This is a genomic window from Agrobacterium sp. SOY23, assembly GCF_027212525.1.
Taxonomy (GTDB): domain Bacteria; phylum Pseudomonadota; class Alphaproteobacteria; order Rhizobiales; family Rhizobiaceae; genus Agrobacterium; species Agrobacterium tumefaciens_I.
Genome location: NZ_JAPWDT010000004.1, coordinates 338174 through 394180 on the forward strand (window position 1 = coordinate 338174; position 56007 = coordinate 394180).

Sequence of the window (56007 nt, forward strand, 5' to 3'; positions counted from 1 at the left end):
CTGCTATCGACGCCCCTGCTTCTGGTCGCGATGACCTTGATCGCCGCGACCGTTTCATTAAAGTTCAGCCGCTTCGCCCAATCGCGCTCCGTGATTCTGGGTGGAATCGTTTCCGGCTTCGTGCTTTATGTAGTAACCGTGCTCGTAAGGGCATTCGGGAGTGGTGGTGTTGTCCCTCCCACCGTCGCGGTCTGGGTTCCAGTTATCGTGGCGTTGGCTTTGGGGGCAACCATTCTGCTTCATCAGGAGGACGGCTAGTGGCGGTATATGACCGCGGGAATATCAGGCGGCTTTGGACGGCCCTTCTGACAGGTGCCGCTGTGTGCGCGTATTTGGCATCCAGCCCGGTCGCTTTCGGCCAGGATGGACTGCTTGCGTCGGCAAGCCAAGACGATTCGAAACTCCTGCTTACGGCAAATGAACTGACCTATAATCGCGATTCCCAGCGCGTGATCGCAAAGGGCGTGGTTCGCATGAAATATTCGGGCTACCGCATGGTGGCCCAGCAAGTGGAATACAACCAGCAGACCGGCCGCGTGATCGCCCATGGCAATATCGAGTTGATCGAGCCTGGCGGCAACAAGATCTATGCCGACGAGATGGACGTCACCGACGATTTCGGCAAGGGCTTCGTTAATGCCCTGCGCGTCGAGACCACGGACAATACCCGTATCGCGGGTGAAAGCGCCGAGCGTCTCGAAGGCGACGTGATGGTGCTCAACAACGGTGTGTACACCGCATGTCTGCCCTGTGCCGAACGGCCCGAAAAGGCGCCGCTGTGGCAGGTCAAGGCTGAACGCGTTATCCAGGACGGCAAGACCCACACGGTGCGGCTGGAAAAAGCCCGCCTGCAGCTTTTCGGTCGTTCGATCGCCTATATTCCGTTCCTCACGGTTCCGGACAATACGGTGAAGCGGAAGTCCGGTTTCCTGTTCCCGCAGATGAGCATTACCGACAATCTCGGTTTCGGCATCGGCGTTCCCTATTTCCAGGTTCTGTCCGACACGTCGGACGTGACCGTCACACCGACCTATTACACGACGCAGGGTCTGCTGCTGCAGGCGGAATTGCGCCAGCGTTTCGAAACCGGCATGCATACCGTGACGATCGCCGGCATCAGCCAGCTGAAGTCCGAGACCTTCACGGCAGGAACCAGCGACGCCCTCAATGACAATCGCGGCATGATCGCAAGCAAGGGTGATTTTTCGATCAACCCGCGCTGGGCCTTCGGCTGGGATGCCATGGTGCAGACCGACAATAACTTTTCGCGCACCTACGGGCTGAAGGGTTACAAGAGCGACGTCCAGACCAACCAGATTTATCTGAATGGTTCCAGTGAACGGAACAGCTTCGAAGCACGCGGCTATTATTTCAACGTTCAGGATACGGACAATACCGAATCCAAGGAACGCAAGCAGGCGATCGTCCACCCCGTTGTCGACTATCGCTATTTCGTGCCGGATCCGGTCTATGGCGGCGAGCTTTCGCTGACTACCAATCTGACGAGCATTACGCGCCTCAAGCAGGATGCTTACGCACTTGACGGTTATCCGCGCTTCAGCGGGCTTGAAGGCGACTACACCCGCCTTTCCACCGAAGCCGAGTGGAAGCGCACCTTCACCCTGGATAGCGGCCTGCAGATCACCCCGATCCTTGCGGCGCGCGGCGACGCACTCTGGACGGACATGTCTCCGGCGTCCTTCACCTCGGGCGGCACCTCCTATGCCTATGAGGGCATGATGAATGACGGCGCGGCTTTCCGCGGCATGGTCACCGGCGGTCTGGAAGTGCGTTATCCCTGGCTGTTCACGGCGCTCAACAGCAGCCACGTGATCGAGCCGATTGCACAGATTTTCGTGCGTCCGAACGAACAATATGCCGGTCGTCTTCCGAACGAGGATGCGCAGGCATTCGTCTTCGACGCGACCAATCTGTTCGAACGCGACAAGTTCTCCGGTTTCGACCGGATCGAAGGCGGCACGCGCGCCAATATCGGTTTCCGCTATAACGGTACGTTCGACAACGGCTACGGCGTTCGCGCCATTGCTGGCCAGTCCTTCCATCTGGCGGGCGACAATTCCTTCGCCTCCTACGATCTCGTCAATGCCGGCGCCAATTCGGGCCTCGAATCCGACCGTTCGGACTACGTCGCCATGGCCGCTTTCGATGCGCCGATCGGTCTTTCGCTCTCGTCGAGCCTGCGTCTCGACAAGGACGATTTCGACATCAATCGCTCGGAGACCGGTATCAGCTATTCGGACCGCCGCCTTACCGGCAAGCTCAGCTATACGCAGGTCAAGGCGCAGCCGAAATACGGCTATAACGAAGACCGCGATATCATCCAGGCTTCTGGCACGCTGCGCATGGACGACAACTGGTCGCTGTTCGGCTCGATCAACTACGATCTGAACGGAAAATTTGCCGCAGAGCGCCGTATCGGCATCGCCTATCAGGATGAGTGCACCATCCTGACGGTCAGCTATTCCGACGAAGGCAATATCAACTCCAGCCGGCAGGCCGCCAATGACTGGTCGATCAATGCCCGCCTGGCCTTCCGCACGCTCGGCGATGTCAGCATCGGTTCAGCAAATGAGGACTGGAGCGAGATGGATATTGGCTGGAAGCCGAACAATTACTGAGTTTAAAGGCAGGCCACACAGCATCGTGGCCTGCCTTTTTGCAATCCGGCCAGTAAAAGTCACGGTTTTGCCGCAACAACGCGCCAGTGTCGGCTCGGCATGAGACCGTATCGGGGCTTCTTTCAACAAACCGACACATTGCCGTTTTGCGGATCACGATGATATATACGTGCCAAATTCGCGGTGCGGATGCACAAATGCAGGTCTGAAATGGCGGGGTTTGGATGATTCCCCATCATCAGGCGGAACAGATTGGCGGGACAGGAAACAGAAACCTGCCCGACGAAAGGGAGAAGGACATGATGAATTTCGGAAAGTCGGCTTTGCGTGGCGCTGCTTTCGCCTTTGCGATATTCGCCGTTCCCATGGCCGTCTTGCCCTCCGCAAGCCCGGCCTTTGCTGACAGCACGGTCAAGATCGTCGTCAACAAGACCCCCATCACCAATGATGATATTGCCAGGCGCGTCGCTTTTCTGAAGCTGCAGCGCCAGTCCGGCAACCTCAACGAAAAGGCCCGCGAACAGCTGGTCGACGAAGCGTTGAAACGCGAGGAGATCGGCCGCGTGAAAATGTCGGTCAGCACCGACGATGTCGATGCGGCCTTCGCGCGCTTCGCCGGCAACAACAAGATGACCCCGCAGCAATTGACGAAGGTGCTTTCGCAGGCGGGTGTCGGCGCCGACCATTTCAAGGCCTTCATCGCTGTGCAGATGAGCTGGCCGCGCCTCGTCAACGCCCGTTATGGCGCACGCGGCAAGATGTCGAACCAGGATCTCGTCACCCGCCTGAAGGAACGCGGCGAAAAGCCGGTGACGACGGAATATTTCCTGCAGCAGGTCATTTTCGTCATCCCGGAATCGAAGCGCAACGCCATTACCGGCAAGCGCAAGGCCGAGGCCGAAGCCTCGCGCAAGCGCTATCCCGGCTGCGATCAGGCCATGAGCTTCGCCGCAACCATGCGCGATGTGGCGATCAAGGATCTCGGCCGTATTCTGGCGCCGGAACTGCCGGAAGACTGGAAGGCTCTGGTTGAGAAGACCAAGGAAGGCGGCACCACCGGCACACGCGTCACCGAAAAGGGCGTCGAATATCTGGCGATCTGCAAGCAGCGTCAGGTTTCCGACGACTATGCGGCGGAAATGGTATTCAAGTCCGAAGACCTGATGAAGGCCAAGGACGGCGAAAACCCGAACGAGAAGAAATATATCGAGGAACTGCGCAAGAAGGCGCAGATCGTCAACACCTGATATTGATACGAGAACCGGGTCTTTCCGTGACACATGCATCCCTGCCGCTTGCCCTGACCCAGGGAGATCCAGCCGGTATCGGCCCCGATATCGCCATCACCGCCTGGTCGAAACGCCGGGAGAACGGCGTGCCGCCCTTCATCTTCATCGGCGATCCCGATGTGGTGGCGAGCCGTGCGGCGCTGATCGGCATCCCGGTCAATATCGAGACCTGCAATACGGAAGACGCCGTCGGCCTGTTCGACCGCGCCTTCCCCATCCTTCCCCTTCCCGTCGGTTTTGAGGTGCAGGCAGGGCAGCCGCATGTCGGCGCGGCGCACGCGACGATCAAGGCCATCGAGACCGCCGTGTCTTTGACGGTCGAGGGCAAGGCCGCCGCTGTCGTTACCAATCCGATTGCGAAGTCCGTGCTTTATGAAGCGGGTTTCGGTTTTCCGGGCCATACGGAATTTCTGGCCGATCTTGCCCTGCGCCAGACCGGCAGGCAGGTGACGCCGGTGATGATGATTGCCGGACCCAAGGTCCGCGTCGTACCGGTAACCATCCATATTCCGGTAAAGGACGTGCCGACCGCCCTGACGGAAGAGCTGATCGTCACGACCTGCCGGATCATCGATACCGATCTGCGGGAAAAATTCGGCATAACGGCACCGCGTCTGGCTGTTGCCGGTCTCAATCCGCATGCCGGTGAAGATGGCGCGCTCGGCACCGAGGATCGCGACGTGGTTCATCCAGCCACAATCCGCCTGCGCAAAGATGGCATCGACGCGTTTGGGCCCCTGCCCGCCGACACCATGTTCCACGATGCCGCCCGCAAGCGTTATGATGTGGCGGTGTGCATGTATCACGATCAGGCGCTCATCCCGGCCAAGGCGCTCGGCTTTGACGATTCGGTCAATGTCACGCTCGGCCTGCCCTTCATCCGCACCTCGCCCGACCATGGCACCGCCTTCGGCATTGCCGGCCAGGGCATTGCCAATGAAGCGAGCCTTGTGGCGGCGCTGAAGATGGCGGCGGAAATTTCCGCCCGCAGCCGGGTGGCCGCATAATGGCCGCCATAGACGGACTGCCGCCGCTGCGCGATGTCATCCAGCGCCACGGGCTCGATGCGAAGAAATCGCTCGGACAGAATTTCCTGTTCGACCTCAACCTCACCCAGAAGATCGCCCGCACGGCAGGGCCACTCGACGGCGTGACGGTGATCGAGGTCGGCCCAGGCCCCGGCGGCCTCACCCGTGCCATTCTGTCGCTCGGCGCGAAAAAGGTCATCGCCGTCGAACGCGACAGCCGCTGCCTGCCCGTTCTTGCGGAAATCGAAGCGCATTATCCCGGACGTCTGGAAGTCATCGAGGGCGATGCCCTCAAGACCGATTTCGAGGGTCTGGTTCCCGCCGGTGAGCCTGTGCGGATCATCGCCAACCTGCCCTATAATGTCGGTACGCAATTGCTGGTCAACTGGCTGCTGCCGAAGGCCTGGCCGCCCTTCTGGCTTTCCATGACGCTGATGTTCCAGAAGGAAGTCGGCCAGCGCATCGTCGCCGAAGAAGGCGACAATCACTATGGCCGCCTCGGCGTCCTCGCCGGCTGGCGCACCGTTTCGGAGATGGCCTTCGACGTTCCGCCGCAGGCCTTCAGCCCGCCACCGAAAGTAACCTCGACGGTCGTGCATCTGCTGCCGAAGGACAAGCCCTTGCCCTGCGATGTCAGCAAGCTCGAAAAGGTCACGGAAGCCGCCTTCGGCCAGCGCCGCAAGATGCTGCGTCAGAGCGTGAAGAGCCTTGGTGGAGAAACGCTGCTGGAAAAGGCGGGCATCGACCCCACACGCCGGGCGGAAACGCTCTCCGTGGAGGAATTCGTGACATTGGCGAACTGCCTGTAAGTTCCGCCATCTAATGTGCTGTTCCAAATGCGGCACGGGTTCGTGGACACCTGCGAATAGAGGAACAAGCGCGTGGAGAGTGCCGGTTTTCACTACAGGCTCGACATTTCCGCCCGGATGCCCGACTGCGCAATTGTCTTGCTGCATGGATCTGGACGAACGGAAGATGACCTCGTTTCTTTTGGCCGGGCCGTCTTTCCCAAGGGCGTATTATATGCGCCGAGAGGCGCTGTTCCCTGGGAGAATGGTTTCGCATTTTTTCACAGAACACCCGACAGGCAGCTAGATCTCGACGATCTGAAACATCAGGCAACCAGACTGCGCCGCTTCATTGCCTTTGTGGCACAGCAGACGGGGCAAAGGCCCATTCTCGTCGGATATTCGAACGGCGCGATCATGGCGGCTGAAACGATATGTCAGGACCGTCATCTGTCGAAAGGCGCCATTCTGCTTCGCCCGTTATCACCAAGAAAAGAACAGCGTCTTCCGAACCTTGCAGGATATCCCATACTCCTGCTGGCGGGCGCCCGCGATGATCGGCGTCATCCCTCCGACGCGCCGCATTTGGCCGAGCAATTGGCATCAGCCGGTGCAGATGTCGTTCTGGAGACGATCGACACGGGCCATGGCTGGGCAGAAGATGCAGCAGAGGAGCGGCTGTCGCGCCAATGGCTGGCGCGAGGACCGATCGCGTAAATCAGAGCTGCGGCTCTTCTTCAAGCAACGCCCTCACGAAGTCGAACATGCCATGGCGGCGGTCGCGGCGGACACGTTCGGCCTTGACGATCGCTTCAATGGCCTCGAAGGCGGCCTGCAGGTCGTCGTTGAGGATGACATAGTCATAGTCGCGCCAGTGCTCGATTTCGGCACGGGAATTGAGGAGACGGGTCTTGATGACCTCTTCAGTATCCTCGGCGCGGCGGTGCAGGCGTGACTGCAACTCGGTCATGGTCGGCGGCAGGATGAAGATCGAAACGACGTCGGCCTTCATCTTGTCCTGCAGCTGCTCGGCGCCCTGCCAGTCGATGTCGAACAGCATGTCACGGCCGGCGGCCATAGCTGCTTCGACCGGCTCGCGCGGCGTACCATAAAAATTGCCGTGGACTTCGGCCCATTCCAGCAATTCATCATTGTCGCGCATGCGCTCGAAATCGCGCTTGGAGATGAAGTGGTAGTGGATGCCCTCGATCTCGCTATGGCGGCGTGTCCGCGTCGTGACGCTGACCGAAAGGCTGATATTCTTGTCTTTCTCGAGCAGGTTGCGCGCGATCGTGGATTTGCCCGCGCCCGATGGCGAAGAAATCACCAGCATCAGCCCCCTGCGGGCAATCGTGACGTGAGAATTATTCACCGGGACCATAGGGTCTACTCCAGATTTTGAACCTGCTCGCGAAACTGGTCGATCACCACTTTCAGCTCTATGCCCGCTGCGGTTACCGCACTGGCATTCGATTTGGAACAGATTGTATTCGACTCACGGTTAAATTCCTGTGCAAGAAAATCGAGCTTGCGGCCCACCGGCCCGCCATTCTCCAAAAGCTCGCGAGACGCCTGCACATGGGCGCGCAGCCGGTCGATCTCCTCGCGCAGATCCGCCTTGGTGGCAAGCAGCGCCGCTTCGGCATGCAGCCGGTCCCGGTCGAGTCCGTGCATGCCTTCACCGATAAGCGCGATCTGCTGGGCAAGTCGCGCCGCGATCTGCGCCGGCTGGCGGGAGGGATCGTTTTCGATGATGTCCACAAGCTGTTCAATGCGGTTGATATGGCCGGACAGGATGGCAAACAGCGAAGCCCCTTCCCGCTCGCGCATATCCTTCAGTTTTTCAACGGCAACGGCAAAACCGGCAAGCACATCGCCGTTGCGCGCAGCCTGCGCCGCCTCATCGTCTTCCGCCTCGCGAAAATCGACCAGACCGCGCAGCGTGAGCAGGGTATCGAAGCTTAGCGGTTTGTCGTCAACAACATCGCCAAGTTCTTTCTTGAGCGCCAGAACCGCAGCGAGCGCATCGCGGTTGATGACAGCTTCCAGTCGGTTTTCCGCAATCGCCAGCGTCAACCCGGCCTGAACATTACCGCGGGAAAGGCGCGCGCCGGCGATTTCCCGCAGGCCGGTTTCCAAGGCCTCCAGACCGGTGGGCAGGCGCAGACGCACATCGAGCCCCTTGCCGTTCACCGAACGCAATTCCCACGCCCAGCGGTAACGGCCGGAGGTCCCTTCGCTGCGCGCAAAGCCGGTCATCGATTGCAATGTCATATCTGGAAGCCCCCCGTCATGCCGTACAAAACCGGGCCCTGTGGATCGCAGGGCCCGGTCGCGATTATCAGTTGTTGGCCGGTTTTTCCGCCTCGGCGCCGCCCGGCTGGCCATCCACGACAACTTCGGGATTGCCGCCGGAGGCCGCCTTTTCGGCCTCGATCTTGCGCCAGCGGCGCACATTGGCGTTGTGCTCTTCCAGCGTCTTGGCAAAGACGTGGCCGCCCGTGCCGTCGGCCACGAAATAAAGGTCATCCGTGCGCCATGGGTTGGCAACGGCCTCAAGCGCCGCCCGGCCCGGATTGGCGATGGGCGACGGCGGCAGACCCTTGATCACATAGGTGTTGAACGGCGTCTGTTTCTGCAGGTCCGACTGGTAGATCGGACGGTCGGAGGGTTTGCCCTCGCCGCCGAACAGGCCGTAGATGATCGTCGGATCGGATTGCAGGCGCATGCCCTTCTTCAGGCGGTTATAGAAGACGGAGGCGACATGGGCGCGCTCGTCATCCTTGCCGGTTTCCTTCTCGACGATCGAGGCAAGTGTCACGAATTCCTCGACGGTCTTGATCGGCAGGTCGGGGTCGCGCCTTTCCCAGATCATGTCGATCAGCTTATCCTGCGCCGCACTCATCTGGTTGATGATCTCTTCGCGCTTGGTGCCGCGGGTGAAGCGATAGGTATCGGGCCGCAGGCTGCCTTCCGACGGCAGGGCCGAGGGCAGTTCGCCGTCCAGCACGTCGTCTACCGCAAGGCGCGCGAACATCTGCTTCACGGTCAGGCCCTCCGGCAGCGACACGGAATAAAGGATCGACTTGCCGGATTCCAGCAGCAGCATGATGTCCTTCATCGATGCGCCGGCCTTGATCTCATATTCACCGGCCTTCAGCGTCTGGTCCTTTTGCAGGTAGCTGCCCGTCATCAGGCGGAAGACGCGGGCATTCGAAATAACCTCGTTGCGCTCGAGATTATTGGCGATCTCGATGATGCCCGCACCGTTGCGCACCGTGAAGTGGGTGTTCGTCTGAAGCGGGCCGGGCTCCTGGAACGCATTGATCATGTAATAAAAGGCGACAATGGCCAGCACACAGACGGCGACCGCAAGCGTCATCAGGAAATTCAGGAAGATCACAAGCTGGCCATGGGCCTTGCGGGAGCGCTTCGGCGGCGCCGGCACCTTTTCCGGTCGCAGGGCCTCCGTCGGGGATTTCGGAATGATCGGGCCGCGATTGCCTTCGCCCGCGCCGTTTTGTCCGTATGATCCCTGGCTGTTCTGGTTCGTGTCGCTCACCGTCGGTCCTTTTCAGTTCGGCGTTGTCAGCGCTTTTTGCGCAGGTAATGCGGCAAAAACAGGTTCGGAATGCCTTCCCGCACCACATGGAGATATCGTGAAGCCCTGATATGCCGCTTCACGAACATCGTTTCGGACAAAGCCGCTGGAGGAAGCCGCCTGCGGCCGGAAATTATCCCGAACCGACAAACGCCTTCCATAAACGACTACAATATCGGCGCGAAAATCGGAATGACTTTCGCAAGCCGCAATGCGTTCTTCAAGGGAAAGAACATGCTTGTCAGCGTCCGGCAGGAGAACGCCGCAACCGCCACGAGCGGCTTGCGGCGCGGACGCCACCGCGACGGCAAACCGCCGCCGCGATTATGCTTCGTAACGACGCAGCACGAGGGAGGCGTTGGTGCCGCCGAAACCGAAGGAATTCGAGAGCGCCACATTGACCTGCCGCTTGCGTGCCTTGTGCGGCACGAGGTCGATCTTCGTCTCGACATCGGGATTGTCGAGGTTGAGCGTCGGCGGAACGATGTTGTCGCGGATCGCAAGCGTCGCGAAAATCGCCTCGATGGCGCCGGCAGCACCGAGAAGATGGCCGGTGGCCGACTTGGTGGAAGACATGGAAATCTTTGGAGCCGATTCGCCGACCAGGCGCTCCACAGCACCAAGCTCGATCGTGTCAGCCATGGTGGAGGTGCCGTGGGCGTTGATGTAGTCGATATCATCCGCCGTCAGGCCGGCGCGCTTCAGCGCCATCGACATGCAGCGATAGGCACCGTCGCCGTCCTCGGACGGAGCCGTGATGTGATAGGCATCACCGGAAAGGCCGTAACCGACGACTTCGGCGTAAATCTTCGCGCCGCGTGCCTTGGCATGCTCGAGTTCTTCGAGAACGACGATGCCGGCGCCCTCGCCCATAACGAAACCGTCGCGGTCGCGGTCATAGGGGCGCGAAGCCTTCTGCGGATCGTCGTTGTGCTGGGTCGAAAGCGCCTTGCAGGCGGCAAAACCGGCAAGCGAAATGCGGCAGACCGGCGATTCGGCGCCACCGGCGACCATGACGTCGGCGTCGCCAAGCGCGATCAGGCGGGCTGCATCGCCAATGGCGTGCGCGCCGGTCGAGCAGGCGGTCACCACGGCGTGGTTCGGTCCACGCAGCTTGTGGCGAATGGAAACCTGGCCGGATACGAGGTTGATCAGACGGCCGGGAATGAAGAATGGCGAAATGCGGCGCGGGCCCTTGTCGCGCAGCGTGTAACCCGCCTCGACGATGCCTTCCAGACCGCCGATGCCGGAGCCGATCAGAACGCCGGTGGCAATCTGGTCCTCATCCGTTTCCGGATGCCAGTTGGCATCGGCAAGCGCCATGTCGGCGGCAGCCATGCCGTAAACGATGAAGGGATCGACCTTGCGCTGTTCCTTGGGCTCCATCCAGTCATCGGCATTGAAGGTGCCATCGGAGCCATCGCCGACGGGAATGCGGCAGGCGATCTTTGCGGGCAGGTCCTCGACCTCGAATTCCGTCACGAGACGGGCGCCGTTCTGGCCGGCCAAAAGCCGTTCCCAGGTCACTTCCGTTCCGCATCCAAGAGGAGATACCATGCCGGTACCGGTGATAACGACACGCCTCATCGCCAATGCTCCGCCCTTATCCAAATCATCGGTCTTTCTGCAACGCCGGGCACCGTGGAATGGCGCTCGCGACAGGCTGCAGTATTTCTAAATCTTTGCACGAAAGTTACAGGCAGCGTTGTTACGGCCCGTAACCCCTTGCGACACCCGGAACCCGCGCCCTTCGGGCACGTCCCGCCTGCCTATAAAACATTGGCCCGGACAAGCCGGGCCAAGACGGGAAGATATGCCACCTTCCCGATGAAGGTCGATCAGGCCTGGGCCTTCTCGATGAACTTGACGGCGTCGCCAACGGTCAGGATCGAGTCAGCTGCGTCGTCGGGGATTTCAACGCCGAATTCTTCTTCGAAAGCCATGACCAGTTCAACGGTGTCGAGCGAATCAGCGCCCAGATCGTCAATGAAGCTGGCGCCTTCAACAACCTTGTCGGCGTCAACGCCAAGATGATCAATTACAATTTTCTTTACGCGTTCTGCGATATCGCTCATGTCGGTTTCCTCGACCTTTATTTTGAAAGGGAATGCCTTTCGGCACCCTGCCCTGTTAGAAGCCCTCATGCGCCGTTCAAATCCGGCACCGCTGGCAAACCCGTTCAACCCGGTCCAAGCTAGACATCGTCACACAAAATCGCAACGGCTTCCTGTCTCTCCGGGACGACTGTTCACAGTCTTGGCCCGCTTAACATGGTTTCAATCGGTCGAAAAGCCTGAAAACGCGCTAAGCACAGCGTATGACAGGCAATTTCGCCGGAACCGGCAAGCGGAGCCTTGCGGCGCGGGACACCCGGGAGGATGCCTGAACAGCGCCGCAATCATTTCAAGACGCCTTGGGAGCGCCTCAGATCATCGCCATGCCGCCATTAACGTGCAGGGTCTGGCCCGTCATGTAGCCCGCCTCGTTGGAAGCGAGGTAAAGCACGGCCGAGGCGATTTCCGCTCCCGTGCCCATGCGCTTCATGGGAATGGCGCCCATGATGGCCTCTTTCTGCTTGTCGTTCAGCTTGCCGGTCATGGCGCTTTCGATGAAGCCCGGGGCCACGCAATTGACGGTGACGTTGCGGGTGGCGATTTCCTGCGCCAGCGACTTCGAAAAACCGATCATGCCGGCCTTGGAAGCGCAGTAGTTGACCTGACCGGGATTGCCGGTGACGCCGACGATGGAGGTGATGTTGATGATGCGGCCGAAACGGCGGCGCATCATCGGGTGCGTCAACTCGCGCGTCAGACGGAACATCGCCGTCAGGTTCACCTCGATGACATTGTCCCAGTCCTCGTCGCTCATGCGCACGAAGAGGCCATCCTTGGTGATGCCGGCATTGTTGACGAGAATATCGACGCCTTCCAGCTCGGCTTCGGCCTTTTCACCCAGCGCCTTGACTTCGGCGCGGTCGGAAAGGTTGGCCGGGAAAATCTTGACGCGGTCGCCAAGTTCCGCCGCCAGGGCCTCGAGCTTTTCAACGCGGGTGCCGTGCAGGCCGACGATTGCGCCCTGGGCATGCAGGGTGCGGGCGATTTCTTCGCCGATGCCGCCGGTCGCGCCGGTTACGAGAGCCTTGCGGCCTGTCAGATCAAACATGGTTCGTTCCTTCTTTATGGCAAGTCCGCAGGAAGTTTTGCGGCTCTGCATCGGGAATTGTCAAAATAAAAAGCCGGTGCGGGGCAAAGCCCGCCTCAGCCGATAAGCGTGGCAAGCAGCTGGTCGATATCGGCCGCACCGTTGACGGCAACGCCGTTCACCGTCTTGTCGATACGGCGGGCAAGGCCCGTCAGCACCTTGCCGGAGCCGATTTCGTAAAGCTGGGTTACGTTGTTGGCGGCGAACCACTCAACCGTCTCGCGCCAGCGCACCTGGCCCGTCACCTGTTCGACCAGCAGGGCGGCGATCTCATTGGCGTCGGAAACGGGAGCGGCGCGCACATTGGCGATGACCGGCACCACAGGATTGTGCTTTTCGACTTTCGCCAGCGCCTCGCGCATCGCTTCCGCCGCCGGCGCCATCAGCGCGGAGTGGAAAGGAGCGGAAACCGGCAACATGATGGCGCGTTTGGCGCCCTTTTCGGAAGCGATCGCGGCTGCCTTTTCGACGGCAGCCTTGCCACCGGAAATGACCAGCTGGCCGCCGCCATTGTCGTTGGCGATCTGGCAGACGCCGAGCACGCCCGCTTCCTCGCAGATGGCTGAGACCGCATCATGCTCCAACCCGATGATCGCAGCCATGGCACCCTCGCCGACCGGCACGGCGGCCTGCATGGCATTGCCGCGAATGCGCAGAAGACGGGCTGTATCGGCAATCGAGAAGGTGCCTGCGGCGCAGAGCGCCGAATATTCGCCGAGCGAATGGCCGGCCACATAAGAAACCGTATCGGACAGCTTGAAGCCGCGCGCCTCGAGAACGCGCATGACCGCCATGGAGACAGCCATGAGGGCCGGCTGGGCGTTCGCCGTCAGCGTCAGCGTCTCTTCCGGGCCGTTCCACATGATGTCGGAAAGCTTCTGATCAAGCGCCTCGTCGACTTCCTGGAACACGGCGCGCGCTTCCGGATAGGTATCCGCCAGCTCCTTGCCCATGCCGACGGCCTGGCTTCCCTGACCGGGAAATGTGAATGCAATACCCATGGGATGTCGTCCTTCTTGTCTGGCCTTGCCTTTATTCTTTCGGACTTCCATTCACATTCCCGCCGGCGAAGTCAAGGCTTGAAGCCCTATGGCAGGCTGTTGTGAGGGGTTTTGCCGTCCCGTTTTCCCCTTTCTTTTCATCATATTTTTTCTTGCACTGCGGCAATTCCCGATTAGTTTCACACCACCTTCCAAAACTGGCCAAGCACCGGGACACCTCCATGAAACAGAAACTACTGGGTCGCACGGGTATCTCCGTGTCCGAAATCTGCCTCGGCACGATGACGTGGGGCACGCAGAATACCGAAGCCGAAGCGCATGCGCAGATGGATTACGCCGTCGAAAACGGCGTCAATTTCTTCGATACGGCCGAGCTTTACCCCACCACCCCCGTTTCCGCCGAAACACAGGGCCGGACCGAGGATTACATCGGCACATGGTTTGAAAAGACCGGCAAACGCGATCAGGTCGTGCTCGCCACCAAGGTCGCCGGCTCGGGCCGCGACTATATTCGCGGCGGCCGCGATATTGACGCCACCGCAATCCGCGAGGCGGTGGATACCAGCCTCAGGCGGCTGAAGACCGATTACATCGACCTCTACCAGATTCACTGGCCGAATCGCGGCACCTACCATTTCCGCGGTGTCTGGAGCTTCGATGCTTCCGGTCAGGCGAAAGAGCGTACGCTCGCCGAAATCACCGAAAAGCTAGAAACGCTCGGCGAACTGGTGAAAGCCGGCAAGATCCGCGCCATCGGCCTCTCCAACGAAAGCGCCTGGGGCACGCAGAAATATATCGATATCGCCGAGGCCAACGGCCTGCCGCGTATCGCCACCATCCAGAACGAATATAACCTGCTCTATCGCAGCTTCGACCTCGACATGGCGGAAGTCGCCCATCATGAAGATGTCGGCCTGCTCGCCTATTCGCCGCTGGCGGCGGGTCTGCTCACCGGCAAATACCAGAACGGCGCCCGTCCGGCGGGATCGCGCGCCAGCATCAATCACGACCTCGGCGGCCGCCTGCAGCCGCATCAGGAAGCCCCGGTCAAGGCCTATCTGGAGCTTGCGGCCGCGCACGGGATCGACCCGGCCCAGCTCGCCATCGCCTTCTGCCTCACCCGACCCTTCATGGCCTCGGCCATCATCGGCGCAACGACGATGGAACAGTTGAAGACGGATATCGCAGCGGCGGATGTGACCCTGTCGGACGAGGTGCTGAAGGGCATTGCGGCGATCCATCGGCAATATCCGATGGCGATTTGAGGATCGACCGGCGCGCTTTTTCGCTCTTGCCCTTGCATTCCGGGCAAAAATCCGTATAAGCGCGCTGTTCACAACACCCGGTCCAATTGGCTGGTGGCTGAACGGAGGGCTGGTTCCGGCAACGGAACAGCAGGAACCATAAGGTTTTTCCGGCCTCCCGTGTCTCCGCTCTCGACCGTCTCGAACAACGCTTTTCTTGCTTTAAGGCCTCGTGCCTTTTCAGGAGCAGTCGTTGAGGCTTAGCGCCGTTGCCGGGTGAAGGACGAAACGCAAGAAAGGCAAAGCTTAAATGGCTCTTTACGAACACATCTTCCTTGCCCGGCAGGATATTTCTGCCCAGCAGGTCGACGCACTTGTCGAGCAGTACAAGGGCGTTATCGAATCGTTCGGCGGCAAAGTCGGACGCATCGAGAACTGGGGTCTGAAGTCCCTCACCTACCGCATCAAGAAGAACCGCAAGGCTCACTACGCTCTCATGGACATCGACGCTCCGGCGGCCGCCATCCATGAAGTTGAGCGCCAGATGCGCATCAACGAAGACGTTCTTCGCTACATGACCATCGCCGTCGAAGCCCACGAAGAAGGCCCGTCCGCGATGATGCAGAAGCGCGACCGTGACGACCGTCCGCGCCGCGATGGCGACCGTCCGGACCGTGGCCCGCGTGAAGATCGTGGTCCCCGCGAAGACCGTCCGCGCCGTCCGCGCGAAGACCGTGCATAAGAAGGAGTTTTGATCAATGGCTGACGCATCCTCTTCCCAGGCACGCCGCCCGTTCCACCGCCGTCGCAAGACGTGCCCCTTCTCCGGCGCCAACGCTCCGAAGATCGACTACAAGGACGTTCGTCTCCTGCAGCGCTACATTTCCGAGCGCGGCAAGATCGTTCCGTCCCGCATCACGGCCGTTTCCCAGAAGAAGCAGCGCGAACTCGCCCAGGCGATCAAGCGCGCCCGTTTCCTCGGCCTGCTGCCCTACGTCGTAGCGTAATGAATTGAAGCGAGGCTGCGCTTTGGCGCGGCCTCGTTTTCCTCGAAGCAGCTGACTCTTAATCAGCGGGTCGAGAAGTACTCATCCTTCCGCGTTGGGCGCGGATCGATACCATAAAACCCATGTTGGGGATGAGGCTCCAAGGAGCGATCCTCTAACTGCTTTAGTTTCAGCAGGACAGCGAAGTGCAAAAGTTGAACCAGACAGTGCTGATCACCGGCGTTCTCGCCGGCATATGCGCCGCGTTTTTAACGCTTGGCGCAACGGCACAGTCGTCCTTTTCCTTCCTGCTCTATGCCGGTTCCGCCATGCCGATCCTGATCGCCGGCATGGGCTGGGGCAATCGCGCCGCCGTCGTCGCCATCATCACCACGGCCCTTATCGGCGCGCTGGTCATGTCGCCGCTTTTCGCGCTGACCATTGCCATCTTCACGCTGATCCCGGCCGGCTGGCTTTCGCATCTCGCCAATCTGGCGCGCCCGGCTTCCGAACTTGGCGGCCCGGATGATCTGCTTGCCTGGTATCCGCTGTCCGGCATCGTGCTGCATCTTTGCATTCTGGTCTCTGTCGCCGTCGTTATTCTCGGCTGGATGATCGGTTATGGTCCCGATCTCGTCGCGCGTCTGATCGACGTGATTATGACCTCGGTTCAGAATAGCGAACCTTTGTTCCAACCCGATGTCGAGGGACTGGCGCGGGCGAAGTCGCTGTTCGTACTGATGCTGCCGATCGTTCAGGGCGGCCTCTGGGTCATCCTGCTGTTTGCGGCCTATTATTTCGCGACCCGGCTGGTCGGTTCCTTCGGCAAGGGACTTCGTCCGCGCGAAGACATTGCTTCCGCGCTGCGCATGCACCGCAATGCGATCTTCATCTTTCTCGGCGGCATCGTCGCCATGTTCTTCGGGGGCGTCGCCGCCATGGTTGGTGCCGTCATCTGCGGCACCTTCGGCGCGGGCTTCCTGATGGCGGGTTATGCCTCGCTGCATAAAAAAGCGCGCGGAAAGGACTGGCGGCTGCCGGTTCTCATCCTCGCTTATCTCTCGGCGGTCTTTGTCTTTCCGCTGTTCATCATTCTCGTGCTCGGCCTGAGCGACGTGCGCAGCACGATCTCTCTGACGCCGGCACGGAAAACCGACACAACGAACGAAACCAAACCATAGAAAGGATCAAGAAGATGGACGTTATTCTTCTCGAACGCATCAACAAGCTCGGCCAGATGGGCGAAACCGTCAAGGTTCGCGACGGCTATGCCCGTAACTTCCTGCTGCCGCAGGGCAAGGCGCTGCGCGCCAACGCCGCCAACAAGACCCGTTTCGAAACCGAGCGCGCAACGCTCGAAGCCCGTAACCTCGAGCGCAAGTCGGAAGCCCAGAAGGTTGCCGAGGCTCTCGAAGGCAAGTCCTTCATCGTCGTCCGTTCGGCTGGCGAAACCGGCCAGCTCTACGGTTCTGTTGCTGCCCGCGACGTCGTCGAAATCCTCGGTGCCGAAGGCTTCAACATCGGCCGCAACCAGGTTGAACTGAACACGCCGATCAAGACCATCGGTCTGCACAACGTCACCCTGCACCTGCATGCCGAAGTCGAGCTTCAGGTTGAGCTGAACGTTGCCCGTTCGGCTGAAGAAGCAGAACGTCAGGCCAAGGGCGAAAGCCTCACCTCCGCTGACGCCATCTACGGCGTTGACGAAGACGCGCTGCGTCCGGAAGACTTCTTCGATCCGGAAGCTGACCGCGACGGCGACGACGAATAAGATTTGGCTTAACGGTCAAAGGAAAACCCCGGATGGCGACATCCGGGTTTTTTTGTTTGCGGGCTTCGAGTTTGCCGTTGGATACCCCCCTCTGCCCTGCCGGGCATCTCCCCCTCAAGGGGGGAGATCGGCAGGAGGTGCTACCACCGCTTCATTCGCAAACGTTGAGATGGGTGAGACTTAACCACGAGTCGATCTCCCCCCTTGTGGGGGAGATGACCGGCAGGACAGAGGGGTGAACGACACCCACCCAAGCTTGCCCACTACTTCGCCGCCGTCTCCGCCCCATCCGGCGCCTTGCTCTTATCCACATGCACCACCACCGACATGCCCGGCGAAAGCTCAGCCGCGAGCGGCTGATCCGCATCGATCACGATCCGCACGCCGAGGCGCTGGGCGATCTTCACGAAATTGCCGGTCGCATTGTCAGGCTTGATGACGGCGAATTCCGAACCCGTCGCGGGCGAGAACCGCTCCACATGGCCGGTCAGCTTGCGGCGATGCAGCGCGTCGACCGAAATCGTCACCGGCTGGCCCACCTGCATGCCGGCGAGCTGGGTTTCCTTGAAATTGGCGATAACCCAGACATCATGCGGCACGACGGCCATCAGCTGCGTACCGGCGGTGACATATTGGCCAGTGCGGACGCCAACTTCGCCGAGCCTGCCATCCACAGGCGCGTGGATTTCGGTATTGGCGAGGTCGATACGGGCGAGCTCGACGGCGGCTTCGGCATTGGCGACGGCGGCCTGCAATGAGCTGCGGTTGACGATGATCGTCTGCAGATCCTGACGGGAAACCTCGAGCGCCGCTTTCGCCTGCGACAGCGATGCCCGTGCCTTTTCAAGCGCGGCATGGGCTTCTTCCTGCAGGCTGGAGGTTCCGGCACCGCTCTTGATGAGGTTATCCTGCCGGTCGGAGGCGAGCTGCGCCTGTTTCAGCGAAGCCTCGGCGCTGTCGACCGCCGCCTCGCTGGAGCGGATATTGGCATTGGCGGCATTTTCCTGCTGGCGGGAATTGTCGAGCGCTGCCTTGTGGGTATCGAGCGTGGCTTCCGCCTGCGCCTGTTTCTGGCGATAGATGCGGTCATCGATCCTGGCCAGCAGGGCGCCCTGCTTGACTTCCTGATAGTCTTTCACCGGGACATCCACGACATAACCGCTGACCTGCGGGCTCATGGTCGTCACATAACCGCGCACGAAGGCGTTGTCTGTCATTTCAACGGTGGAGAGGAAAGGCGGCAGCCGCCAGGCGTAAAGCACGAGCGCCACACCGGCGACGCCGCCGAGTAGAACGAGGATGGAAACGGGAGTAAAAAACTTCTTCAGCATAATGTCACTCTTGGAGGTTCAAGACTGTGGCGCCGGCGCGGCATCGGCATTGTTCCCCGCGAGGAACGGACGGATGCGCAACCATGCAAGGTGGAGTAAAAGCGCGACCAAGGCCAGCGCAGAAACGACGGATATCAGCAGGAACGTATCATTATAGGCGAGCACATAGGCTTCCCTGCTGACCTGCTGGCCAAGCAGCGCCAGACCTTCCGCCTTCAGCAGCGCCGGATCGGTGATGACATGGCTGTAGGAGCCGGAAAGCTGCGACACGCGCTGGGCGACCAGGGGATTGGTGAGCAGGATATTTTCCACCAGAATATTGGAGTGAAACTTCTCCCGCAGCGTTACGAAACTGCCGAGCAGCCCGGTCATCAGCATCGAGCCCGTGATCTGGGTAAACAGGAAGATGGTGATGAAATTCACCAGATAAGGCGCACCTCTGGCAAGGGCTGCAGCAAACCCCTTGGACATGACCGGCGGCAGGAACATGGCCGCGCCAAAGGCAATCATCATCTGGCTGAGATACATTTGCTCGGGCCGCGTCAGATTGGTGGACTGGCTGTCCATGAACGAGCCGGCGGCGATCAGTGTCAGCGCGATCACATGGGCGGTATCGACATATTTCGTCAGCATCAGCCAGGCGCAGGCGGCACCGCCAAGCACGGTGGCCAGCAGCACCAGCGCGTAAAGCGTGGTCGTCTGGTCGTTCAGCAGGCCGAGCTGCTGATAGAAGCTGACCGCCGTAGAGGATTGTTCGGAAGAAACCGCGCGGTAGACGAGCAGCACCGCAATGACATGCAGATTGGTCTTCGAGAAAATCCAGCGCAGGTCGAGCAGCGGGTTCTTGCGCGGCAGTTCGATGAAGGCCATCAGCGTCAGAAGCGCGATCGACGTCGCCAGAAGCGCGCCCAGCCACCACGTCTCGAACCACCAGTAGAACCGGCCAAGCGTGAGCATGATCGCAAGGCAACCGAGACCGCCGGCAAACAGCAGATAACTCAGAATATCCATGCGCTCGATGACTTTCGCGCGCGGCGGCGGCGTGACCTTGAGAATGTGGATCATGGCGCCGGCGATCAGCGCAAATCCCACTTCCATGGAATAGAGCGCGTTCCAGCCACCGATTTCCAGCAGTGAGGGCGAAACGATGCGGGCCAGCGGCGCCGACAGCAGGGTGCCTGTCAGGGCGATGCTGAAACCGAGCGAGAATTTCCGCGCCGGCGGAAAGGCCTCCAGAATATAGAGGAAGCCGAGCGAGGAAATCGGCGCCGCCGCCATGCCGCTGACGAAACGGATGACGATGGCCGAATGCAGATCCGTGACGAAGAGATTGAGACAGGACGCGACAACGAAGGCGACGATCGAGAGTTCGGCAAAGGGCCGCAGGCCATATTGCGCCCGCACCTTGAAGAGCGCGATGGAGAAGGTGGCATAGGGCGCCATATAGGCGGCGGAAAGCCACGCCACCTCCGCCACCGTTGCGGAAAACTCGCCCTGCAACTGGTAGATATTGGCCATGAGGAGGTTCATGCCCAGCCCCTGGGTAATGAAGAACGACAGGCCGGCGAAGATAAAGCAGAGCCGCAGCCACAGCGGCCGCTCAACCGGCTGCGGCGCGGCGGGAGGGGCAGGCTCCGGCACGGTCTCGCCCGCGTCCGCAGCACTTGACGGCGCAGGCGCCTCCTCTTTCGGAAACGCTGTGGTGGCGACGGTCGCCTCGGCGTTTTCGGAAGCGGCCTCATCCGTGGTTTGCGGCAACACGCTGCTCACGATTGCGCCCTCCCGGCTGCGAGGTTTTGCAGATTGGCGGAAAGCCGGCGCATCACATCGAGCGCCATCGCCAGTTCCTGTGAGGAAATATCGGCAGCGATTTCCGAACGCAGCGTCTTTGCCACCGCCTGCACCGTTTCCGAGGTCTTCTCACCTTCCGCCGTCATGTGGATGCGTTTGGCGCGACGGTCGTTCTCATCGGAGCGGCGCTCGATGAGGTTCTGTTTCTCCATGCCATCCAGCACCCGCACCAGCGTCGGGGTTTCGATTTCCATTTCCTCGGCAAGTTCCGTCTGGGTCAGCGCACCGCGCCGCGACAGCGCAAAAAGCGCACGCGCACGGGCCAGCGTCAGCCCGCTTTCCCCTACCCGCGCATCGAAAAACGCGCGCAGTTTGCGGGTGAAAGCGGAGACTTCATCCAGAAGCTGTTCCTTGTCGGTCTCGCGGGACATATCAGCAAGCCTTATAATTAGGATACTATTTATTTTCTGCCTATTTATTCGGAAGCCTGATGATTTTCAAGTTTCTTTCGTGCCGGGTCTGCCATGCGGTAAACTCATGGCAGCGAATCACCTCGCCGGAAAATTCCGGCACCTCGTTCCCACCACCCTGTGGATTGCTGGGGACAACTGAAGATGTGATCCAGCTGCACGGAGCAGACGTCAGCCTGCCACAGAGTGTTGCAACAATATCATTGACTGCCATGCCCCAGGAAGCCAAACCCGAGGTTTAAGGACAAAGGCAAAGGGAGATCGCGCAAACCATGAACGACGCTGTGAGAAAGATCACCCCCGCGCAGCCAGCGGAACCGCATTACCGCGAGGCGCCGAACAACATCGAGGCCGAACAGGCGCTGCTGGGCGCCATCCTCGTCAATAACGACGCCTATTACCGCGTCTCGGACTTCTTAAAGCCCGTGCATCTTTACGAGCCGCTGCACCGCAAGATTTTCGAGGTGGCGGGCGATATCATCCGCATGGGCAAGACCGCCAATCCGGTGACGATCAAGACCTTCCTGCCGGCCGACGACAAGATCGGCGACCTGACGGTGGCGCAGTACCTCGCACGTCTGGCGGCCGAAGCCGTATCGATCATCAATGCGGAAGACTACGGTCGGGCGATCTATGATCTGGCGCTGCGCCGCGCGCTGATCCAGATCGGCGAGGATGTCGTCAACATCGCCTATGACGCGCCGCTCGACATGCCACCGCAGGCGCAGATCGAAGACACCGAACGCCGCCTGTTCGAGCTGGCGGAAACCGGCCGTTACGACGGCGGTTTCCAGTCGTTCAACGATGCGGTGGCGTTGGCGATCGACATGGCGGGCGCCGCCTTCGAACGCGACGGCAACCTCTCCGGCATTTCCACCGGCATTCATTCGCTCGACGGCCGCATGGGCGGCCTGCAGCGTTCCGACCTTATCGTGCTTGCGGGTCGTCCGGGTATGGGCAAGACCTCGCTTGCAACCAACATCGCCTATAATATCGCCGCCTCGTATGAGCAGGAAGTGCAGCCGGACGGTTCGTTCAAGGCGAAGAACGGCGGCGTCGTCGGCTTTTATTCGCTCGAAATGTCGTCCGAACAGCTGGCCACCCGTATCATTTCCGAGCAGACGGAAGTCTCCTCCTCGAAAATCCGCCGTGGTGACATTACCGAGGCCGATTTCGAAAAGCTCGTCGCCTGCAGCCAGATGATGCAGAAGGTGCCACTTTATATCGACCAGACCGGTGGTATCTCGATTGCCCAGCTTTCCGCCCGCGCCCGCCGCCTGAAGCGCCAGCGCGGCCTCGATGTTCTGGTCGTGGACTATATTCAGCTGATGACCGGCGGCGGCAAGGGCGGTGAAAACCGCGTGCAGGAAATCACCCAGATCACCACGGGTCTGAAGGCGCTGGGCAAGGAACTCAACGTTCCGATCATCGCGCTCTCACAGCTTTCCCGTGCGGTGGAAAACCGCGAAGACAAGCGCCCGCAGCTTTCCGACCTTCGTGAATCCGGCTCGATCGAGCAGGACGCCGACGTCGTGCTGTTCGTGTTCCGTGAGGAATATTACGTCAAGAACATGGAACCGCGCGATATTTCCGATCCCAAATATGCCGAGTGGGAAGCCCTGTTCGACAAGGTGAAAGGCACGGCAGACGTCATCATCGCCAAGCAGCGTCACGGACCGACCGGCACGGTGAAGCTCGCCTTCCAGTCCGAATTCACCCGCTTTGCGGATCTCGCCGATCCGAGTTTCACCCAGTACGAAGAGCATTGATCCGGATATGGCGAGGGTGAAACATCTTTCACCCTCGCCGCCAGTCCCGCATTCCGAACACAAGGCCAGAGTCTTTTCAGGGCCTTGGCAGACTTTTCTTACAATCCGATTCCGCGCAGCAGTGCCACGGACACAACGCCGAGCGCGGCGGCCGGCAGCAGGCTGAGACGGAGCGCGGCGACGGCGGTTATTGCACAGGCGATGGTTTCCGCCAGTCCGCTGGCGAGCGCCGTCGGTGTGACCACGGCCATAAGAACGGCGGGCGGCACCACGCCGAGCGCCTTTTTTAGACGCGGCGTCAGGGCGAAATGATTGACCATCAGCAGGCCGCCAAGGCGTGTGGCGATGGTTGCCGCCATCATGGCAAGGATCGTCAGCAGCGTGTTCGGGTCGAGCGTCATGCCGGCTGCTCCGCCTGTTCCTCACGGCCGAAGGCGGCGACGGCAAGCCCCGCCAGTGCGCCGGCGGCGATATACCAGGCACCCGGAACCACCGCATGCGTTAGATAGGCGGCAGATGCGCTGGCCAGAAGCACGAAGCCGGTTTCCCTGCCCTTCCAGAAGCCCATGAGAAGCACGATGAAGACGGCGGGAAAGGCGAAATCGAGACCGATAACTGACATGTCTCCCACCACCGAGCCAAGCAGCGCACCGGCAAGGGTTGCGAGGTTCCAGACGAGATAGATGGAGAGCGCAGCACCCGTGAAGAAGGCCGCCGTCAACCTGCCGGCGATGACCCGGAATTCCGACAGCGCCCAGGATTCATCCGTCAGCACCAGCATGGCCGCATATTTCCGCCAACCCCTGAAATCATCCATCTTGCCGGCGATGGAGGCGCTCATCAGCACATGGCGCAGATTGACCAACAGAGCCGCGAAACCGAGCGCACTCCAGCTGGCCGGATGGGTCCAGATATCCATGGCGACGAATTGCGAGCCGCCGGCAAAGACCAGCAGCGACATCAGCGAGGCTTCCAGCGGCGACAGGCCCTTGCCGATGGCGACTGCACCGAACACCACGCCGATCGGCACCATGGCGATCAGCAATGGCGCGGCGGCCCTCAGCCCCGCGATAAATTCCGGGCGTTTTCCCGATATGGACATCGCATTCTCCCTTTCAGACGAAAGGGATTACGCCCACGCCCCGCCGCGGTCTTGAACGAAAGTGATGTTGCGCAGGGAAAGATGTGCGGAACGTCACCCCGTCCGAAACTGTCCCGGCGTAACGCCCGTGCGTGCCTTGAAGTGCCGCGTGAAATGCGCCTGATCGGCAAAACCGCAGAGCGCCGCCACCTCGGCCGGCATCTCGCCGGCGCGCAGCAGACGCCGCGCCCTGCGGATGCGCACATCCGTCAGATAGGCATGCGGGGTGATGTGAAATTCCTTGCGAAAGGCGCGGATGAGATGCGCCCGGCTGAGACCGGCGATGGAGGCCAGCTCCTCCAGTCCGATATCGCTCTCGTAATTGTCGGTGAGATAATCCCGCGCGGTATGGACCGCCGTTTTCTCGCGGGTTTCGACCGGCAGGATGATGGCACTGCCATGCCTGCCGAACAGCACCGCCAGAACCGAGAACATGCCCTCATCCGCTTCGAGTGCGCCGGTTTTCGCCTCCAGCCGCCGATGTGCCATCTGGAAGGCCGTCGCCATCTGCGGATCGCGCGGCAGGAACTTCGGAAAGGACGGCGTGCCGTGAAACGCCCTGCCCGTCACATCCTCGATAATCTCCCGCAGCAGTTCCGTATCGGGATAGATCATCCGGTAGCGATAACCGCCGCCGCCCGGCGCGCCATCGTGAATCTCATCCGGGTTGATGAGGTAAAGATGCCCCGGCCCGGTCTGTTCGGTCGTGCCCTGAATGGTGGAGATCTGCGAGCCGCTTTCGATGGCGCCTATGGAAAACGTGTCATGCGCATGCGGTGAATATTCATGGGTGAGAAAAGTCGCGCTCAGGCATTCCATGCCGCCAAAGCGCCGGTCACGCCAGAAACGCGTGGTTTCCGTCGTGGCAACGGGCATGAAATCAAGGGCCTGTTCCTGCGAAACATTGTGCATGAGCGAAGTTTAGAGCATTCCGTCCTTACCGTCTTGAACAAAAGTGCTAGGGTCCGAACCGGTTCAAGATCAACCGGACGCATGGCATGACAGACGACTTCGAAGACACATTTTCCGAAAACGAAACCGAAGCATTCGAAACCGCCCCGCTGAGGCTGACCGTCGATCTCGGCGCTCTCGCCGATAATTGGCGGGACATGAAGAAGCGCTCGGCAGGCGCGCGGACGGCGGCTGTCGTCAAGGCCGATGCCTATGGTCTCGGTATCGAAGATTGCGGCGCGACGCTTTACCATGCCGGAGCGCGGGACTTCTTCGTGGCGACGGTGGCCGAGGGCGCGACGCTGCGGTCCTATGCCCCGGAAGCGCGCATCTTCGTGCTTTCCGGCATCTGGCAAGGCCAGGAACGGCAGGTCTTCGACAATGATCTCGTGCCGGTTCTGGCCTCCGAGGAGCAGCTTTCCTTCTGGATGGCGACAGTCGCCGAGCGGGGCGATCACCCCTGCGCGCTGCATGTGGATACGGGCTTCAATCGCCTTGGGCTGCCGCTCGATGACGCCCTGTTTCTGGCCGACGACGTGACGCGGCCGGCGAGTTTCGATCCGGTTCTGGTGCTGTCGCACCTCGCCTGCGCCGACACGCCCTCCTCGCCGATGAACAGGGTGCAGCTCGAATCATTCCGGAAGGCTAGCGCCGCTTTCGAAGGTATCGAATCAAGCCTCTCGGCTTCCGCCGGGATATTTCTAGGCCCTGACTATCATTTCGACCTCACCCGCCCCGGCATCGCGCTTTATGGCGGTGAAGCGGTGAATGGCGTGGCCAATCCGATGCGGCCTGTGGCCACGGCCGAGGCGCGGATCATCCAGATTCGCGAGGCCGGCGAAGGCCAGACCGTCAGTTATGGCGGCACCTTCCTGCTCAAGCGCGCAAGCCGGCTCGCCATCGCATCGATCGGTTATGCGGATGGGTACCAACGTTCGCTCTCCGGCTCCGGCATTCCACTGCGCGAAATGGGCCATGGCGGCGCCTATGGCGTGGTCAACGGCCATAAAGTCCCCGTCGCCGGCCGCGTGACCATGGACCTCACCATTTTCGACGTGACGGACGTGCCGGCAAATGCCATCCGCAGCGGCGACTATATCGAGCTTTTTGGCCCCAACGTTCCGGTCGACGAGACTGCACGCGCGGCCGGCACCATCGGCTACGAGATGCTGACGGGGCTTGGTCTGCGTTACGAGCGGCAATATCTGATGGCGGACGACTGAGGGCCGCCTTTAGCTCTTGGAAAGCCGACGCGACCTGTGCTAAAAGAGAACAAAAGGAGATCGAAATGCCCGAAATCCATTTGAGCGAGCAGGACGAGAAATTCATCGAGGAGCAGGTGGCGGCAGGCATCTATAGCGATGCGGATGCCGTAATTCATGCGAGCCTGCAATTGCTGAGCAGTGACGAAGGCAAGAGGGCCGCGCTTAGATTGCTGATACAGGAGGGCATTGACGACGCGGAGGCTGGCCGGGTTCACCGCTATGCCTCACAAGACGATTTTCTGAGCGATATCAAACGCGTTTCCGCCCAGCAGAAAACGGGGACCGATCATTAAAATCCGGACTCCTATCTGGACCACGCGGGCAAGGCGCGATCTTGCCGAAGATCATGCTTACATTGAAACCGAAAATCCCGTTGCTGCGGATCGCCTTGTTCTCGATATCTATAACAAAATCGAATCGATGGCGGCACTTGGTTTGACCGGCGTCTCAAGACACGGATACGGCACGGGGCTTCGCAGCATTGCGTATCGAGATCGTGTGATTTTCTTTCGTGTCAACAATGGCGAACTAACCGTGATGCGCGTGCTGCACGGCCATCAGGACATTTCCGCCGAAGATTTCAAACAAGAAGAAAACTGACATAACATGGCCAAAGCCAAGACCCAATTCGTGTGCCAGAACTGCGGCACGGTTCACACCCGCTGGGCGGGAAAATGCGAAGGCTGCGGCGAGTGGAATACCATCGTCGAGGAAGATCCTATGGGCGGCATCGGTTCCGGGCCGGGCAAGACACCCAAGAAGGGCCGACCCGTCACGCTCACCTCGCTGTCCGGCGAAATCGAGGAAGCGCCGCGCATCCCGACCGGCATCAGTGAACTCGACCGGGCGACCGGCGGCGGTTTCGTTCGCGGTTCAGCCGTCCTGATCGGCGGCGATCCCGGCATCGGCAAATCGACCCTTCTCATGCAGGCGGCGGCCGCCCTTTCGCGGCGCGGGCACCGCATCATCTATGTCTCTGGTGAAGAGGCGGTGGCGCAGGTGCGCCTGCGCGCCCAGCGCCTGGGTGCGGCGGAAACCGACGTGCTTTTGGCCGCGGAAACCAATGTCGAGGATATTCTGGCGACGATCTCCGAGGGCAAGCGGCCCGATCTCGTCATAATCGATTCCATCCAGACATTGTGGAGCGACACGGCCGATTCCGCTCCCGGCACGGTGACGCAGGTGCGCACCGGCGTGCAGGCGATGATCCGTTTCGCCAAGCAGACGGGCGCCACCATGGTGCTGGTTGGCCACGTGACCAAGGAAGGCCAGATCGCCGGTCCGCGCGTGGTGGAACACATGGTCGACGCCGTGCTTTATTTCGAAGGTGATCGCGGCCATCATTACCGTATCCTGCGCACCGTGAAGAACCGCTTCGGACCGACGGACGAGATCGGTGTGTTCGAGATGTCGGACCGGGGATTGCGTGAGGTTTCCAACCCATCCGAACTTTTCCTCGGCGAGCGCAACGAAAAATCGCCGGGCGCCGCCGTCTTCGCCGGCATGGAAGGCACGCGCCCCATTCTTGTCGAAGTGCAGGCGCTGGTCGCCGCCACCTCGCTCGGTACGCCGCGCCGTGCCGTGGTTGGCTGGGACAGTTCGCGGCTCGCCATGATTCTTGCCGTACTTGAGGCCCATTGCGGCGTGAAACTCGGCCAGCACGATGTTTACCTCAACATCGCCGGCGGATACCGCATATCGGAACCGGCCGCCGATATGGCGATTGCGTCTGCATTGGTTTCCTCGCTTGCCGGCCTTGCCCTGCCCGCCGATTGCGTCTATTTCGGCGAAATCAGCCTGTCGGGCGCAGTAAGGCCGGTCTCACATACGGGCCAGCGATTGAAAGAAGCTGAAAAACTCGGCTTTTCCGCCGCACTTCTGCCTTCTGCTTCGGCTGAATTGCCGAAAGGCGGCAAGGGGCGCTGGACGGAAATCGAAAGCCTTCCGGACCTCGTGGCCCGCATCGCCGGCTCCGGCAACCGGTTCAAACAGGTTGAGGACGACGAATATTGATCCTTTCGCCAAGGGAAACAGTGGTGTAAGAGGATCGCAAAATTGGCAAGGCAGCGTCTGACAAGGCGTCGCACCTCCGGAGTTGGTATATGCCCATTACAATTTTCGACGGCATCGTCATCGCCGTTGTTCTTTTCTCCGCCATTCTCGCGATGGTCCGCGGCTTCTCCCGCGAAATTCTGTCGATTGCGAGCTGGGCCGGTTCGGTCGCCGCCGCCTATTATCTCTATCCGGTCCTGCTGCCCTATGCGCGCAACTATACCGATGACGACAAGATCGCCATTGCCGGTTCGGCGGGCGTGGTTTTCCTCGTCTCGCTGATCGTGATTTCCTTCATCACCTCGCGCATTGCCGATTTCATCATCGACAGCCGCATCGGCGCTTTGGATCGCACGCTCGGTTTCCTGTTCGGCGCGGCGCGCGGCATCCTGCTGCTCGTCGTCGCGGTCGCCTTCTGGAACTGGCTGGTGGATGTGAAGACGCAGCCGGAATGGGTCACGCAGGCCAAGGCCAAGCCTTTCCTCGACGGGCTGGTGGGCAAGCTGGAGGCCGTTCTGCCTGACGATATCGAACCGCAGATCCGCGCCCGCATCCTCGGAAAACAACAGGAACCCGGCGCCACGCAGGCGCCCGCGGAAGATGTGCCGGCAGCAAATCCGCCGGCAACGAATAATTGACACAGTGTCGCGCCTTGCAATGCATGCAAGGCGCGCTATTTGTGCTAAATATCAAGCACGACACAGATGGGCCGACCGGGAGACATACTCACCGGAGAGGTCTTTCTTTTTTTCTCGGTAGAGAGCAAGGGCAAGCCGGATGATTGAGCCGCTTTCGCATTCCCCGTTCCCTGGGGCCACGTTCAAAGAAGAGATCGACGGCGATACGCTGCATGAAGAATGCGGCGTTTTCGGCATTCTCGGCCATGCCGACGCCTCGGCGCTGACCGCTCTTGGTCTCCATGCGCTTCAGCATCGCGGCCAGGAAGCAGCCGGCATCGTTTCTTTCGATGGCAAGCGCTTCCATCAGGAACGCCATATGGGCCTCGTCGGCGATCATTATACTGATCCCGCAACGCTCGCCCGCCTGCCCGGCTCCATCGCGATTGGCCACACCCGTTATTCCACCACCGGCGAAGTGGCGATGCGCAACGTGCAGCCGCTGTTTGCCGAACTGGAAGAAGGCGGCATTTCCATTGCCCATAACGGCAACTTCACCAACGGCCTGACGCTGCGCCGCCAGATCATCGCCACCGGCGCCATCTGTCAGTCGACCTCGGATACCGAAGTCGTTCTTCACCTCATCGCCCGCTCGCGCCACTCCTCCACCGCTGATCGTTTCATCGATGCCATCCGCCAGATGGAAGGCGGTTATTCGATGCTGGCGATGACACGCACCAAGCTGATTGCCGCGCGTGACCCGATCGGCATCCGCCCGCTGGTCATGGGTGAGCTGGACGGCAAGCCGATCTTCTGCTCGGAAACCTGTGCTCTCGATATCATCGGCGCGAAATTCGTCCGCGACGTGGAAAATGGCGAAGTCATCATCTGCGAAATCCAGCCTGATGGCTCGATCACCATCGATGCGCGCAAGCCTTCCAAGCCGCAGCCGGAACGTCTCTGCCTGTTCGAATATGTCTATTTCGCCCGTCCCGATTCCGTCGTCGGCGGCCGCAACGTCTATACGACGCGCAAGAACATGGGCATGAACCTCGCCAAGGAAGCACCACTGGAAGCCGATGTGGTTGTCCCGGTTCCCGATGGCGGCACGCCGGCAGCGCTCGGTTTTGCGCAGGAAAGCGGCATTCCCTTCGAATACGGCATCATCCGCAACCACTATGTCGGCCGCACCTTCATCGAGCCGACCCAGCAGATCCGCGCATTCGGCGTCAAGCTCAAGCACTCCGCCAACCGGGCGATGATCGAAGGCAAGCGCGTCGTGCTGGTGGATGATTCCATCGTGCGCGGCACGACCTCGGTCAAGATCGTGCAGATGATCCGCGAGGCGGGCGCCAAGGAAGTGCATATCCGCGTCGCCAGCCCGATGATCTTCCACCCGGATTTCTACGGCATCGACACGCCCGACGCCGACAAGCTGCTCGCCAACCAATATGCCGATGTCGAGGCGATGGCGAAATTCATCGGTGCCGATTCGCTGGCTTTCCTGTCCATCGACGGGCTTTACCGCGCCGTCGGCGGTGAAAACCGCAACCCGGCGCGTCCGCAATTCACGGACCATTATTTCACCGGCGATTATCCGACCCGCCTTCTCGACCAGAATGGCGAGGCGATGGGCAGCAAGATTTCCATGCTGGCCAGCAACGGCTGATACGCCTCACACAAAGCGGCCATCCGGCTTCCGGTGGCCGCTTTTTTCTTGCCTTTTGTTCAGGCCATCGCATGCGACGATATGATCGCTTGCGAAAGGCCGCTAGCGCTTCGTAGAAGGAAGCGCAATCATTTCGGGGGAGACCATGACTATCGATCTCAAGGGCCGTATCGCTCTCGTCACCGGCGCGTCGCGCGGCATCGGCTATTTCACGGCGCTGGAACTCGCCAAGGCCGGCGCGCATGTCATCGCCTGCGCCCGCACGGTGGGCGGCCTTGAGGAGCTGGACGACGCCATCAAGGCCGTCGGCGGCACCGCCACTCTGGTCCCCTTTGATCTCTCCGACATGAAAGCCATCGATGCGCTGGGCGCCAATATCTACGAGCGCTGGGGCAAGCTCGATATTCTGGTCGCCAATGCCGGTGTTCTCGGCGTGATCTCGCCGGTTGGCCATATCGAGGCGAAGGTCTTCGAGAGGGTCATGAACATCAACGTCACCGCCACCTGGCGGCTGATCCGCTCGGTCGAACCGCTGCTGTTGAAATCGGATGCCGGTCGCGCACTCATCCTGTCTTCGGGGGCCGCCCATAGCTGTCGTCCCTTCTGGGGCGTCTACTCCACCTCCAAGGCGGCCGTGGAGGCGCTTGCCCGCACCTGGGCTGCGGAAACGCAGAAGAGCCCGCTTCGTGTCAACAGCATCAATCCGGGTGCGACACGCACGGCGATGCGTGCCCAGGCCATGCCCGGCGAAGACCCGGCCACCGTGCCGCATCCTTCCGAGGTCGCCGCGGCCATCCTTCCGCTGGCTTCTCCCGATCTGACCGAAACCGGCAAGCTCTTCGTCGTGCGGGAAAAGCGCTTCGTGGACTACCGCCAGCCGGAGTGATCACTGCCGGACATGGGCAGGATCGTCGGCGGCAAAGCCGCAATCCTGCCTTTCCTGCCTGATCGAAGAGACCTCTTCGCTCACCTGATAGCCATGATGAAAAAACTTCGTACAACTCTGCTACGAAGGGTCGGATCGTTTTTTGCCTGTGGCGAATAGACCTTCCCGATTTCCGTATAAGGCAAATTTATTTTAGGCAGATATTTCAGCTAATAAGCGTATTATTCCTGATCGTACTTCCGCATTCCGAAGCTTTGTTCACACGATGCTGCTGACCCGCCATTCTTTGCGGTTCTCTTTTCGAGGGGGAATATCCGGATGAAAAATGTTGCTTTCTATTTCTTCGCAGCGGCCGTGCTGTGCGCCACGGCCGGAATGATCTGGGGTATCCAGATGTCAGTTTCCGAAGACCATTCGCTGTCCATGGCCCATGCGCATCTCAATCTCGTCGGCTGGACGACACTTGGCCTGTTCGGCCTTTATTACACCGTGACGCCGGAGGCCGACGGCACGGTGCTTTCGAAGGCGCATCTCGCCATTGCCCTTGCCGGCGTTCTCTGTCTCGTGCCAGGCATCGTCATCGTCCTGACCAGCGGCGCACGGGTTCTCGTGGCTATTGGATCGATCCTCACCGTCATTTCCATGCTGATCTTTCTGGTGACCGTGGCAAGAAACGGCATAGGCCGCAGGCCCGCCTGACACGGCCGGGCAGGCTCTTGACCAACGGCCTGCCCCGCGCCATAACGCAAGTCATGAAAACGACGATCTGCACCTGCTGCTGAAATAATTTTTGCTGGTTCGCCACCGGCCAGATCGTTTTCGTCTCCCGCAAGGTCCAACAGACAAACGGTCCGGTCAGGACAATTGACTGCCTTTAGGGAATATCCGCATGTCCTTGCGCCTGAAACTTCACAATACGCTGACCCGCGAAAAAGCGGAATTTACGCCGATCGACGCTGATAATGTGCGCATGTATGTCTGCGGCCCGACGGTCTATGATTTTGCCCATATCGGCAATGCGCGCCCGGTCATCGTTTTTGATGTTCTTTTCCGGCTGCTGCGTCACGTTTATGGCGAAAACCACGTGACCTATGCCCGCAACATCACCGATCTCGACGACAAGATCAACGCGCGGGCACTGCGCGATTATCCGCACCTGCCGCTGAACGACGCCATCCACGCGGTGACGAAAAAGACCGCCGACCAGTTCCATGAAGATGTGGCCGCACTCGGCTGCCTTGAGCCGACCGTCGAACCGCGCGCCACCGATTATATCGCCGAGATGATCTTTCTCATCGAGAGGCTCATCGAGCGTGGCCACGCCTATACGGCGGGTGGCGAGGTACTGTTCGATACCCGGTCCATGGCCGACTACGGACAGCTTTCCAAACGTCCGCTGGACGAACAGCAGGCCGGCGCGCGTGTCGCGGTGGAGGCCCACAAGAAGAACCCCGGCGATTTCGTTCTGTGGAAGCTCTCCTCCGAGAACGAACCCGGCTGGGAAAGCCCGTGGGGTCTTGGTCGTCCGGGCTGGCACATCGAATGCTCGGCCATGGCCAGCCGCTATCTTGGCGAAGTCTTCGACATTCACGGCGGCGGGCTCGACCTCATCTTCCCGCATCACGAGAACGAAATCGCGCAATCCCGTTGCGCCCACGGCACGCATGTTATGGCCAATGTGTGGATGCACAACGGCTTCGTGCAGGTGGAAGGCCGCAAGATGTCGAAGTCCGAGGGCAACTTCGTGACGATCTACGAATTGCTGCACACGGAGAAATTCGGCGGTCGGCAATGGCCGGGCGAGGTCCTGCGCCTTGCCATGCTGATGACGCATTATCGCGAGCCGATCGATTTTTCGGTAAAGCGTCTGGAAGAAGCCGAACGCCTGCTCGCCAAATGGCCGGCAGCCGAAGTCTCCGATGCCGCGCCGGATGAAACCGTGCTCGAAGCGCTTGCCGACGACCTGAACACAGTTGCCGCCGTGCAGGCGCTGCATGCGCTCGCGCATGCCGCCAATACCGATCCATCCAAACTGCCCGCCTTTGCGGCCAGCGCCGCCCTGCTCGGCGTTTTGCCGCAAAAGACGGAAATGGACGAAGCGATCGTTTCTGCCGTGGATGCGCTGGTGCAGTTGCGCCTTGAAATGCTGAAGGCGAAGAATTTCGCGGAGGCGGACCGGTTGCGGGACGAGCTTTCCGAGAAGGGCATTCAGCTGAAGGATGGCAAGGACAAGGAGACCGGCGAGCGGACGACGACCTGGGAGTTGAAGCGGTAGGGAGCGGTTAAGGCTGCGGCTCGCGGCTCACCCCCCTCTGCCCTGCCGGGCATCTCCCCCACAGGTGGGGAGATTAATCGCGGCTATCGCTCGCCTATCTCTAACGCTGCGGATGGGGCTGGGAGTTTGCATCTTGCCGATCTCCCTCCTTGTGGGGGAGATGCCCGGCAGGGCAAAGGGGGGTAGCCTTCACCACAATCTGCTTGCGGTTTTGAGATAGCTCAACCAATCTGGCGTAAAGTAGCTAAATGACGAGCGCCGATCATGCCGCATGCAGACGTAGACCCGATGCATCGCAAATATGCGAAGCAGATGCGGAAAGCGATGACAGATGCCGAGCTGAAGCTTTGGAATGCTATTCGTGCGCATCGCCTCGACGGCTTAAGTTTCCGCAGACAAATGCCGATTGCCGGTTTTATCGTTGATTTCGCGTGCTCGGATCACCGCCTCGTTGTCGAGGTCGATGGCTCTCAGCATACGTCTGAGGCAGCATTACAATACGATCGTGAAAGAACTGCTCGGCTTCAGAAAGACAGCTGGACAGTCCTCCGTTTCTGGAACGACGATATCCTCAAGGACATCGACAATGTCTGTCTCCACATCCTGAAAACGGTAAAGGAGGAGCAAATATGAGCATTTATACGGGCGGGTGTCAGTGCGGCGCGATCCGGTTTCGCGCGACCGGAGACCTGAAAGACAGTTCCATCTGCCATTGCCGCATGTGCCAGAAGGCCTTCGGGGCCTATTATGCGCCGCTGGTTTCGGTGCGCGAGGTGGAATTCGAATGGACGCGCGGCGAGCCGAAGCGGTTTCAATCCTCCAGTGTCGTCAAACGTGGCTTCTGCCCCGAATGCGGCACGCCGCTGACCTATGAGGCGCCGGATGGCATGGCGATCGCGGCCGGCGCGTTTGACGATCCCGCCGCGCTGCCGCCGACAATCCAGTGGGGCGTGGAGCGCAAGATCGATTTCGTCGACACCCTTCACACGCTGCCCGCCGTTCCCACCGAAGAGGATCTGACACAGGTGGATTATCTTGCCGGCCTCGTCTCCTATCAGCACCCCGACCATGACACCGAACAATGGCCGCCGGAGAACAGACAATGAGCGAAAGCGGTTTTTCCGGCGGCTGCCAGTGCGGTGCCGTGCGGTTCCATGCGGGCAAGCTCGGCCGGGCCTCCATCTGCCATTGCCGCATGTGCCAGAAGCACTTCGGCAATTTCTTCGGCGCGCTGGTCACCGCCGATCAGGCGCATCTGACCTGGACACGCGGCCAGCCCGCCCTCTTCCGCTCCTCGGCAAAAATCCATCGCGGTTTCTGCAGCAAATGTGGCACGCCGCTGACCTATCATTATCCCGGCGGCGTGGAGATCGCCATCGGCGCCTTCGATCACCCGGATGAGATCGAGCCGCAGGTGCAGGTCAATATCCACAAGCGCATGCCGTGGATCGAACAGCTATTCTCCAAACCGGCAATCGAACAGAGCGTCGACGAGGCGGAAATCACCTCCTATCAGCACCCGGATCACGATACGGCCATATGGCCGCCGGGGGATGACGCGGATGAGTGATGTCCAGGCCTTCAGCGGCGATTGCCAATGCGGGGCGGTGCGTTACCGGATCGATGGCGGCCTGCGTTATCCGCATCTGTGCCATTGCCGTATGTGCCAGAAGGCGGCGGGCAATTATTTCATGCCGCTTGCAGCAAGCAGCCGGGCGCAATTTGAATTGACCCGAGGTGAGGTGTCGTGGTTCCAGTCCTCCGACCTCGTGCGCCGTGGTTTCTGCGGTCGTTGCGGCACGCCGCTTTTCTACGACCTGCCGGAGGCCGATTTCATCAACATCACCCTCGGTTCGCTGGACGAGCCGGAGCGGGTAAAACCCGAAGCGCAATCCAATCTTACCGGTAAAATGCACTGGTTCGGCGAACTCGATGGCTTGCCGGTCGAGCCGGAACCTGCAACCGATGACAGACCTCTACCGGTGAACAACCGGCAGCACCCGGATCACGACACGGCCACATGGCCACCCGAAGGAACATAAGACATGACTGAAGAATTGCGCGGCTTTTACCCCGAGATCGAACCCTTCGAGACCGGCATGCTCGATGTCGGTGACGGGCACACGATCTATTGGGAGCGGGTGGGCACGCGTGGCGCAAAACCGGCGGTTTTCCTGCATGGCGGTCCGGGCGGCGGGGTGAACCCCACCCATCGCCGCGTTTTCGATCCGGCACTTTACGACGTCATCCTGTTCGACCAGCGCGGCTGCGGCCGTTCCACGCCACATGCGGCGCTGGAGGCCAACACCACCTGGCACCTCGTCGCCGATATCGAAAGGCTGCGCGAACTCTGCGGCTTCGAGAAATGGCTGGTTTTCGGCGGTTCCTGGGGGTCTACGCTGGCGCTCGCCTATGCCGAGACCCACCCCGACCGCGTCAGCGAACTCGTCCTGCGCGGCATCTACACCGTTACGAGACCGGAGCTGGACTGGTATTACCAGTTCGGCGTTTCGGAAATGTACCCCGACCGCTGGGAAAAATTCATCGCGCCCATCCCGGAAGAAGAACGCGGCGAGATGATGCAGGCCTATAACCGCTATCTCACCGGCGCCGACGAGGCGAAAAAGCTGGATTGCGCCAGGGCATGGAGCCAATGGGAAGGCGCGACCATCTCGCTCGTCACCGATCCCGACCGTGTCGAGGATTTCGGCGAGGATAAATATGCCATCGCCTTCGCGCGCATCGAGAACCACTTCTTCGTGAATGGCGGCTGGCTGGAAGAAGGGCAATTGCTGCGCGATGCCGGCAAGCTGAGAGATATTCCCGGCGTCATCGTGCATGGGCGTTACGACATGCCCTGCCCGCTGAAATATGCCTGGCAGCTTGCCAAGGCCTGGCCGAAGGCGGATTTCCATATTGTCGAGGCAGCGGGGCACGCCATGAGCGAGCCCGGCATTCTCGACCAGCTGATCCGCGCGAACGATCATTTTGCGGGAAAATAACCAGCGCTTTCAAGCCCTTGCAACATCCGGATGAGACGATGATTCACGCGGGGCAAGCCTCGCGTGAATATTACCCTCACTCGCAATTGCAGCCCGCTTCGCAGGCAAGCGCCTTTTATTCATGCAGTTTTTCTCATGAACCCTTCACGGAAATGAATTGGCTCCCGCCAGACCGATCCGCTATAAACGGCCATCCGAACAATTGGCGGTACTCCCCATGGCACTCGACAAAACGCTCCCGGCCCAAGAGGGCGGCGATAGCGCGCGCGGTTTTGCTTTCGCGCTCTCCGCATATCTGCTGTGGGGTTTCCTTCCCCTGTACATGAAGGCGGTCGCGCATATTTCGCCGATCGAGGTCATCGTGCATCGCGTCATCTGGTCGGTGCCGGTCGCGGCCGTGGTGCTTGTCGTGCTCGGACGCACGGCGGAAATCCGCGCGGCGCTGAAAAACCCGAAAATGCTGGCCATGGCGAGCCTGACCGCCGCGCTCATCAGCATCAACTGGGGCGTCTATATCTGGTCGATCGGTGCCGGCCGCGCGCTTGATGCCGCACTCGGCTATTTCATCAACCCGCTCTTCAGCATCTTCCTCGGCGCGGTGCTTCTGAAGGAAAAACTCTACCCGGCGCAGATCGCCGCCATCAGCCTCGTGGCGCTGGCCGTGGCGATCCTCACCTGGCATGCGGGCAGCCTGCCCTGGGTCTCCATCGCGCTCACCGTATCCTGGGGTTTTTACGCCTTCTTCCGCAAGACTTTGCCGATCGGCGCGACACAGGGCTTCCTGCTGGAAGTCATGCTGTTGTCCATTCCCGCCGTGCTGGTGATGGCCTGGCTTACCGCCAGTGGACAGGCGCATTTCATGGGTGGCAATTCCACCGATACCTGGCTTCTGGCGGCAAGTGGCCTCGTCACCGCCGTTCCGCTCATCCTTTACGGCAACGGCGCGAAACTGCTGCGGCTGTCGACCATCGGGATCATGCAATATATCGCGCCGACGATGATCTTCCTCATCGCCATCTTCATCTTCCGGGAACCCTTCGACACGGTGCGGATGGCAGCCTTTGCAATGATCTGGGTGGCGCTGGCGATCTATACCGGCTCCAGCCTGATGCGACTCAAGCGGTAATCTTGGCTCCTCCCCTCATTTCTGTGCTCGTCACGGGAATGAGGAAGGCAAGGCTCAATAATCCACCAGCAATTGCGGCACCGCGTCGTAGCCGAAACGCGGTTTGACGCCGAGCAACCCCGCCGTCTGGGCGATGATCTCTCGGGTCATCGGCGCTGCGGTGGAGGCTGCCGTGCGCCCGCCATTCACACCTGTCTTCGGCGCGTCGATCATCGTCAACACGACATATTTCGGTTTGTGCATCGGAAAACCGGCGACAAAGGCGTTGAAATTGATGTTCTTCGCGTAGCGGCCATTGATGACCTTGTCGGCGGTTCCGGTCTTGCCGCCCACATGAAATCCCTCCACCTGCGCGCCGCGGCCGGAGCCCTTGATGCCGTTCCAGTTGAAAAGATAACGGATATCGGCGCTCGTCTTCTGATTGATGACGCTGCGTGAAAGCGAGGTCGCAGCCTCTTTCGAACGCGGCAGGAAAGTCGGCGAAATGAGGTTGCCGCCATTGATGAGGGCTGCGGCCGCCACCGCCGTCTGCAGCGGCGTGGTGGCAACGCCGTGGCCGAAGGAGATGGTGACGGAATTGATCTTCTTCCACACCCTCGGCTGGGTCGGCGTGGCGACACCCGGCATTTCCGTGTCCATTTTCGTCAGCAGTCCGAGTTTCGTCAGGAACTGCTGGTGGCCTTCGACACCGACCTTGTCGGCCACCGCCGCCGTGCCGATATTCGATGAATATTGAAACACTTCCGGGATGGATAATGGGCGGTTCTTTCCCTTGAAGTCCTTGATGGTGAAGCCGCCCATGCGGATCGGCCGCGATGCATCCACCACCGAATTGAGGGTGATCGCCCCCGCATCCAGCCCCATGGCCAGCGTGAAGCTCTTGAAGGTGGAACCCATTTCGAAGGTGGCGTTGCTCATGCGGTTGAACCAGCCCTTTTCATACTCCTTGTCGATGCTGCCATCGGCAAGTGTGCGGGAGGGTTCGTTGGGGTCGTAATCCGGAACCGAGGCCATGGCCAGCACCTCGCCGGTCTCCACATCGAGGATCACCGAACCGGCCGCTTCCGCCTGATAGGCGCTCTTCGCCTTCACGACGACCTCGCGGACGATGTTCTGGACCCGCAGGTCGATCGAGAGCCTCACCGGCTCCAGCGGCGCGCCGCTGGCAAGGCCGACGGCGCGCAGATCGGCCAGTCCCTGCTGGTCGAGATAACGCTCCATGCCGGCAAGCCCCTGATTATCGACATTGACGTGGCCGACAATATGCGAAGCGGTCGGCCCACCCGGATAAAACCGCCGCTTTTCCGGCCTGAAACCGATGCCGGGTATGCCGAGATTGAGAATATCCGCCTGCTGCCTTGGCGTCAGCTGGCGCCGCAGCCACTGGAAGCCGGTATCCGAGCGCAGGCGGCGATGCGTTTCGCGCCAGTCGAGATTGGGAATGACGGTTGCGAGCTTCTCCACCACCTCATCGGGATCGACCACGCGGCGCGGATCCGCATAAAGCGAGACCATGTTGAGATCGGTGGCCAGCAATGTGCCGTTGCGGTCGACAATATCCGGCCTCGAGGCAACCGCCGTCGCCCCGGTATTGATCCATGCCGTCGCCACCGGTTCGGCAAGGCCATATTGGACGAGACGTGCACCGACGATGACATAGATCACGGCAAAGGCGGCGATCAGGATACCGAGCCTCATCCTTGAATCCACCCGGCGACGCGCGGCGGAACCGAGGATCGCATCACCGCCCCGCCCGGCATTTCTCTGAATAATGAAATGCGCCCGGCTCTTGAGCCGCACCACAAAAGCAATCATTTCTGATGACACCCACTCTCATGGCGACAGAACGGAATTCCGCGACGCCAACGCCTCGGATGAGGCTGGCACAGGATCAGTCGCGGGGCCATGAAAAGAGCGGGCGGCGCGATGCCGCTGTTAAATCTGTATTAATATACATTTAAAATTGTAACGAGCCGCCAGGCGGCCGTTAACAATCGTTACGCCTGTCGCTTGTCTGCCAAAAATGCGCAGCGGTTTTGAGAAGGAGACAGGCGTAAAACAGGGCCGTGAAGCGCTTTAGAGGCGGGAGATCACCGAAGGATCGCCTTCCGGGTTCTGCTGTGCCAGCGCCCGGTCGATGATGGCGGGCACGATGTCTTTCACCTCGTCGACGATGAGCGGGTTCAACAGATGGGCGCGATGGATGAAACCCTGATCGCGCATGTGCTGCACCAGCTCCAGCATCGGGTTCCAGAAGCCGTTGATATTGGCAAAGACCATCGGCTTGGCGTGGCGGCCGAGCTGCGCCCAGGTCATGATCTCGACGATCTCCTCCAGCGTACCGACGCCGCCGGGCAGGGTCACGAAGGCGTCCGAGCGCTCGAACATCATGTGTTTGCGCTCATGCATGTCCTTGGTGATGACAAGCTCGTTCAATTGTCCGAGAGAATGGCGCGTTGCCTCCATATCGACCAGAAATTCCGGTATGATGCCGGTCACTTCGCCGCCATTGGAAAGAACGCCGCTGGCAACCGCACCCATGATGCCCTTGGTGCCGCCGCCATAAACGAGGCGAATGCCGTTTTCGGCAATGGATTTCCCAAGCGCGCGGCCTGCTTCCATGTGTGCCGGATCACGTCCGGGCTGGGAGCCGCAATAAACGCAGATGGATCGAATCGCTGTATTTTTGTCCGTCATGGAGGGAAGGAACTATGTGCGATGCGGCACGTCAAGAAAATTTGGGAAATCCCTTGCAAATATGGCCTTTTGGCCACTCGCCGCTTGTCTGGCGCAAGGTAAGACGCTAGCAATCTCAACTCGTGTGAAAAGCTTGAAATACCCGGAGATTCCAGGATGAAAAACAATAAGGCCGGTTTGCTGGCGCTGATCGTGCTGGGCATTGCGTCCCTGCTCATGATCTTTTTCGTCCTGCCGCGAATTTCCAACGACGGCAAACCGATCGGCGACGCCATCAATGAAGCGGGCAACGCCGTGAAGAACAGCGTTGAAATGGGCGGCGACAAGGCGGGCGACATCCTCTCCGACGCGGCCGAGGAAACAGCCAACATTGCCGACAAGGTCGGGCGTCTGGCGGCTTCCGCAACCCAGTCGATCAAGGACATGGCCTCGCTTTTCGCCGATAACAAGGTTCCGTCCGACGCCGATTTCGCAACCGCCCGCAAGAAGGTCGAGGCTTCGCTGAAGGAACTGACCAATATCGACATTCCGGAGTCGCTGGACGAAACCACGTCGCGGCTCATCACCACGGCGCGCGCCGCCGCCGAACGCACCACGGCCTTCCTGCGCGGCCTGCCTGACAGCGCCGCTGCGGCGGCAGCACAGGTCCGTCGTCTGGCCGGCGTCTTCGCCGGCACCGACGATGGCGCCCCCGAAGCCGCAAAACCGGCCACCGCGCCTGCCGATGCGGCGCAGGTCTCCTCCCCCACCGCGCCGACCTTCGACGTGCTGCGCGTCGAGCCCGATGGTTCGGCCGTGATCGCCGGCAAGGCGCAGCCCGGCGCGAAGCTTGAAATTCTGAGCAACGGCAAGGTGATCGCCCAGACGAATATCGACGGCAGTGGCGATTTCGCCGCCGTTTTCGACAATCCCCTGCCGCCCGGCGATCATGAGCTGGTGCTGCGCTCGACCGATACCAGCGGCAAGGCGACACAATCCGAAGAAGTGGCAACCGTTTCCGTGCCCGACGGCAAGAAGGGCGAACTCCTGGCCATGGTTTCCAAGCCGGGCAAGGCAAGCCGCGTGCTGGCCATGCCGGAGGCGGCCCCCCCGGCGCTTCAGCCGCAGCAGGCCGCGCCGTCGCAACAGCCTGCGACATCTGAAACCACCGCCAACAACGCGCCCGCGACCTCTTCCGGCACTGCGGCCGCATCGGCGACCGGCGCTCCGCTCACGTCGAGCGTTCAGGTCACCGCCGTCGAATTCGAGGGCTCGAAGATTTTCGTTGCGGGTTCCGCGCCCGCCGGTTCGACCGTTCGCGGGCTGGTCGATGACAAGGAAATCGGCAAGACCACGACGGAAGCTTCCGGTCATTTTGTCATCGAAGGCGATGTCGATCTGGCCGTCGGCAGCCATATCGTCACCGTCGAGGAACTGAATGCAGACGGCACGGCGAAGGTGCGCGTACGCGTTCCCTTCGAGCGGCCGCAGACCGATCAGGCAACCGTTGCCATGCAGGCCCCATCGGCCTCATCTTCCGCCACCACGACAACGACCCCGGCCGAAAACCAGAGCACGGCAAGCGACCGCGCCGCGTTTGAAAAACTGCGCACCGATGTCGCCAAAGCCTTCGGCATCCTGTCCAATCTCTACAAGGATCAGGCGACGCCGGCGCTCGATCAGGCCATTGCCGGCCGCTCCGCCGTGGTGATCGCCCTGAAGTCGCTTTCGGAATTCCGCACTGCCGCCGCCACCGAACCTGCCTTCACGGCCTTTGCCGGCGACATCACCGCCAAGGCGCGTCAGCTGCTCGCAACGGTCGAAGCCTGGCCGAATGATGTGGCGGCCATCGGCAAGGGCATCGCGTCGCTCGCGAGCCGCCTCGCCGAACTGCACATCGTCGCTCCTCCTGCCCCCGCGCCGCAGGCCCCTGCCGGCCCGCAGACCTTCGAGCAGGCACCGCTGGCCGAAAGCCAGAACAGCGTCATCATCCGCCGCGGCGATACGCTGTGGCAGATTTCCCGTCGCGTTTACGGACAGGGCGTTCGGTATACGACGATCTACCTCGCCAATGAGGACCAGATCAAAAACCCTGATCTGATCGAGCCCGGCCAGATTTTCGGCGTGCCGAAAGAGGCGCTGCCAAATGCGGAGGAACTCCACCGCAAGCGGCTGAAGAGCGGCTCCTGATTATGTGAAGACGTTGCGGTGAACCCGCAACAACCCTATCTGTGACACGCGCGGCGGCTTGACCAAAGCCGCCGTCCTGCTGTCGGCTTCCGGCAGTGACCGGAGAGAATGATGGCCACGAAGAAAAAAACCATTTCGGCGGATTCCAGCAATCCGACCCAGACCCTTATCAATCTCTGGCCCTATATGTGGCCGGAGGGCCGGTGGGACCTGAAGATGCGGGTGGTCTGGGCCACCGTGTTCCTCATCGTCGCCAAGCTGGTGCTGATCTCGGTTCCCTATTTTTTCAAATGGGCAACGGACGCGCTGAACGGCAAGCTCGACATGGCAGGGCTGGTTCCGGCCTTCCTGCTCGGCGCGGTGGCACTCGTCATCGCCTATAATCTGACGCGGCTGATCCAGGTCGGGCTCAACCAGCTGCGTGATTCCCTCTTTGCCAGCGTCGGCCAGCATGCGGTGCGCCAGCTCGCCTATCGCACCTTCGTACACATGCACCGGCTTTCCCTGCGTTTCCATCTGGAGCGCAAGACCGGCGGGCTTTCGCGGGTCATCGAGCGCGGCACCAAGGGCATCGAAACCATTGTCCGTTTCACCATTCTCAACACCGCACCGACCTTCATCGAGTTCCTGCTGACGGCCATCATTTTCTGGGCGTCCTATGGTTTTTCCTATGTGCTGGTCACCGTCGTCACCGTCTGGGCCTACATCTGGTTCACCGTCAGGGCCAGCAACTGGCGTATCGGCATCCGCCGCGCCATGAATGACAGCGATACCGACGCCAATACCAAGGCGATCGACTCGCTCCTGAATTTCGAGACCGTCAAATATTTCGGCAATGAGGAGATGGAGGCGCGGCGTTTCGACGTCGCCATGGAGCGTTACGAAAAATCGGCTATCTCGATCTGGACCTCGCTCGGTTGGCTGAACTTCGGCCAGGGCGTGATTTTCGGCATCGGCTCGACGGTGATGATGGTGATGTCGGCACTTGCCGTGCAGCGCGGCGAACAGACCATCGGCGATTTCGTGTTCGTCAATGCGCTGCTGCTGCAGCTTTCCGTGCCGCTCAATTTCATCGGCTTCGTTTATCGCGAAATCCGTCAGGGCCTGACCGATATCGAACAGATGTTCGATCTTCTCGAGGTGGAGGCCGAGGTCACCGACAGGCCGGATGCAAAACCGCTTGCGGCAGGCCCCGGCGCCATCTCCTTCCGCGACGTGCATTTCGCTTATGATCCGGAAAGGCCGATCCTGAAGGGCGTTTCCTTCGACGTTCCGGCGGGCAAGACGGTCGCGATCGTCGGTCCCTCGGGTGCCGGAAAATCGACGATCTCGCGGCTGCTTTACCGTTTCTACGATATTCAGGAAGGTGCCGTCACCGTTGACGGACAGGATATTCGCAACGTGACGCAAAAGAGCCTGCGCTCGGTGATCGGCATGGTGCCGCAGGATACGGTGCTGTTCAACGACACGCTCTCCTACAATATCCGCTACGGCCGCCCTTCTGCCACCGAAGAAGAACTGCGGGCAGCGGCGGATGCGGCGCAGATCAGCGCCTTCATCGGCAAGCTGCCGGAGGGTTACGCCACCATGGTCGGCGAACGCGGTTTGAAACTTTCCGGTGGTGAAAAGCAGCGTGTGGCGATTGCCCGCACGATCCTCAAGGCTCCGCCGATCCTGATTCTCGACGAGGCGACCTCGGCGCTCGATACGCATACGGAACAGGAAATTCAGAGCGCGCTCGACATCGTCTCGAAAAACCGCACCACGCTGGTCATCGCCCACCGTCTTTCCACGGTCATCCACGCGGACGAAATCATCGTGCTCAAGGAAGGGCTGATCGCCGAGCGCGGAACACACGCCTCGCTGATGGCCCAGAACGGTCTCTATGCCTCGATGTGGAGCCGTCAGCGCGAAGCGATCCGGGCCGAAGAAATGCTGCGCCATGCGCGCGAAATCGACGATCTGGGTGTCGTGGAACGCGGCGAACCGGCGCATTGACAGGCATAAACCCCGGGGAACGGGGGTGGCAGACCCGTCGGGCCATTGCCGGGCGGGTCGTTTGGCTGTAACCAGCTAGGCAAAATTTGTCGCATTGCCGTATGGATCGTGTCGTATCACGACATATAAAGCGACAGACGGAAACCGGAGCAAGGAATCTCATGAATCTGTTCGACACCATTCGCAACACCATCGTGCCGATCCACAAGGAAGGATATGTCTTCGTGGCGGCCTTCTTTGTCGCATCGCTGGTGCTCGGCTGGATCGCCGAACCGCTCTTCTGGGTCGGTCTCGTGCTGACGGCCTGGTGCGCCTATTTCTTCCGCGATCCCGAGCGCGTCACCCCGCAGGATGACGACCTCATCATCAGCCCGGCCGACGGCAAGGTTTCCGCCGTGCAGAGCGTCGTTCCGCCGCTGGAACTGGAACTCGGCAAGGAACCGCTGGTGCGCATTTCGGTGTTCATGAACGTGTTCAACTGCCATGTGAACCGTGCGCCGGTGCGCGGCCGCATCGTTAATGTCGCCTACCGTCCCGGCCTCTTCCTCAATGCCGAAGTCGACAAGGCTTCCGAGGACAATGAACGCAACGGCCTCGTCATCGAGACCTCGCATGGCAAGGTCGGCGTCGTGCAGATCGCCGGCATGGTTGCGCGGCGCATCGTCTGCTGGGTAAAGCCGAATGAACCGGTTGATGCCGGTGAGCGTTTCGGCCTTATCCGTTTCGGTTCGCGCCTCGATATCTTCCTTCCCGCTGGTTTCGAGCCGCGTGTATCGGTGGGCCAGACGGCCATTGCCGGTGAAACCGTGCTTGCCGAATTCGGCTCGGCCAAGGGTCCGGTCCTTAGCCGCCGCGGCTGAGGACAAACAGGAAGGGCATGCGCATGGAAACGCCGGCAGCAGAGTCACAGCAGAACGGAAAACATGAGGGCCGCAACGATAGCGGCCGTGGGCCGCGCCTGAGAGAAATTCCCTTTCGCCTCGTTGTGCCCAATCTCATCACTGTTCTCGCCATCTGCGCGGGCCTGAGCGGCGTGCGCCTCGCCATCGAGGGCCGCTTCGAGCTGGCCGTCGGCATGGTGCTGCTCGCCGCCTTCCTCGACGGTATTGACGGGCGCATTGCCCGCATGATGAAGGCGACCTCCAAATTCGGCGAACAGATGGATTCGCTTGCCGACATCGTCAATTTCGGTGTCGCCCCTGCCCTTGTCGTCTATATCTATCTGCTAGACCAGGCGCGTTCGATCGGCTGGATCGGCGCCCTCATCTATGTCATTGCCGCCGGCCTGCGCCTGGCGCGCTTCAACGTCATGATCGAGCGACCGGTAAAGGCGCCCTGGCAGAACGAATTCTTCGTGGGCGTGCCGGCGCCGATGGGCGCCATGCTGGTGCTTCTGCCGGTCTATCTCGGTTTCCTCGGCGTGGAGCCGGACAAGCCCTTCGCTTATGTCGCCGCCGCCTATACGGTCCTGATCGGATATCTTCTCATCAGCCGCCTGCCGGTCTGGTCGGGTAAGTCCAGCACCCGCATCCGCCGTGATCTGGTGCTGCCGATGATCCTTGTCGTCGTGCTTTACGTGGCGATGCTGATGAGCTTCACCTGGGAAGTTCTGGTTCTGACGGTTGCCGCCTATCTCGTCTTCATTCCCATCAGCGCCCGCCTCTGGCATCGCCGTTATGGCACGCTGACCATTGAGGAAGACGGGCAGGATGATGTGAACGGCGGCAACGGCCTCGATCGCGGCATTTAAAACCACAGGTTTATCTTTTCCCACCCAGGCCGGCGCAGGATGTGACGCAAAATGTCGCAGCCTGAAAAGCCGGCTTCGTCTCTTTCGCCTCGAATCCGTCAAGATTAGCCTCGAAAGAAGGGGCTCACACGCATCGCAACGGCGATTGGCGTGAATTGTGGAGAGAGAGAAATGACGAACGAGACGAAGGCACAGCCGCAGGCCAAGCCCGACCTCAAGAGCAACTACCGCCCGCTCGGACTGAAGGCCGTTGCAGCCGCAGCCCTGATGCTGAAGCGCAAGCCCGCCGCCAAAACTGCCTGAAAACATTCACTTTTTTGATGTCGGCGAATATTGGGGATTTCCCGGAAAACGGAGAGCTCCTGACGGAAGATCACCAGTCACGCGGCGCCTTTTCCAGGCGCCGTTTCTGTTTCCGATATTGCGGATCGCCCGTCATTCACAGAATTGGCAGACTTCTGTAACGAAGCTGCAACGAAAGCGTAGTAAAAAGCCGGCCTTCCACAGGAAGGCTATACGCGCGTCAACGTATAGATTAGTGAATACAAAAGAACTTTTCTATTCCGCATTTTTTTCCACAACAAAGCATAAGCCGTCCTTCGAATCCGCGGACACGCGGATGACGAATATTCGGCGTTGAGGAAAGACTGTGGAGACAGGCCAGGGGGGCTTGGGAACGGCCATGCAGGACAAAATCCTTCTGATAGAAGATTCCGTTGCGCTTTCCATGCTGCTGAAGACGCGGCTTTCGGAGGAAACGGAAGCCGAGGTCGTTCATTGCGACAGCATGGCCGATGCCGATGCCCTTATGCAGGCCAATAGTTTCACACTGGCGCTGACGGGTCTCAATCTTCCCGATGCGCCGAAGGGCGAGATTCTCGCACTTTTATCCGAGCGCAAGGTGCCGGCGATCGTTTTCACCGCCACGGTGGATGAGGAGGCGCGCAAGCGCTACGCCGAGAAGAAGATCATCGACTACATCGTCAAGGACGGTCACCGCACCGTCGATGCGGTGGTCAAGACGGTCGACCGGATCTTGAGCAACAAGCTTTTCTCCGTTCTGGTGGTCGATGACGTGCGGACGGCACGCTCCGGTCTCGTGGAAATTCTGGAGCGGCAGAACTTCAAGGTCAGCGAGGCTCATTCGGGCAAACAGGCGCTGGAAATACTCTCGCAGGACCGGTCGATCCAGCTTGTCATTACCGATTACCATATGCCTGACATGGATGGTTACGAGCTGACGCGGCGCATCCGCGACAGCCGCTCATCCGAGGATCTGCGGGTGATCGGCGTATCCTCCTCCACGGACCGGCTGCTTTCGGCAAGCTTCCTCAAGGCCGGCGCGTCGGATTTCGTTTACCGCCCCTTCGTGCCGGAAGAATTGCAGTGCCGCATCGACAACAATATCGAGACGCTGAAGCAGCTCAAACGCCTGCGCGAACTGGCCGAACGCGACCACCTTACCGGCCTGCCCAATCGCCGCTCCTTCTTCGAGCGCACGCGGGCGCTGATGGATGTCATCAATGACAATGACGAGAGCGGCGCCGTCGCCATTCTCGACATCGACCATTTCAAGAAAATCAACGACACTCTGGGGCACGATGCCGGCGACAGGGCGCTGAAGAAGCTGGCCGAACTGCTGCATGGCATGTGCGACGAGCAACGCCATATCCCCGCCCGTCTGGGCGGCGAGGAATTTGCCGTGTTCCTGCGCGGACTGGACGCGCGGGCTGCCTATGCCTTCTGCGAGGAACTGCGCGAACAGGTGGAAAAGAACGGCCGGCAGCTGAGCGGCAGCAGCCTGGCGCTGACGATTTCCCTCGGCGTCGTGGAAATCGAAAAGGGCGAGCCCTTCGACAACCAGCTGAATGCGGCGGATCAGCTGCTCTATCTCGCCAAGGCAAACGGCCGCAACCGCGTTTATTCCGACATCATGATCCAGGAAGGCCTGCAGAAGATCGGGCTGAACGGCTGAGCTTTTCTGAAGCCCTCTATGGGACCGAGCATGCGCCACTTGTTTCTTCTCCCCGAGGGGGGAAGAAATACGCGGCAACGCCTGCGACGATGGCTGGCCTCGAATCCCTCTTAAATCAGATCAAAACAGAGACATCTGCCCGTCATCCTTCGCCGGCCTGATCTTCGCCAGCGGCGCGCTTTCCGGCACCGGATCGATGAGATCCGCCCCGACATTGGCGACCTTGTTGACCTTGTCCGAGACCGGAATCATCTCGAAAAAATCATCCTGAACCGGCCGCATCAGATCGGCGACCTCGCGTGGCTCCTGGGTCTTGCAGTCCAGCCAGCGGCTGAAATCTTCCGGCGCAATGACCACGGGCATGCGGTCGTGGATGCGGCCGATCGCGGCATTGGCAGCGGTGGTGAGGATCGCGCCGGTATCGACTTCCGAGCCATCGGCGGAAGACCAGGTTTCCATGAGACCTGCGAAAGCGACGATGCCGCCGTTTTTCGGGCGGATGAAATAGGGCTGCGGTTTGCCGCCCTCCTCCTTCGGCGGGCGTCGCCATTCGTAAAAACCCGTTGCCGGAACGAGCACGCGGCGATGGCGCATGGCGGCGCGGAAGGAGGCCTTGCCGATGGCGGTTTCCGAACGGGCGTTGATGAGGAGGGGAAAATCCTTCGGATCCTTCACCCAGCCCGGCAGAAAGCCCCAGCGCACCAGCACGGCCCGGCGGTTGGGCAGGTTGCTGCCGCGCTCCTGCCGCTCGCCTTCCATGACGATCAATATGGGTTGGGTCGGCGCGATGTTGAAACGGGCGGGAAAATCCTCAAGGCCGATCAGATCGAGATAGTCGGCGATCTCTCCGGGCGTCGCCTTCAGCACGAAACGTCCGCACATGGCCTTCTCCTTACGCCCTTGGCCCGAACAGGATGATGGCGGTGCCAGCAAGGCAGACGACGCCGCCGGAAATATCCCACCTGTCCGGTGCATGCCCTTCCACGCCCCAGAGCCAGAACAGCGAAGCAACAATATAAATCCCGCCATAGGCGGCATAGGCCCTTCCCGCCGCCTCCATCGGAACCAGCGTCAGAAGCCACGCAAAAGCCGCCAGCGCCACCATGCCTGGCAGCAATACCCACCCGGTCTTGCCGAGTTTCAGCCAGGCCCAAAAGGAGAAACAGCCGGCGATTTCGGCAACGGCCGCCAATGCATAAATAAGATAGACCTTCATTCCACCGTCTTCTGCGTGCACAATCGCGCCAATTCGGGACTATATATCGGCCCGGACACCGGAATCGATTATTCGAGACCACAATACCACTATAGACAGGCCCAAGACGGCTGAAACAAGCGAAACCATTCATGACCCTTCGTATCAAGCCCCGCGCCGCCTCCTCCGCCATCGTCAGGAACGAAGACCGGCTGCTTCTCGTGCGCCGCATCAACCCGCCGTCCAAGGACATGTTCGCCTTTCCCGGCGGACGGGCCGAAGAAGGGGAAACGCCGGCGGAGACGGCGCTGCGCGAGCTGCACGAGGAAACCGGCATAATCGCCCGCAGGCCACAGCTTTTTGCCACCTACGATCTTCCCTCCCGTGACGCTGAAGGTGTGCTGACAAGCCATTATTTCCTCTCCGTCTTCACCGTGGAAACGGATGCCGATCCGCTGGTGACGGTGGGTGACGATGCAGCGGATGCGGGTTGGTACACACTGGCGGAGATTCGCCTTCTGCCGGCGCCCGAAAGCGTCATCGAATGCGCCGAGCGCCTGCTTGCATGATTGCCAGCCGGCTAGAATCGGCATTATCTAGGGGTGATCCGCCCGCCGGATGTTCACGAGTATGTGTGGGGCAGAATAGAATTTTGATACGGCCAACCATCTTCCTGTCTCTTTTTCTGACAATGCTTGCTTCCATCGGGCAGGAAGGCATCGCTTATGCGCAGCCTTCAAAACCCGTTTCCGAGGCACGTCCCGCGGAAGCGGCACCGCCCAAACCTGCTCCATATGACGACAAGCTGGCGCGGCTTTCGGAAATATTGGGCGCGGTGCAATATCTGAGAACATTGTGCCCCTCCTCCGGACCGGAGGACTGGCGCAAATCGATGAGTGACCTTCTGGCTGCGGACACGGCCAATGAACCCGAACGACGCCAGCGCATGACGGCTGCATTCAACCGTGGATACCGCTCTTTTGCGGCCATCCACACCAGTTGCACACGCGCCGCCATCATGGCAGAAGAGAACTACCGTAACGAAGGGGCAACACTCGCGCAGGAAATCGCGTCCAGGTTCGGAAATTAAAGGTTTATTAACCTCTTTTCGCCGCAGCCCGTGCCGTTTTGATAAAAGGCTGCTAGTGTTGTTAACAGGGTGGTAAGGACTTGCTCGCCCTGTCGAGGATGAAAGATGCAGACAAGCCGTAACGAAATCGACGATATGATCGTGCATGAAAAGATGCAGGTCGCTCTGGAACACCAGAACGAGGCATGGGCTGACGGCATGGCCGACGGCATCGAGCCTGAGATCATCGCCGATGCCGCCATCGCTCTGGCCATGCGCGAAACCATCCGTATTCACGGCGAGGCCGGCGCGGAAGCAATGCTGGAATCGCTGCGCCAGCGCATGCTTCAGGGCGAATTTTCGCCGCAGCGGGTGATACAGTAAAGCCGGAGTCTATCATGTCTTGCCTGAGCAAGGGGCTTTTGCGCTCTTCCGCCCTGCTGTCCATCCTGCTTGCGCTCACCGCAGGTCCGATTGGCCTGCCGGATAAAGCTTTTGCCCTTTCCGAACTGAAGCCGGCGCAGAAGAGCGAAAGCGAACCGCAGGCACAGAACGGCGAACAGCCCCAGCAGGCGCAGCCTGCGGAGCCCGACGAAGTCGAAGGCGATTCGGAAGGCATTCCCCTGCCCGACCCGCTGGTCGATCGTTCCGCCGGCAAGGCGAACCAGCAATCCGCCAAACCTGACACAACGCCGGAAATGTCCGTTGTCATCGAGCACGATGTTTCCAAGGCGCCGGAGCCCGTGCGCAAGCTGCGCCAGCAGATCATCGATGCCGCCGCCTCAGGTGACATCGAGAAACTGCGGCCCTTCATCGCCGCCGGGCAGAATCAGTTCCGTATCGACGGCAGCGACAGCGAAGACCCGATCGCGGCGCTGAAAAGCTATTCCGGTGATCCGGACGGGCTGGAAGTGCTGGCGATCATCATCGACCTGCTGTCCACCGGTTATGCCCATGTCGATGCCGGCACCCCGGATGAAGCCTATGTCTTCCCCTATTTCGCCGGAAAGCCGCTGAATACGCTGACTGCGCCGGAAAAAGTGGAGCTGTTGCGCATCATCACGGCGGGCGATCTGGCCGACATGCAGGAATATGGCAATTACAGCTTCTACCGCGTCGGCATTTCGCCGGATGGCAAATGGAAGTTCTTCACCGCCGGCGATTGATCGCATCCCGGTGCTTGCCGTTCTTTTGCAAAAATCCTAACTGTGCGGAATGAGCATTCCGGCAAAGTGCATCTGCACTTGCCTGATATTCACATAGCCTCGATGAACCGAACGGTGACGCCATGTCTTCCGCCTTTCTTGCCGACCGCCGCCTGATCCGGGTTTCCGGCACCGGCGCCGAAGAGTTTCTGAACAATCTGATCACGGCCGATATCGAAAATCTGCCGGAAGGCGAAGCTCGCGCATCCGCGCTTCTCACGCCGCAGGGCAAGATCCTGTTCGATTTCCTGATCTGGCGCGATAGCGGGGATTATCTGATCGAGACGGGCGCTGCCGAACAGGATGCGCTGCTGCGCCGCCTGACCATGTACAAGCTGCGCGCGCCCGTCGATCTGAAAGCCGAGACCGTGGAAGGCGTTAGCCTTTTCTGGGGCGGGAGCGCGCCGGAGGCAGGCGTGCGGGATGGCCGTTTCGCCAAGGCGGGTGTCGATCTCTGGCGTGTGCCCGGCGTATCGGCCTCCGGTGAGGCTGCAGCCTATGAGGCGCTGCGCGTCGAGCACGGCATTGCCGAATCCGGCCGGGATTATGCGCTTCAGGATGCCTTTCCCCATGATGTGCTGATGGATGTGAATGACGGGGTTTCTTTCAAGAAGGGCTGCTTCGTTGGCCAGGAAGTCGTCTCGCGCATGAAACATCGCGGTACGGCAAGACGGCGTGTGGTGACCGTTTCCGCCGAAGGCACACTTCCCGTCAGCGGGACGGAGATCATCGCCGATGGAAAACCAGTCGGCGCGCTGGGAACCGTTTGCGGCAACAGGGCGCTTGCCATCGTGCGGACCGACCGAATTGCCGATGCGCTCGCCGCTGGCACGCCGCTCCTTGCGGACAATGTTGTAGTGAGTGTAGCCCTGCCGGTGTGGAGCGGGCTCTCCTTCCCGGCAGCCGATCCGGCGGCGCGGGCGGAGGACTGAGAGTGGCACCCGCAAAAAGTCCGCGCGCCTGGCAGCGCATGCTGTCGGGACGGCGGCTCGACCTGCTCGACCCCTCCCCGCTCGATGTGGAAATCGTCGATATCGCCCACGGCCTTGCCCGCGTTGCCCGCTGGAACGGCCAGACGCGCGGTGACCACGCGTTTTCGGTCGCCCAACATTGCCTCATCGTCGAGACCATTTTCTGCCGCATGTGCGCGAGTGCCACGCCTGACGAGATGCAGATGGCGCTTCTGCACGACGCACCGGAATATGTGATCGGCGACATGATCTCGCCGTTCAAATCCGTGGTCGGCGGTGGTTACAAGACGGTGGAAAAGCGGCTGGAGGCCGCCGTGCATCTGCGTTTCAGCCTGCCGCCGCATGCATCCCGCGACTTGAAGGACCGCATCAAGAAGGCCGATACGGTGGCCGCCTTTTTTGAGGCGACGGAACTTGCCGGTTTTTCCACCGCCGAAGCCCAGAAATTCTTCGGCCTGCCGCGCGGCATCACCCGTGACATGTTCGATATCACGCCACTTCCTTCGACGGAGGCGCAAAGACTGTTCATCGCGCGATTCGAGGCGATCGAGACGCTGCGAGTGGCCAAAACCGGGAGCGCGACATGACGGCCATCGTGGTATCGCCGCTGTCGCGGATCGCCGAAATGGCCGTAAAACACAAGGCCCGCGAAATGGTGACGCTGATCGCCAGGGAGCAGAGCTTTCACCGCCCGGCCGTCATTGCCGCCGAGCGGCATTTGACGCTTGCCATGAACGACATCGCCTTCAAGGGCACCGGCGATCTCATTGCGCCTGATGATGCGCATGTGCTGAAGCTGATCGATTTCGCGCGGGAATGGGATCAATCCGCACCGCTGCTCATCCATTGCTGGATGGGGATTTCGCGCTCGCCGGCCGCTGCCGTCATCGCCGCCCTCAGTCTTTATCCTGATCAGGATGAGGACGAGCTTGCGCAACGTCTGCGCACTGTTTCACCCTATGTCACGCCCAATGCCCGTATCATCGCCATCGGCGACCGGCTGCTGGGGCGCGAGGGCCGGCTTGTCAAGGCGATCAAGGCGATCGGCCGGGGGGCGGATACCGATGGTAACGTGCCTTTCGTGCTGCCGCTTGCCGGTTGAGGCCCGATTTTGGGCGGAACCGCTGCGGCACCCATTCGTTACCAACCCTGAACGACAATAAAATCACGGGATAATTCATGGAACAACAGGCAACGGATATCATCGTCGCATCGCAGACGGCCGTGCGGCAGGCGAGCGCGCTGGCGGTGCAATATTCCTTTTCGGTCATCGGTGCGCTGCTGCTGCTGATCATTGGCTGGCTGGCCGCCACCTTCCTGCAGCGCTGGGCCTTCCAGGGCCTGTCGCGCATTCGCGGTTTCGATGCGACGCTTGCCGGTTTCTTCGCGGGTGCCATTCGTTATGTCGTGCTCATTCTGGTCATCGTCATGGTGCTTGGCCAGTTCGGGGTGCAGACGGCTTCCATTCTCGCCGCCCTCGGCGCTGCCGGCCTCGCCATCGGTCTTGCCCTGCAAGGCACGCTGCAGAACATCGCCGCCGGCATCATGCTGCTTGTGCTGCGCCCGTTCCGGGTGGGCGAATATATCGAGACCGGCTCCGTCAGCGGTACGATCATTGAAATCGGGCTGTTCGCCACCGAACTCAAGACCAGTGACGGGCTTTATCGCCTCGCTCCGAACTCCACCCTCTGGAACGTGCCGATCACCAATTACAGCCGCTTCCCTTCGCGTCGTCACGAACTGAGCCTGACGGTCAAGAACGACGAGGATCTTTCTTCTGCGCAGGACATGTTGATGCGCGTGGTGCGCTCCGAAAGCCGGGTGCTGCTGGACCCTGCCCCTGTAACCTTCGTCGATTCCGTCAGCGTCGACAGCGCCACCGTCAAGTTGCGTTATTGGGTGCGCAGCGACAGCTATTTCGCAACGACCCGCGACGTGACGAAAGCGATGAAGCTCGCCTTTGACGAACGCAAGGCCGAGGTGAGCGCACAGCCCGCCTGAGGCGTGACCGCTCACCCTTGCCGCACATTTTTCAAGCGCGGTGGCTGACCAGCCATCGCGCTTTTTCATGACGCTACGTCAACATGCGCCCTTGCGTCCCGCCAAAGACGCCTCTATAGGTCGACACGTAATGTTATTACGTTACTTGTTTTTGATCGCAGACTGAAGAGGGCCGAAACAATGCAGAAGACACTGACCCGCGTCACCGGCGCGCTCGCACTTGGTTCCATGCTGCTGGCGGCTGCCGCGGCAACCGCTGCCGGCGGCGACAAATCCGCTGCCCACAGCCATGACCATGGTCATGACCACGGCCATCAGATGACCGAGGCGGAAAAGCAGATTTACAAGGGTTATTTCGAGGATGCGCAGGTGAAACCGCGCGCGCTTTCCGACTGGGAAGGCGACTGGCAATCCGTCTATCCCTATCTGCTGAACGGCTCGCTCGACAGCGTCATGGCCGACAAGGCCGCACATGGCGACAAGACGGCGGCTGAATATCGCGCCTATTACGAGATCGGCTACAAGACCGACGTCAACCGCATCGTCATCAAGGCCGACAGCGTGGCATTCTACAAGGACGGCAAGCCCGCTGAAGGCACCTATGTCAGCGATGGCCGCGAAATCCTGACCTACAAGAAGGGCAACCGCGGCGTACGCTATATCTTCAAGAAGACCGCCGGCGACGAGGCCGCGCCGCAATTCATCCAGTTCAGCGACCACTCCATCGCCCCGGTCAAGGCCGGCCATTACCATCTTTATTGGGGCAATGATCGCAAGGCGCTGCTGGATGAAGTCACCAATTGGCCGACCTATTATCCCTTCCTGATGGATGGAGCCGACATCGTGAAGGAAATGGCGGCGCATTAAGTTTGCACCGGCTTCCAGCACGGGCACATTTCTCGTGCCCGTGCTGTATTCCTTATTGCCCCATGGTGGAGCGATGCGCCCAGCCGGTCATGCGCTTTTCCAGCCAGGCCATGACCGCATACATGGCAATACCTTCCACCGCGAGCATCAAGAGACCGGCAAAAACCAGCGGCACGTTGAACTGGCTCTGCGCCGAACTCATCATATTGCCGAGGCC

General features: G+C 60.5%; 60 protein-coding genes (2 of these 60 only partly in view). 42 read left to right on the plus strand and 18 right to left on the minus strand.

Annotated elements, in window-relative coordinates; genetic code table 11:
• From lptG to O3S81_RS13930, 6 genes are all read left to right on the plus strand, one after another.
• On the plus strand, positions 1 to 258 hold the final stretch of the coding sequence (gene lptG, locus O3S81_RS13905; RefSeq protein WP_269344032.1) for an LPS export ABC transporter permease LptG. Its footprint begins 831 nt before the window's first position; only the last 258 of its 1089 coding nucleotides appear in the window; its start codon lies off the left edge, out of view; the stop codon is at positions 256 to 258.
• Complete coding sequence (locus O3S81_RS13910) at positions 258 to 2639, plus strand: LPS-assembly protein LptD (protein WP_269344033.1); 2382 nt, start codon at positions 258 to 260, stop codon at positions 2637 to 2639. Before lptG ends, O3S81_RS13910 begins: the two co-directional genes overlap by 1 nt.
• 299 nt (positions 2640 to 2938) lie before the next feature.
• A complete protein-coding gene (locus tag O3S81_RS13915; protein WP_269344035.1) occupies positions 2939 to 3886 on the plus strand; it encodes a SurA N-terminal domain-containing protein in 948 nt (315 codons plus the stop codon).
• 26 nt (positions 3887 to 3912) lie between these two features.
• Entirely contained in the window at positions 3913 to 4935 is a 1023-nt protein-coding gene (pdxA, locus tag O3S81_RS13920) for a 4-hydroxythreonine-4-phosphate dehydrogenase PdxA (RefSeq protein WP_269344036.1), read from the plus strand.
• A complete protein-coding gene (rsmA, locus tag O3S81_RS13925) occupies positions 4935 to 5765 on the plus strand; it encodes a 16S rRNA (adenine(1518)-N(6)/adenine(1519)-N(6))-dimethyltransferase RsmA (protein WP_269344038.1) in 831 nt (276 codons plus the stop codon). The genes pdxA and rsmA overlap by 1 nt, the downstream gene beginning before the upstream one ends.
• 72 nt (positions 5766 to 5837) lie before the next feature.
• Complete coding sequence (locus O3S81_RS13930) at positions 5838 to 6461, plus strand: alpha/beta hydrolase (protein ID WP_269344039.1); 624 nt, start codon at positions 5838 to 5840, stop codon at positions 6459 to 6461.
• A 1-nt stretch (position 6462) separates the two neighbouring features.
• Here the strand turns inward: O3S81_RS13930 and gmk are convergent, their stop codons facing one another.
• The 7 genes from gmk to fabD all read right to left on the minus strand — a co-directional run bounded on the left by gmk (position 6463) and on the right by fabD (position 13547).
• Complete coding sequence (gmk, locus tag O3S81_RS13935) at positions 6463 to 7125, minus strand: guanylate kinase (protein ID WP_269344040.1); 663 nt, start codon at positions 7123 to 7125, stop codon at positions 6463 to 6465.
• Between the two features lie 5 nt (positions 7126 to 7130).
• Positions 7131 to 8018 carry a YicC/YloC family endoribonuclease gene (locus tag O3S81_RS13940; RefSeq protein ID WP_269344041.1) on the minus strand — a complete coding sequence of 296 codons (888 nt, stop codon included), beginning with the start codon at positions 8016 to 8018 and terminating at the stop codon, positions 7131 to 7133.
• Positions 8019 to 8085: 67 nt separating this feature from the next.
• Entirely contained in the window at positions 8086 to 9306 is a 1221-nt protein-coding gene (gene mltG, locus O3S81_RS13945) for an endolytic transglycosylase MltG (protein ID WP_269344042.1), read from the minus strand.
• A 363-nt stretch (positions 9307 to 9669) separates the two neighbouring features.
• Positions 9670 to 10932 carry a beta-ketoacyl-ACP synthase II gene (gene fabF / locus O3S81_RS13950; protein ID WP_269344044.1) on the minus strand — a complete coding sequence of 421 codons (1263 nt, stop codon included), beginning with the start codon at positions 10930 to 10932 and terminating at the stop codon, positions 9670 to 9672.
• Positions 10933 to 11183: 251 nt separating this feature from the next.
• On the minus strand, positions 11184 to 11420 hold the full coding sequence (locus tag O3S81_RS13955) for an acyl carrier protein (protein ID WP_003502080.1): 237 nt from the start codon (positions 11418 to 11420) through the stop codon (positions 11184 to 11186).
• 349 nt (positions 11421 to 11769) lie between these two features.
• Positions 11770 to 12507 (minus strand): 3-oxoacyl-[acyl-carrier-protein] reductase, encoded by a 738-nt coding sequence (fabG, locus tag O3S81_RS13960; protein WP_269344056.1) that lies wholly within the window; start codon positions 12505 to 12507, stop codon positions 11770 to 11772.
• 95 nt (positions 12508 to 12602) lie between these two features.
• Positions 12603 to 13547, minus strand: a complete 945-nt coding sequence (fabD, locus tag O3S81_RS13965; protein ID WP_269344058.1) for an ACP S-malonyltransferase — start codon at positions 13545 to 13547, stop codon at positions 12603 to 12605.
• Positions 13548 to 13768: 221 nt separating this feature from the next.
• On the opposite strand from fabD, the gene O3S81_RS13970 reads away from it, so the two are divergent.
• The 5 genes from O3S81_RS13970 to rplI all read left to right on the plus strand — a co-directional run bounded on the left by O3S81_RS13970 (position 13769) and on the right by rplI (position 17548).
• On the plus strand, positions 13769 to 14812 hold the full coding sequence (locus O3S81_RS13970; protein ID WP_269344060.1) for an aldo/keto reductase: 1044 nt from the start codon (positions 13769 to 13771) through the stop codon (positions 14810 to 14812).
• A 289-nt stretch (positions 14813 to 15101) separates the two neighbouring features.
• Complete coding sequence (rpsF, locus tag O3S81_RS13975; RefSeq protein WP_004441041.1) at positions 15102 to 15533, plus strand: 30S ribosomal protein S6; 432 nt, start codon at positions 15102 to 15104, stop codon at positions 15531 to 15533.
• Between the two features lie 16 nt (positions 15534 to 15549).
• On the plus strand, positions 15550 to 15798 hold the full coding sequence (rpsR, locus tag O3S81_RS13980) for a 30S ribosomal protein S18 (protein ID WP_003502063.1): 249 nt from the start codon (positions 15550 to 15552) through the stop codon (positions 15796 to 15798).
• Positions 15799 to 15983: 185 nt separating this feature from the next.
• Positions 15984 to 16958 carry a DUF2232 domain-containing protein gene (locus tag O3S81_RS13985; RefSeq protein ID WP_269344068.1) on the plus strand — a complete coding sequence of 325 codons (975 nt, stop codon included), beginning with the start codon at positions 15984 to 15986 and terminating at the stop codon, positions 16956 to 16958.
• A 14-nt stretch (positions 16959 to 16972) separates the two neighbouring features.
• Positions 16973 to 17548 (plus strand): 50S ribosomal protein L9, encoded by a 576-nt coding sequence (rplI, locus tag O3S81_RS13990; RefSeq protein ID WP_077982571.1) that lies wholly within the window; start codon positions 16973 to 16975, stop codon positions 17546 to 17548.
• 263 nt (positions 17549 to 17811) lie between these two features.
• Here the strand turns inward: rplI and O3S81_RS13995 are convergent, their stop codons facing one another.
• Genes O3S81_RS13995 through O3S81_RS14005 form a run of 3 tightly spaced genes read right to left on the minus strand, consistent with a single transcriptional unit; the run spans position 17812 to position 21101 of the window.
• The gene (locus O3S81_RS13995) at positions 17812 to 18879 is read right to left on the minus strand and encodes an HlyD family secretion protein (protein ID WP_269344071.1); all 1068 of its coding nucleotides are present in this window, start codon (positions 18877 to 18879) and stop codon (positions 17812 to 17814) included.
• Between the two features lie 18 nt (positions 18880 to 18897).
• Positions 18898 to 20649: an MFS transporter gene (locus O3S81_RS14000; protein ID WP_269344073.1), complete on the minus strand. Its 1752-nt coding sequence runs from the start codon at positions 20647 to 20649 to the stop codon at positions 18898 to 18900.
• The gene (locus O3S81_RS14005) at positions 20646 to 21101 is read right to left on the minus strand and encodes a MarR family winged helix-turn-helix transcriptional regulator (RefSeq protein ID WP_269344075.1); all 456 of its coding nucleotides are present in this window, start codon (positions 21099 to 21101) and stop codon (positions 20646 to 20648) included. The genes O3S81_RS14000 and O3S81_RS14005 overlap by 4 nt, the downstream gene beginning before the upstream one ends.
• A gap of 311 nt (positions 21102 to 21412) precedes the next feature.
• Between O3S81_RS14005 and O3S81_RS14010 the strand changes: the two genes are divergently transcribed.
• Positions 21413 to 22909: a replicative DNA helicase gene (locus tag O3S81_RS14010; protein WP_269344077.1), complete on the plus strand. Its 1497-nt coding sequence runs from the start codon at positions 21413 to 21415 to the stop codon at positions 22907 to 22909.
• A gap of 98 nt (positions 22910 to 23007) precedes the next feature.
• Here O3S81_RS14010 and O3S81_RS14015 read toward each other — a convergent pair whose 3' ends face one another.
• From O3S81_RS14015 to O3S81_RS14025, 3 genes are all read right to left on the minus strand, one after another.
• Positions 23008 to 23310, minus strand: coding sequence for an AzlD family protein (locus O3S81_RS14015; protein ID WP_269344078.1), 303 nt, complete (start codon positions 23308 to 23310; stop codon positions 23008 to 23010).
• A complete protein-coding gene (locus O3S81_RS14020) occupies positions 23307 to 24011 on the minus strand; it encodes an AzlC family ABC transporter permease (RefSeq protein ID WP_269344079.1) in 705 nt (234 codons plus the stop codon). Before O3S81_RS14020 ends, O3S81_RS14015 begins: the two co-directional genes overlap by 4 nt.
• A 93-nt stretch (positions 24012 to 24104) precedes the next feature.
• Complete coding sequence (locus O3S81_RS14025) at positions 24105 to 24962, minus strand: AraC family transcriptional regulator (protein ID WP_269344081.1); 858 nt, start codon at positions 24960 to 24962, stop codon at positions 24105 to 24107.
• A gap of 86 nt (positions 24963 to 25048) precedes the next feature.
• On the opposite strand from O3S81_RS14025, the gene alr reads away from it, so the two are divergent.
• The 15 genes from alr (at position 25049) to rarD (ending at position 37893) form a co-directional block, all read left to right on the plus strand.
• Complete coding sequence (alr, locus tag O3S81_RS14030) at positions 25049 to 26224, plus strand: alanine racemase (RefSeq protein WP_269344083.1); 1176 nt, start codon at positions 25049 to 25051, stop codon at positions 26222 to 26224.
• A 65-nt stretch (positions 26225 to 26289) separates the two neighbouring features.
• Positions 26290 to 26559: a type II toxin-antitoxin system ParD family antitoxin gene (locus O3S81_RS14035; protein ID WP_269344086.1), complete on the plus strand. Its 270-nt coding sequence runs from the start codon at positions 26290 to 26292 to the stop codon at positions 26557 to 26559.
• A gap of 13 nt (positions 26560 to 26572) precedes the next feature.
• On the plus strand, positions 26573 to 26866 hold the full coding sequence (locus O3S81_RS14040) for a type II toxin-antitoxin system RelE/ParE family toxin (protein WP_269344443.1): 294 nt from the start codon (positions 26573 to 26575) through the stop codon (positions 26864 to 26866).
• 6 nt (positions 26867 to 26872) lie between these two features.
• Positions 26873 to 28279, plus strand: coding sequence for a DNA repair protein RadA (gene radA / locus O3S81_RS14045; protein WP_269344087.1), 1407 nt, complete (start codon positions 26873 to 26875; stop codon positions 28277 to 28279).
• Positions 28280 to 28368: 89 nt separating this feature from the next.
• Complete coding sequence (locus O3S81_RS14050; RefSeq protein ID WP_269344088.1) at positions 28369 to 28956, plus strand: CvpA family protein; 588 nt, start codon at positions 28369 to 28371, stop codon at positions 28954 to 28956.
• 139 nt (positions 28957 to 29095) lie between these two features.
• Positions 29096 to 30604 (plus strand): amidophosphoribosyltransferase, encoded by a 1509-nt coding sequence (gene purF / locus O3S81_RS14055; RefSeq protein ID WP_020009510.1) that lies wholly within the window; start codon positions 29096 to 29098, stop codon positions 30602 to 30604.
• A gap of 145 nt (positions 30605 to 30749) precedes the next feature.
• Complete coding sequence (locus tag O3S81_RS14060; protein WP_269344089.1) at positions 30750 to 31490, plus strand: SDR family NAD(P)-dependent oxidoreductase; 741 nt, start codon at positions 30750 to 30752, stop codon at positions 31488 to 31490.
• Positions 31491 to 31808: 318 nt separating this feature from the next.
• Positions 31809 to 32189 (plus strand): hypothetical protein, encoded by a 381-nt coding sequence (locus tag O3S81_RS14065; RefSeq protein ID WP_269344090.1) that lies wholly within the window; start codon positions 31809 to 31811, stop codon positions 32187 to 32189.
• A 190-nt stretch (positions 32190 to 32379) separates the two neighbouring features.
• Positions 32380 to 33765, plus strand: coding sequence for a cysteine--tRNA ligase (gene cysS, locus O3S81_RS14070; RefSeq protein WP_269344091.1), 1386 nt, complete (start codon positions 32380 to 32382; stop codon positions 33763 to 33765).
• Between the two features lie 264 nt (positions 33766 to 34029).
• Positions 34030 to 34398, plus strand: coding sequence for an endonuclease domain-containing protein (locus O3S81_RS14075; RefSeq protein ID WP_269344092.1), 369 nt, complete (start codon positions 34030 to 34032; stop codon positions 34396 to 34398).
• On the plus strand, positions 34395 to 34871 hold the full coding sequence (locus O3S81_RS14080; RefSeq protein ID WP_269344093.1) for a GFA family protein: 477 nt from the start codon (positions 34395 to 34397) through the stop codon (positions 34869 to 34871). The genes O3S81_RS14075 and O3S81_RS14080 overlap by 4 nt, the downstream gene beginning before the upstream one ends.
• Entirely contained in the window at positions 34868 to 35335 is a 468-nt protein-coding gene (locus O3S81_RS14085) for a GFA family protein (RefSeq protein ID WP_269344094.1), read from the plus strand. The genes O3S81_RS14080 and O3S81_RS14085 overlap by 4 nt, the downstream gene beginning before the upstream one ends.
• A complete protein-coding gene (locus O3S81_RS14090) occupies positions 35328 to 35807 on the plus strand; it encodes a GFA family protein (RefSeq protein ID WP_269344095.1) in 480 nt (159 codons plus the stop codon). The genes O3S81_RS14085 and O3S81_RS14090 overlap by 8 nt, the downstream gene beginning before the upstream one ends.
• A gap of 3 nt (positions 35808 to 35810) precedes the next feature.
• Positions 35811 to 36767 (plus strand): prolyl aminopeptidase, encoded by a 957-nt coding sequence (pip, locus tag O3S81_RS14095; RefSeq protein ID WP_269344096.1) that lies wholly within the window; start codon positions 35811 to 35813, stop codon positions 36765 to 36767.
• A 217-nt stretch (positions 36768 to 36984) separates the two neighbouring features.
• Entirely contained in the window at positions 36985 to 37893 is a 909-nt protein-coding gene (gene rarD, locus O3S81_RS14100; protein ID WP_269344097.1) for an EamA family transporter RarD, read from the plus strand.
• Between the two features lie 54 nt (positions 37894 to 37947).
• On the opposite strand, the gene O3S81_RS14105 is transcribed toward rarD, so the two are convergent.
• The gene (locus O3S81_RS14105; protein WP_269344098.1) at positions 37948 to 39708 is read right to left on the minus strand and encodes a peptidoglycan D,D-transpeptidase FtsI family protein; all 1761 of its coding nucleotides are present in this window, start codon (positions 39706 to 39708) and stop codon (positions 37948 to 37950) included.
• 261 nt (positions 39709 to 39969) lie between these two features.
• Positions 39970 to 40590: a TIGR00730 family Rossman fold protein gene (locus O3S81_RS14110; RefSeq protein WP_080817300.1), complete on the minus strand. Its 621-nt coding sequence runs from the start codon at positions 40588 to 40590 to the stop codon at positions 39970 to 39972.
• A gap of 156 nt (positions 40591 to 40746) precedes the next feature.
• Here O3S81_RS14110 and O3S81_RS14115 point away from each other — a divergent pair, with 156 nt between their 5' ends.
• From O3S81_RS14115 to O3S81_RS14140, 6 genes are all read left to right on the plus strand, one after another.
• Complete coding sequence (locus O3S81_RS14115; RefSeq protein WP_269344099.1) at positions 40747 to 42759, plus strand: LysM peptidoglycan-binding domain-containing protein; 2013 nt, start codon at positions 40747 to 40749, stop codon at positions 42757 to 42759.
• A gap of 111 nt (positions 42760 to 42870) precedes the next feature.
• A complete protein-coding gene (locus tag O3S81_RS14120) occupies positions 42871 to 44757 on the plus strand; it encodes an ABCB family ABC transporter ATP-binding protein/permease (RefSeq protein ID WP_269344100.1) in 1887 nt (628 codons plus the stop codon).
• Positions 44758 to 44858: 101 nt separating this feature from the next.
• Positions 44859 to 45617 carry a phosphatidylserine decarboxylase gene (locus tag O3S81_RS14125; RefSeq protein WP_269344101.1) on the plus strand — a complete coding sequence of 253 codons (759 nt, stop codon included), beginning with the start codon at positions 44859 to 44861 and terminating at the stop codon, positions 45615 to 45617.
• A 23-nt stretch (positions 45618 to 45640) separates the two neighbouring features.
• On the plus strand, positions 45641 to 46507 hold the full coding sequence (pssA, locus tag O3S81_RS14130) for a CDP-diacylglycerol--serine O-phosphatidyltransferase (protein WP_269344102.1): 867 nt from the start codon (positions 45641 to 45643) through the stop codon (positions 46505 to 46507).
• Between the two features lie 171 nt (positions 46508 to 46678).
• Positions 46679 to 46810 carry a hypothetical protein gene (locus O3S81_RS14135; protein WP_269344103.1) on the plus strand — a complete coding sequence of 44 codons (132 nt, stop codon included), beginning with the start codon at positions 46679 to 46681 and terminating at the stop codon, positions 46808 to 46810.
• A 379-nt stretch (positions 46811 to 47189) separates the two neighbouring features.
• A complete protein-coding gene (locus O3S81_RS14140; RefSeq protein ID WP_269344104.1) occupies positions 47190 to 48482 on the plus strand; it encodes a GGDEF domain-containing response regulator in 1293 nt (430 codons plus the stop codon).
• Positions 48483 to 48602: 120 nt separating this feature from the next.
• Here O3S81_RS14140 and O3S81_RS14145 read toward each other — a convergent pair whose 3' ends face one another.
• Together O3S81_RS14145 and O3S81_RS14150 are read right to left on the minus strand one after the other, a co-directional pair.
• Positions 48603 to 49364, minus strand: a complete 762-nt coding sequence (locus O3S81_RS14145) for an SOS response-associated peptidase (RefSeq protein ID WP_269344105.1) — start codon at positions 49362 to 49364, stop codon at positions 48603 to 48605.
• Positions 49365 to 49374: 10 nt separating this feature from the next.
• Entirely contained in the window at positions 49375 to 49698 is a 324-nt protein-coding gene (locus O3S81_RS14150; protein ID WP_269344106.1) for a YnfA family protein, read from the minus strand.
• Positions 49699 to 49829: 131 nt separating this feature from the next.
• Between O3S81_RS14150 and O3S81_RS14155 the strand changes: the two genes are divergently transcribed.
• From O3S81_RS14155 to O3S81_RS14195, 9 genes are all read left to right on the plus strand, one after another.
• On the plus strand, positions 49830 to 50246 hold the full coding sequence (locus O3S81_RS14155) for an NUDIX hydrolase (RefSeq protein ID WP_269344107.1): 417 nt from the start codon (positions 49830 to 49832) through the stop codon (positions 50244 to 50246).
• Positions 50247 to 50329: 83 nt separating this feature from the next.
• On the plus strand, positions 50330 to 50767 hold the full coding sequence (locus O3S81_RS14160) for a TIGR02301 family protein (RefSeq protein WP_269344108.1): 438 nt from the start codon (positions 50330 to 50332) through the stop codon (positions 50765 to 50767).
• Positions 50768 to 50872: 105 nt separating this feature from the next.
• The gene (locus O3S81_RS14165; protein WP_003501987.1) at positions 50873 to 51130 is read left to right on the plus strand and encodes a hypothetical protein; all 258 of its coding nucleotides are present in this window, start codon (positions 50873 to 50875) and stop codon (positions 51128 to 51130) included.
• Positions 51131 to 51144: 14 nt separating this feature from the next.
• Positions 51145 to 51912 (plus strand): hypothetical protein, encoded by a 768-nt coding sequence (locus O3S81_RS14170; protein ID WP_269344109.1) that lies wholly within the window; start codon positions 51145 to 51147, stop codon positions 51910 to 51912.
• A gap of 122 nt (positions 51913 to 52034) precedes the next feature.
• On the plus strand, positions 52035 to 52883 hold the full coding sequence (gene ygfZ / locus O3S81_RS14175) for a CAF17-like 4Fe-4S cluster assembly/insertion protein YgfZ (RefSeq protein ID WP_269344110.1): 849 nt from the start codon (positions 52035 to 52037) through the stop codon (positions 52881 to 52883).
• Between the two features lie 2 nt (positions 52884 to 52885).
• Positions 52886 to 53509 (plus strand): HD family hydrolase, encoded by a 624-nt coding sequence (locus tag O3S81_RS14180; protein WP_269344111.1) that lies wholly within the window; start codon positions 52886 to 52888, stop codon positions 53507 to 53509.
• Positions 53506 to 54024 carry a tyrosine phosphatase family protein gene (locus O3S81_RS14185; protein ID WP_269344112.1) on the plus strand — a complete coding sequence of 173 codons (519 nt, stop codon included), beginning with the start codon at positions 53506 to 53508 and terminating at the stop codon, positions 54022 to 54024. The genes O3S81_RS14180 and O3S81_RS14185 overlap by 4 nt, the downstream gene beginning before the upstream one ends.
• Before the next feature lie 77 nt (positions 54025 to 54101).
• On the plus strand, positions 54102 to 54923 hold the full coding sequence (locus tag O3S81_RS14190) for a mechanosensitive ion channel family protein (protein WP_269344114.1): 822 nt from the start codon (positions 54102 to 54104) through the stop codon (positions 54921 to 54923).
• Positions 54924 to 55103: 180 nt separating this feature from the next.
• Complete coding sequence (locus O3S81_RS14195) at positions 55104 to 55790, plus strand: ZinT family metal-binding protein (RefSeq protein WP_269344116.1); 687 nt, start codon at positions 55104 to 55106, stop codon at positions 55788 to 55790.
• Between the two features lie 52 nt (positions 55791 to 55842).
• On the opposite strand, the gene O3S81_RS14200 is transcribed toward O3S81_RS14195, so the two are convergent.
• Positions 55843 to 56007 carry the final stretch of an ABC transporter permease gene (locus tag O3S81_RS14200; protein ID WP_269344118.1) on the minus strand. It continues 654 nt past the right edge of the window, so 165 of the gene's 819 nt are visible here — the last part of the coding sequence; the start codon falls outside the window, past its right edge; its stop codon occupies positions 55843 to 55845.

Excerpts from the sequence above, each read along its gene's own strand:
- O3S81_RS14085 (WP_269344094.1), top strand. The coding sequence starts at position 34,868 with ATGAGCGAAAGCGGTTTTTCCGGCGGCTGCCAGTGCGGTGCCGTGCGG.
- O3S81_RS14025 (WP_269344081.1), bottom strand. The coding sequence starts at position 24,962 with ATGCACAATGTTTCGCAGGAACAGGCCCTTGATTTCATGCCCGTTGCC.
- O3S81_RS14190 (WP_269344114.1), top strand. The coding sequence starts at position 54,102 with ATGGAACAACAGGCAACGGATATCATCGTCGCATCGCAGACGGCCGTG.
- O3S81_RS14060 (WP_269344089.1), top strand. The coding sequence starts at position 30,750 with ATGACTATCGATCTCAAGGGCCGTATCGCTCTCGTCACCGGCGCGTCG.
- O3S81_RS14165 (WP_003501987.1), top strand. The coding sequence starts at position 50,873 with ATGCAGACAAGCCGTAACGAAATCGACGATATGATCGTGCATGAAAAG.
- O3S81_RS14105 (WP_269344098.1), bottom strand. The coding sequence starts at position 39,708 with ATGATTGCTTTTGTGGTGCGGCTCAAGAGCCGGGCGCATTTCATTATT.
- rplI (WP_077982571.1), top strand. The coding sequence starts at position 16,973 with ATGGACGTTATTCTTCTCGAACGCATCAACAAGCTCGGCCAGATGGGC.
- O3S81_RS14120 (WP_269344100.1), top strand. The coding sequence starts at position 42,871 with ATGGCCACGAAGAAAAAAACCATTTCGGCGGATTCCAGCAATCCGACC.
- ygfZ (WP_269344110.1), top strand. The coding sequence starts at position 52,035 with ATGTCTTCCGCCTTTCTTGCCGACCGCCGCCTGATCCGGGTTTCCGGC.
- O3S81_RS14125 (WP_269344101.1), top strand. The coding sequence starts at position 44,859 with ATGGATCGTGTCGTATCACGACATATAAAGCGACAGACGGAAACCGGA.
- cysS (WP_269344091.1), top strand. The coding sequence starts at position 32,380 with ATGTCCTTGCGCCTGAAACTTCACAATACGCTGACCCGCGAAAAAGCG.
- alr (WP_269344083.1), top strand. The coding sequence starts at position 25,049 with ATGACAGACGACTTCGAAGACACATTTTCCGAAAACGAAACCGAAGCA.
- O3S81_RS13940 (WP_269344041.1), bottom strand. The coding sequence starts at position 8,018 with ATGACATTGCAATCGATGACCGGCTTTGCGCGCAGCGAAGGGACCTCC.
- fabG (WP_269344056.1), bottom strand. The coding sequence starts at position 12,507 with ATGTTTGATCTGACAGGCCGCAAGGCTCTCGTAACCGGCGCGACCGGC.
- O3S81_RS13915 (WP_269344035.1), top strand. The coding sequence starts at position 2,939 with ATGATGAATTTCGGAAAGTCGGCTTTGCGTGGCGCTGCTTTCGCCTTT.
- O3S81_RS14010 (WP_269344077.1), top strand. The coding sequence starts at position 21,413 with ATGAACGACGCTGTGAGAAAGATCACCCCCGCGCAGCCAGCGGAACCG.
- O3S81_RS14015 (WP_269344078.1), bottom strand. The coding sequence starts at position 23,310 with ATGACGCTCGACCCGAACACGCTGCTGACGATCCTTGCCATGATGGCG.
- rpsR (WP_003502063.1), top strand. The coding sequence starts at position 15,550 with ATGGCTGACGCATCCTCTTCCCAGGCACGCCGCCCGTTCCACCGCCGT.
- O3S81_RS13970 (WP_269344060.1), top strand. The coding sequence starts at position 13,769 with ATGAAACAGAAACTACTGGGTCGCACGGGTATCTCCGTGTCCGAAATC.
- O3S81_RS14065 (WP_269344090.1), top strand. The coding sequence starts at position 31,809 with ATGAAAAATGTTGCTTTCTATTTCTTCGCAGCGGCCGTGCTGTGCGCC.
- O3S81_RS14185 (WP_269344112.1), top strand. The coding sequence starts at position 53,506 with ATGACGGCCATCGTGGTATCGCCGCTGTCGCGGATCGCCGAAATGGCC.
- radA (WP_269344087.1), top strand. The coding sequence starts at position 26,873 with ATGGCCAAAGCCAAGACCCAATTCGTGTGCCAGAACTGCGGCACGGTT.
- gmk (WP_269344040.1), bottom strand. The coding sequence starts at position 7,125 with ATGGTCCCGGTGAATAATTCTCACGTCACGATTGCCCGCAGGGGGCTG.
- O3S81_RS14145 (WP_269344105.1), bottom strand. The coding sequence starts at position 49,364 with ATGTGCGGACGTTTCGTGCTGAAGGCGACGCCCGGAGAGATCGCCGAC.
- O3S81_RS14050 (WP_269344088.1), top strand. The coding sequence starts at position 28,369 with ATGCCCATTACAATTTTCGACGGCATCGTCATCGCCGTTGTTCTTTTC.
- O3S81_RS14110 (WP_080817300.1), bottom strand. The coding sequence starts at position 40,590 with ATGACGGACAAAAATACAGCGATTCGATCCATCTGCGTTTATTGCGGC.
- O3S81_RS14150 (WP_269344106.1), bottom strand. The coding sequence starts at position 49,698 with ATGAAGGTCTATCTTATTTATGCATTGGCGGCCGTTGCCGAAATCGCC.
- O3S81_RS14090 (WP_269344095.1), top strand. The coding sequence starts at position 35,328 with ATGAGTGATGTCCAGGCCTTCAGCGGCGATTGCCAATGCGGGGCGGTG.
- O3S81_RS13995 (WP_269344071.1), bottom strand. The coding sequence starts at position 18,879 with ATGCTGAAGAAGTTTTTTACTCCCGTTTCCATCCTCGTTCTACTCGGC.
- O3S81_RS14170 (WP_269344109.1), top strand. The coding sequence starts at position 51,145 with ATGTCTTGCCTGAGCAAGGGGCTTTTGCGCTCTTCCGCCCTGCTGTCC.
- O3S81_RS14075 (WP_269344092.1), top strand. The coding sequence starts at position 34,030 with ATGCCGCATGCAGACGTAGACCCGATGCATCGCAAATATGCGAAGCAG.
- O3S81_RS14195 (WP_269344116.1), top strand. The coding sequence starts at position 55,104 with ATGCAGAAGACACTGACCCGCGTCACCGGCGCGCTCGCACTTGGTTCC.
- O3S81_RS14115 (WP_269344099.1), top strand. The coding sequence starts at position 40,747 with ATGAAAAACAATAAGGCCGGTTTGCTGGCGCTGATCGTGCTGGGCATT.
- O3S81_RS14155 (WP_269344107.1), top strand. The coding sequence starts at position 49,830 with ATGACCCTTCGTATCAAGCCCCGCGCCGCCTCCTCCGCCATCGTCAGG.
- purF (WP_020009510.1), top strand. The coding sequence starts at position 29,096 with ATGATTGAGCCGCTTTCGCATTCCCCGTTCCCTGGGGCCACGTTCAAA.
- pssA (WP_269344102.1), top strand. The coding sequence starts at position 45,641 with ATGGAAACGCCGGCAGCAGAGTCACAGCAGAACGGAAAACATGAGGGC.
- O3S81_RS14005 (WP_269344075.1), bottom strand. The coding sequence starts at position 21,101 with ATGTCCCGCGAGACCGACAAGGAACAGCTTCTGGATGAAGTCTCCGCT.
- O3S81_RS14020 (WP_269344079.1), bottom strand. The coding sequence starts at position 24,011 with ATGTCCATATCGGGAAAACGCCCGGAATTTATCGCGGGGCTGAGGGCC.
- O3S81_RS14035 (WP_269344086.1), top strand. The coding sequence starts at position 26,290 with ATGCCCGAAATCCATTTGAGCGAGCAGGACGAGAAATTCATCGAGGAG.
- fabD (WP_269344058.1), bottom strand. The coding sequence starts at position 13,547 with ATGGGTATTGCATTCACATTTCCCGGTCAGGGAAGCCAGGCCGTCGGC.
- O3S81_RS14080 (WP_269344093.1), top strand. The coding sequence starts at position 34,395 with ATGAGCATTTATACGGGCGGGTGTCAGTGCGGCGCGATCCGGTTTCGC.
- fabF (WP_269344044.1), bottom strand. The coding sequence starts at position 10,932 with ATGAGGCGTGTCGTTATCACCGGTACCGGCATGGTATCTCCTCTTGGA.
- O3S81_RS14135 (WP_269344103.1), top strand. The coding sequence starts at position 46,679 with ATGACGAACGAGACGAAGGCACAGCCGCAGGCCAAGCCCGACCTCAAG.
- rsmA (WP_269344038.1), top strand. The coding sequence starts at position 4,935 with ATGGCCGCCATAGACGGACTGCCGCCGCTGCGCGATGTCATCCAGCGC.
- rpsF (WP_004441041.1), top strand. The coding sequence starts at position 15,102 with ATGGCTCTTTACGAACACATCTTCCTTGCCCGGCAGGATATTTCTGCC.
- rarD (WP_269344097.1), top strand. The coding sequence starts at position 36,985 with ATGGCACTCGACAAAACGCTCCCGGCCCAAGAGGGCGGCGATAGCGCG.
- O3S81_RS14140 (WP_269344104.1), top strand. The coding sequence starts at position 47,190 with ATGCAGGACAAAATCCTTCTGATAGAAGATTCCGTTGCGCTTTCCATG.
- O3S81_RS13955 (WP_003502080.1), bottom strand. The coding sequence starts at position 11,420 with ATGAGCGATATCGCAGAACGCGTAAAGAAAATTGTAATTGATCATCTT.
- pip (WP_269344096.1), top strand. The coding sequence starts at position 35,811 with ATGACTGAAGAATTGCGCGGCTTTTACCCCGAGATCGAACCCTTCGAG.